The sequence below is a fragment of the Neobacillus cucumis genome (assembly GCF_002860255.1).
Taxonomy (GTDB): domain Bacteria; phylum Bacillota; class Bacilli; order Bacillales; family Cytobacillaceae; genus Neobacillus; species Neobacillus cucumis_A.
On sequence record NZ_PGVE01000071.1, the window covers coordinates 1 to 54689 of the forward strand.

Here is a 54689-nt window from a genome sequence, read left to right on the forward strand (position 1 = left end):
TTTACGGTCGTCAATAACGGCTATTGGCATCCATTTTGAATGATTTTTTTGTTTTTTAAGTCGTCAATCTTTTTTGGTTATTCCTCTATTAGACTACAGTATCGATTCGACTACATGATGAACGTTCAACGAATTGATGTGAAATGATAATGCGTTTGGTGGGCTCTGTACTATTTTCAATTTTTTCAATTAAGCTCCTTGATGCTTCCGTTCCAAGTTTTAGAATATTAATATCCATTGAAGTTAGAGGCGGCTTTGACATTTCAGAGAGCAGGATATTATTGAAGCTAACAACAGAGATATCTTCTGGAACCTTGATTCCTAATTCATCCAACTTATTAAGAACACCTAGCGCCATGAAATCATCAACAACCAATAGCGCAGTAGGCCGCTGTTTAAGTGCCATTAACTCACTAACTGCCTCTTGGCCCCCTTCTCTTAAAAATTCCTCATGTTTGATATATTCCTTTTTAATAGGGAGGTTTGCATCCTCTAAAGCCTGTTTATAGCCGGATAACCGATCGACAGTAACCATTAGTTCAGGTCTTCCGCCAACAAAAGCAATTTGCCGGTGCCCAAGATGAATCAAATACTCTGTCGCTTCCTTCATAGCACGAACATTATCATTATCAACGTGAGTGATTTCCTCGGGATATTTAGCAGGTTTTCCAATCACAACAAAAGGGAAATTGATTTCTCTTAAGTACTCGATGACCTTATCTTCCACTTTGGAATTTAAAAGAATCATCCCATCTACTCGTTTTCCTTGAACCATTTGAATAACTGCTTCAAAAATTTCGTGGTCCATACTTCCTGTAGTCATTTGCAAGGCATATTTTTTTTCGTGTACTCCTTCACTTATTCCCTGAAGGACTGTTGGAAAGAAAGGATTTTGAAACACCACATCCCCAGAACTTGGCATGACAAGCCCAATCGTTTGTGTTGCTTTACTAGACAGACTTCTAGCATTCAAGTTAGGATGGTACCCAAGTTCCTCCATCACCTTTTTTACTTTTCGTTTCGTTGCCTCACTAATCCTTGGATTATTTGCAATTACTCTTGATACCGTAGAAGGTGCTACATTCGCAAGCTTTGCCACCTCTTTTATCGTAACCGTCATTTTTTCCATCCTTCTTCATAGGAATTTTCATCTCATTTTATCATAACAGAAATAGTACTTTGGAATCATTATTATTGTATAAGCGTTATAGGTTTGTAACGATCTCAATAATTGGAATTATCTTTCAGAAAAATCAAACTCTTAATCTAACTTTCTATTGAATTAATTACAAAAAAATAGTATTATTTGATTGTGAAAACGGTTGCACATTATCTCCTTAAATAGCAATATCCTCCTGTACCCATCATAGGAGGATATTTATATCATTTTTTGCGCAAACGATTTCACAAAAATAAAAAACATAGGGGAAAGGGGCTTTTCTATGAAAAAAAAGCAGCGAACACTGCTGTCGCTTATCACCATTACTGGTTTAATTCTTCAACTGCTAACAGGTTTCTCAAGCGGAACAGTAAAGGCAGCGGAAACGGCATCTAAACAGGTAGTACTTGTTGGTAACCTGCAAACAGCTCTAGGAAATTCAGGTGACTGGGATCCATCATCTACCGTAACCAAAATGGCTGATCAAGGGAATGGATTATATACCTTTACTGGTACATTACCAGAGGGTACATATGAGTACAAAATCGCCCTCGGCGGAAGTTGGGATGAAAATTATGGGGAAGGTGGAGCTCCGGGGGGGAATAACATCAAATTAACTCTAAACGAACAAAAAAATGTTACCTTCTACTACAATGATAACACACACTCCATTGCCGACAGCACTCACTACACTCCATTAACCGGGGACAGGCAGCCTCGCATTGCTGGAAACATCCAGCCCGCCATCCAGGCAGGTTCAGAATGGAGCCCTGCAGAATCAACCGCCTTGCTGACAGATGATCATTTTAATAATGTCTACTCTTTCACTGCAAAAGTGCCTAGAGGAAATTATGAATTCAAGATTGTTCTCGGCAAGGACTGGACAGAATCATACCCTGCTTCAAATGTAAAACTAAATGTCCAAGCTGATACGACGATCACATTTTTTTATAACCACGAAACAAATGAAGTATATACAGATTATAAGCCAAGCGGATCGGATGGTCTAATTGATAAGTCTTCTCTATATCATGATTCATGGGACAAAGTCTATCGAACACCATTCGGAGCCATTCCTGCTGATCAACCAGTCACATTGCGTGTATCCGCTAAGAAAGGTGACCTGACAAGAGCCAGACTATATGTTAAAAACTATAATACTGGAACCTCAAATGTTATTACCATGAAAAATTCTGGCTGGACTAATACAAATGACAAAGGTGCTCTTGAATACTGGGAAGCTACCTTCATCCCAAAAGACAAAGGGATTTATGGATATAAATTCATTGTTGGAGATCAAGATGCAACAGCTGAGTACGGAGAAGACACACAGGAAGGTCACACCGGAAAAGCGGAAGATAAAAATGCTGGACTTTTCCAATTGACGGTTTACGACCCTGCTTACAAAACACCGGATTGGATGAAAGAAGCCGTTGTTTATCAAATCTTTCCAGATCGTTTTTATAACGGAAATAAAGCAAACGACCATGTAAAAGATCAGATTGGAGCACGTGGAAGCCAGCCAATCGAACATCCCGACTCTTGGTCCTCTTTGCCTGATAATCCATATGAACAAGGCACTAGTAACTATAAAGGGGATGGAGAATTCACTAACGACTTTTTTGGCGGTGACATAGCCGGTATTAAAGAAAAGTTAGATTATCTTCAGTCGTTAGGGGTTAATACACTCTATTTAAACCCTATTGCCCTTGCACCATCCAACCATAAATATGATGCAACTGATTATAAACAGGTCGATCCAATGTTTGGATCACAGAAAGAATTCGAGGATTTTGCAAAGGAATTATCCAAACGTAATATGCACCTTATCTTAGACGGAGTCTTTAACCATGTTTCCGACGATTCCATCTATTTCGACCGCTATCACAAGTATAATACCGTAGGAGCATATGAATATTGGTCTCGTATCTATGACTTAATGAATCAAGAAAAATTAACTGAAACAGCCGCCAAAGAAAAGGCTAAGAAGGAATTTATTGCCGAAGGTCAAACTTTTAGTCCGTACGGCTTTGAAAACTGGTTCGATATTAAAAATGAAAAAGTAGACAATGAAAAAGTCAACGGTGTTTCGACAGGTCAGCATTATAAGTATGATGATTGGTGGGGCTATGATAGTCTGCCAGTGTTTAAATCCGTAGACGGTACAAAAGTTAACCACCCAAGCGAGCTTAACAACACTCAGTTCGCCAATTATATTTTTTATAATAAGGATTCTGTAGCAAAAACTTGGATTGATCAAGGTTCATCTGGCTGGAGGCTTGATGTTGCGAATGAAGTGGACAGTTCCTTCTGGCAGGAATTCCGAAAGCAACTGAAATCGAAAACGATGATTGGAGCCGGAAAGACACTTCAAAAAGATGAAGAGCCCCTAATCCTAGGTGAGATATGGGATGACGCATCTAAGTATTTCTTAGGGGATCAATATGACTCAGTCATGAACTATCGTTTCCGCGGAGCCATCTTGGATTACTTAAAGAATGGCAATGCAACTAATGCAGAGAACACCCTCCTCGCCGTACAAGAGGACTATCCAAAGGAAGCCTTTTATGCCCTTATGAACCTAATGGGATCCCACGACACAGCTCGGGCAATTTTCTTATTAGGCAATGGAACGGATACGTATTACAGAGCAGAACAAGACCCGAATTACAATTATAACGAAGGTGTCAAGCGATTGAAGTTAGCTTCTATTCTTCAAATGGGTTATCCAGGAGCACCGACCATCTATTATGGAGATGAAGCAGGTCAAACAGGATCCAAGGACCCAGATGATCGCCGAACCTATCCATGGGGCAATGAAGATAAATCCCTGATTGCCCATTATCAGAAAATCGGTCAAATTCGCAAAGATAATGCAGAGCTTTTTGCTTATGGGGATCTACACCACATTTATGCGAAGGGTGACGTATTGGCTTATGTGAGGACAAAAGGGACAAAATCCGGCCTTGTCATTATCAATAGAGGGAAAAACTCACAAACAGTTGAAATCGATACAAAAGAGCTGTTAGCGAATGGTCTTCGTTTTGTGGACCAATTAGATAAAAAATATGAAGCTACAACAAAGGATGGAAAGATGACATTAACAGTTCCGGCTGAATCGGGGCGAATGTTAGTAACGGTTAATGTAGTTAAAAAACCAGCATCCGTAAAAGGTATAACCGGCACTGCAGGCTCTAAAAAGGTTACGTTAAGCTGGACTGGAACTGGGGCCAAATACAATGTTTATCAAACTACTATTTCTGGCGGCTTATGGACTAAAGTCAAAGAAACAACGGAGACAAATGTAACCATTTCCGATATAGATAATGGCCGTACCTACTATTTTGCCGTTGCAGCTGTAGATGAAAATGGTAATGAATCAGTACTTGCTGCCACAACCGGCTTAGTACCACATTACGATGTGACAAAGGCAAGCATTAATGATCTGACTGGATTAGAGAACGGAGAACTGAATCTGGCGCAAGCCTCGAATGTAAATGCAGCTTTTTATTTGTCTGGTGCAACAGAGACTGGCGCTGCAGAGGGAGTCACAGCTGAGCTTCAAGTAAGACAGAAAGGCCAAACGAATTGGCAATCCTCTCCTGCCCTATATATTGGCCAATCACAAGACGGACAAGCAAATGAGTTTCAAGGAAGCTTTACCGCCTATGAAGCTGGCACTTATGAATACCGAATGGCCTTTACACCTGATATTGGGACGACCTGGGTTTATTCGGCAACTGGAGAAGTCACCTATACTCATAGTACATCTGACACGACCCCGCCTGCTAAAGGAGTTATATTGGATACACCAGTTAAAGAGTCTGGCCAGGTTAACTTATCTTGGAAACTTACGGAACCAGATCAACCATTTAATACAGTTATCTACCGTGACGACCAAGTTCTTACAACATTAAATGGGGATGTTACCTCTTTCAGAGATTATCAGGTTGCAAATGGCACTGCGTATAAGTACCAGATTCGCATCTTTGACCAGGCAGGAAACTATGTGAATTCAAACTCAGTAAGTGTAACACCAGAAATTGTTATGGTCCAAGTCACCTTTAAAGTGCATGCACCGGATTATACCCCATTATCCGCTCAAGTGAATATACCTGGCAGTTTGAATGGCTGGAACACGGGTGCATGGTCCATGAGCCGTAATGGTGCTGTTACGCCTGATTGGGAGTATACAATGGAAATAGAAGAAGGAACGGAACTTACCTATAAATATGTAAAAAATAATTCTTGGGAACAGGAAGGTTTAGCCGACCATACGCCAAACGACCCAACGGATGATGATATTAGCAACTATGGCTATGGTGCACCGGGAACAGACATGAAGGTGGTTGTTACTAACCAAGGGAACAACAAAATGGTTGTTCAGGATACCATCCTGCGCTGGATTGATATGCCATTAGTCGTCAATCAAATCAGTGTTAGTGGTTCAACGATGACCGTGACGGGTAATGCCATTAAAGGTGCAGACTTCACCATTAACGGTGAAAAAGTAGCAGTGGGCAATGATATGAATTTTACACATTCATTTACACTGCAAGCTGGTCAAACTTCTGTACCAGTGCACATTGAACCTTCTACCGAAACTAAATCATCGATTTTTAAAGGTGATGGAGGATCGATTAATAAGAACACGAAGAACTATTCGATTGATGTCGCAACAAAAACAATAACCGAAATTAAAAATTAGGATGCGATGCAAAAGGTCTGCCGATTCCGGCAGACCTTTTGTCTTGTATATAATTAGTAAAAGATGAGGCCTTTTTACTCTAGTCCTTCTGTTGATTAAATAGTAATCTTACAAATAGACTAGAATAAGGATTGGATTATTTACCCAAAATAAATTATCCATACTTAATAGGACAGTTACTTTTCAAATTACATAAAGCGGAAGAAGGAATTTTATGACTGAAAATTTGGTGATGGTTAACATAGGGTTGTTAATGATTCGACTGGTTATTGGGCTAACTTTTTTTGGACACGGGGCTCAAAAGTTATTTGGCTGGTTCGGTGGTCCGGGTATAGCGGGCATGGGAAATTGGCTTGAGACACTTGGGCTGGAAAAAGGAGCAAAGGTTTGGGCAACACTGGCAGGACTTTTTGAATTAATAGGCGGACTGCTTTTCGCTGCAGGCTTTCTTACATGGATTGGTGCCATAATGATCGTTATTGTGATGATTGATGCAATTTTTACCGTTCATTGCAAAAATGGATACTGGATGACCAACGGCGGATTTGAATATAATCTCGTTTTAATTGCTGTTGCAATTGGCGTCGCTTTAATTGGCCCAGGTGACTATGTTTTGTTGTTCCACTCAAAAAGCTGACTTTTTGTCAGCTTTTTTGCTTTTCCAACTACTATTTCTCAGGTCAATAATTGGTTAGTAAATCCGCTCGCCCTCTTATTCAAATGACTGTAAAGAACGCCTTCACGCAGCCCTTTTCCACTTGAAATAAACTTAGTAGCACTTGTGAAAAGACAAAGAATCTCAAAAACCTCAATTGCCAGCAGAATCGTATCGGCACGATCCTTTGAGAGCCCCTCAGTATTTTGTAATTCTGTAAAGGATAAAGATTTTAGCTTTTCTTTGATCCCATTTATCTCTGGTATTTTTATCTCATATTTGTGAATGCCTGCTGGCGGCAAATGATGAATTCTTTGATGAAGTTGGGCAAGATTTCGTGCACTCCCCCCCATCGCAATAATCGGAATTTGTTTATCTATAATCCATGGAATTTTTTCAATATGGGAACCTATAAACTGACGAATTTGAACTAATTCTTGGTCAGTTGGAATTTCTCCTTTTATAAACTGAAGCTTTAAAGATAAGGCGCCAAAAGGCAGGCTAGCATGATGGAGTAATTTACGATTATTGAAATAGGTAAGTTCTGTACTTCCTCCACCCAAATCAATTGTAATACCTTCTAGTATATCTATAGAATTGACAACTGCCAAATAACCGTAATAGGCTTCCTCATATTCCCCCAAGACATGGACGACTAAACCGGTTTTTTCTTGAATTAATTGTAAAATATCCTCTTTATTCTTGGCTTGCCTAATGGTCGCGGTTGCCACACATATGGGTTCTGACACTTCATAAAAGCCTATCATTGTTTGGAAATTCAGAAGGGTTTCTATTAGTAAACTTATACCTTCTTGATCCAGCGATTGTTCATCATTCAAATAGGATCGTAACCGAGTTGTCTTTTTTATATTTTCAATTTTCTTAAATTGTTTTCCATTTTTTCTTTTTTTATAAATAACAAGTCTTATTGTATTGGAACCAATGTCAATAATAGCAACTTTTTCTTTCAATACGACTATCAACCTCTCCAAAAAGTTTATTTTATTTAATCGTACAATTAATTATGTAAAGATCTCTAGTGTGATTTTGTAAATTTTTTGTAATTTTTCCAAAAGGTGGTTTTAATTAAACTTCCATATTTAATTAACAGAATTTTTACAATTCTTAACAACAGCTTAAGAAGAATTAGCTTAATTATCCAGTAAGATATAGAGACATTAAATTAAAATTATTTCCCCCCCGGTTTTGATTGAGTTTTTTAAATGGAGATTTCAGGTTAAGGAGTGATAGAGTGGATACTTTTTCGCATGTGGTTATTAGCTTAGGCCTAGGTGCTCTAGCTCAAATGGATCCGACAGTCTCAGCAAATGAGACCTTATCCCAAGTTGTCATTTTTGGTACAGTCATTGGTTCCAACGCACCTGACTTTGATTTTCTATATCGTTTGAAGGGAAAGGGAAGCTATATTCGAAATCACAGGGGCCTGTCACATTCATTACCTGCTCTTCCATTATGGGGTATTCTGATTTCTGGACTTCTCTATCCAATCGTCGCCACAGCGTTTTTTCATCTATTTATATGGACTTTATTAGCCGTGGTTCTACATGTATTTTTTGATTTATTTAATGTACATGGTACGCAAATACTGCGCCCCTTTTCTCGAACCTGGGTTGCCTTTGATGCTATTCCCTTATTAGATCCTTACATTCTATTTCTCCATTTTTTAGGATTCGGTTTAATATTATTCTATCAAGCAGGCATAACCTTTCTTATCATTTATTTCATCCTATTTTTCTACCTTACCATTCGTACAATTTCTGCAATATTAACGAAAAGACACCTGCAGGATCATTTTATTAACGCAGAACGGATAAAATTAATCCCACGTTTAAAGCTGTTTAAATGGGATGTTCTTATAGAGACTGAAGAAGATTTCCTATTTGGTATTTATTCTGTAGGTAGTTTAACTATTGAACATACCCTTTCCAAAAAAATCAATTACCCGGCATTGGTCTCAAATAGTAGATTTGATCAAGAAGTTTCCGATTTTCTTGCTGCAACTAATTATGCTTATCCATTTGTTGAGGTCAGGAAAAAAGGATATTTCGTATATTGGAAGGATCTTCGTTTTCGCACAAAAAGATTTTTCCCTGCACTTGCCATTCAGTTTATTTCCACTGATTTTAAGAAAAAAAACAGCTATATTGGCAGGGTTAATTCTTTAAAACAATATAAGAAAGTGGTAAGGAATCTAACAAACAGCTCATCTTCTTTCAACTAAAAGTTTTCAAATAGTAAGTAACCTTAATTTTTTACACTTTTCCTGCTCTTTCCTTTAAAGTTTTTAAAACAAACTTTATATCAATCACATTATTTTTAGACATTTTCAAATAACAAAAGGCCGATGGAATTAGAAAGATTTGCAGAATAGATAAAGTATAAATATAACTATAAGGTTCATTAAATCTAGTGGATAAAATGCCAAGCAAAATACCAACAGCAGCGTTTCCAATGGTTCTACCCAAACTATTGAAAAGGTTAGCGATACTAAAGGTAATCCCTCTATGTTCAGGAAGATTTACATCAGTTAAGAGTGCCATCCAATTAGGTGAATTGGCTGATTGGGCAGCTGAAGCAAAAAGGGATAAAACAAACAAAAGTGTAATCCAAGGATTAATGAAAATTTGCCTTAAAATGCTGACTAAAATTGTGATTTCATTATTCTGATCATTCGGTAATGATAGGTTTGACATTGGTATAAAAAATAACGCGATATAACAAGGCATGGTAATACAGACAAAGAATGCAGTGAAATATGCTCGACCTCTAAAGGTTTTTCTTTGAAATTTATCTCCCAGATGCCCGAAATAAAATGATGCTATGCCGCCAATCTGGAAAATTGCGTAAAGATAGCCTGAGACAATCACAGCTGTTCCCATACTGTAGCCTTGCTGCATTATTTTAAATGTATATAGGGTAGGGATCCAAATAAGGCTTCCCGTCGCAATGTTCATTAAAAATGTCTGCATAAACAAATATACATTGCTTCCTTTTAAGATAAGAAATTTTATATGCCTGGTTTCCAACCTGTAGTCATAATGAGTATTTTTTAACAATTCTTTCGGCGTTGATTCTATTGGACCTTTGATTGGCTCTTGAATAAAAAGAAAACAAATGATGACAAACAAGCCAAAAAAACCTACTATTTCAAAAGGCCATCTCCAGCTATAGTTTGCAATAGTTAAAGAGGCCAAAATAGATCCAGCTATTCCGCCAAAACCTTGGGCCATACCCCAAAAACTTAAAATTAAACCGCGTTTTTGATTAGGAATAAAATCAGTTAATATCCTTAAACCAATTGATGTTATACAGCCTAAACCAAATCCGGTTATTACTTGAAAGAACATGATTTGAAAATAACTGCTGCTGAATGAGGTCAAGAATATCGATACGGACCAAATTAGTGTTCCTGCAATCATCATCCTTTTTTGTGGATACTTCCCTGATAGGTATCCCCAATAAATGGAGGAAAGGGACGTAACCAAAATATTGGCAGCCGAAACAAAACCCAAACTCGCTATATTTACATTTAAATCCTTTGCTATGTATTGAATAAGCGGCGGAAACAAACCAATGATAATATGTTCAAAGGCAGCAAGTATGATGATTACAGCAATAGTAAAATTGATTCTCCATTTTGAACTTTTCATAGTTAATATTGCCCCTTTGAAATGTTTGATTTCACCTACAATCTTATCTAAGTTTTCTAATTCTTATATTCATTTTTTTAAATCTTAATATGAAATTTACAAATTATATATTCTTAAAAAGGGCTGATTTTATGAAAAAGACTTTATTAATCATTTCTTCCGACCACACAGGGCATGGACACAAAAGTATTACCGAATCTCTTTGTGAGAGTGTCAAAACTCAAAATGAAGTAAAAATACATGTAGTAGATGGATTTCTGCTTGGGAAACATCTTTTGTTAAAAATAGGAAAGTCCTATGGCCCCATAACAAGAAATTCAGAAAATCTATGGAAGTTGATTTGGAAACTCTCAGCTTTGAAACCATCGTTAGTAGACAATTTTATTGAAAAACTTATAAAGGATAATTTTTTAAAAACAATTGCCGAAATTAAACCAGATATCATTTTATCCGTTCACCCTAATTTTAATGGTTCCATCCTGAATATTTTAGAAAAGCAAAATATAACGATCCCTTTCATCACTCTAATTGCCGATCTTGTAAACATTTATCCCCTTTGGGCAGATAGTAGGGCAAATTACATAATTAGCCCAACTTTTGAAGCTCAAAATAAGTGTATTGAATTTGGGATTCCAGATGAGAAAATAAAGGTTTCAGGATTTCCAGTCCGATCTCGATTTTTTCTGAAGAACTATAATCAACGAAAATTCTATAAAGAAGAACGATCTTTAAATTGCTTGATCATGAGCGGTGGTGAAGGTGTAGGAAATATGAAGAAAATAGCTGATAACCTGCTTAATCATTTTGATTGTACAGTAAAAATTGTTGCTGGGAAAAATGAAAAACTTAAAACAAATCTGGAAAGATCCCTTAAAACACAATATGGTGATAGAGTTGAGATTTATGGTTACACTCAAAATATCCAAGATCTAATGCTATCATCTGATATCGCTTTTACTAGAGGCAGCCCAAATGTCATGTTTGAGGCAATAGCTTCCAATACACCGTTAATCATTACGGGTGCATTACCAGGTCAGGAAGAGGATAATCCAGCCTTTGCTGAAAATTTCAATTTGGGAGTGGTATGTAAAAACCCTAAAGAAATTAAGGATACAGTGTCCAAATTACTGGAAAATGATGGAGAAAAGCTAAATGAAATCAAAAACTGTCAGAGGAATTTTATAAATGCAAATGCTGCCGAAGACATACTAAAATTTATACTAAAAGTTGGAGAAACTTCCAATGAAGAAGCAAAAGTAAAACTTTCTTAGCTTCCATTTTTCCACAAATAAAAATAAGCTGACTTAAATTGGAGTTGATTATCAACCTATTTGAATCAGCTTTTCTTATTTCCTTTACACATAAATAGGTTAAAATTGATAGATAGTATGCTTCAATATATTTTTAAAAACAAGCTCCGGTCTTTCCTCCGTAATTAAATGTCCTGTTTTTTCATAGGTAATTAATTGGGCAGCCGGTAGATCTCGAACTAATTTATGGCCAACCTCTACAGGAACTACTCGATCTTCCTCTCCCCATATTAATAATGTTGGTACTAATATATTCTGGAGTTGGTGGGATAATAAATCACCCTCACGATGACGCAGTAATCGAATTAAAGCTTTATAGAATCCTTTTTCGGTTAGCGGTTTACCGAATTCATGAATTAATTCATCATTGATCAACTCTTGATTAAAAAAGACGTTTCTCAGGTGATCTTGAACATCTTTTCTTCCAATATAATAATGAATAAACTTTTCAAAGAATGGTAAATAAGAGATCCAGATAAGAGGTTTTTTTGCAGGCTTTAAGTACCCTGAACTACATAACAAAATTAAACTGTTAATCTTTTCAGGGGCGAGGATTGCCATATTTAGAGCAATTTGTCCCCCCATTGAATGAGCCACTATATAGGTGTTAGCAAGCCCAAACTTGTTGATACATTCAATCATCAACTTCGCATAGTTCTGAAAGCTATAAACAAAAGAAGTTGACTTCTCACTTTTTCCAAAACCCGGAAGGTCCACGGCAAGTATGGAAAACTTCTTTTGTAATAAAGGTATGATACGGCGAAACGTATAGGTAGAAGATGCAAAACCGTGGATCAGAAGAATTGGAGGCTTATCATTCAATATGTATTCACAGTACAAGTTGATATTAGCAACTTGTATGTATGATTGTTTCAAACCATTGTCACTCAATGTGTTCCACTCCTCAAGAAATTATCCTATAGTTTTTATTATTATTTATCAATTAAGACTCGAGGATGCAGAAAAAAGTTTTGAATTACGTGAGATAAGAAATTTTTTGTTTGATGAATGGTTTGAAACCTTTACTATTTCGCCATAATGGATTATGTGTAGAATCAACCTTTCTACGTGGAATAGTTCTCCTAAAAATAATATTTTTTAGAGGTGATTGTATGACCTTACAGCGCACGTTTATCATGGTAAAGCCAGATGGGGTTAAACGAGGATTAATCGGAGAAATTATCAAACGCTTTGACCAAAAGGGTTTTACCTTATTAAATGCAGAGCTTATGACAGTTGACCGCTCTAAAGCCGAATATCATTATATGGAACATCAAAATAAGCCATTTTTCGGTGAATTAGTCGATTTTATTACATCCGCTCCTGTTTTTGCAATGGTTTGGGAAGGGGAAAATATTATAGAAGTTTCTCGCCTCATGATTGGAAAGACAAGTCCATTAGAAGCACTGCCAGGTACCATACGTGGAGACTTTGCCTTTACAAAAGAAGAGAATGTCATTCATGGCTCAGATTCTCTCTTAAGTGCAGAACGGGAAATTGAAAATTTCTTTGGCCTATTGAAAAAACGTATTTCAAAAGATGACTTTCCTTTTGAAGATCGAAAATCTGTCTAAAAACGCAAAGGACACTTCCACTTTCGGAAGTGTCCTTTTTCCATTATTTAGAGGCTACACTGCCTTGAAAAACTTGCTTTAATGCATTAGCGGCCTGCTCAATTGCCTTTTTACCTTGATCTAGCGCTCCCGGCATCCAGAAATAACCATGAATCATGCCGTCATATCGTGTAGCCTCCACTTGAACCCCAGCGTCCTTCAGCCTTTCTGCATAGGCTTCTCCTTCATCACGAAGCGGGTCAAACTCCCCTGTTAAAACCAAGGCGGGAGGAAGTCCACTAAGATCATTCGCCTGCAGCGGAGAAGCATAAGGATTTTTGCCATCCTCTTCATTCCTTAAATAATGATTCCAAAACCAGATCATGCTATCCTTTGTTAGTAAGTAACCATCAGCGTTTTCAGTATAGGACTCCGTTGCATAGGAATGGTTGGTAACCGGATAGATCAGCATTTGGTAAGCCAGTGAAATTTCTTTCTTGTCTCTTGCCATTTGCGCTACAACTGCGGCTAGGTTACCGCCTGCACTGTCGCCGCCGACAGCAATTCGATTAGGATCAATCTGAATGGAGGCAGCATTTTCAACCACCCACTTGGCTGCTGCATACGAATCTTCCGCTGCTGCTGGAAATTTATGCTCCGGTGCCAAACGATAGTCTACTGATATGACAACACAGTTTGCACGATTAGCCAGCATTCGGCAAGGAACCTCCACTGTATCCAGATTGCCGATAACCCAGCCCCCGCCATGATAATAAACCAAGGCAGGAAAAGACCCTTCTCCATCTGGTGTATAAATACGAACAGGGATTTCTCCATCAGGGCCAGGAATCTTTCTGTCCTCTACCTTCCCGACTTCTTCAGGCACTCCCGCCAAGGCACTAAAATCAGTTGTCAGCCTTGCTTCTTCAGGTGTTAGTGTGTGCATTGCCGGAGCTCCCAGTGCCTCCATTTGTTCCAATAGAAATTTTGCTTGCGGATCTAGTGCCATAAGTACGTTTCCTCCTTAAATTTTTTTAAGATAGGCTGTGTTAAAACTTGTATGTTAATCTCCGCTCCAATCAACATAGTTACTAAATTAACAATGACCTTTAACACAGCCTTAAGAAAAATTAGCAATTAGCTTGCCGATATTAGTTCACAACACTTTCTTCAGAAGCCTTTAAGATGAAACCTTCGTAGCCTTTTTCAGCGACTTCATCACAAATTTGACGGTACGGTCCAACTCCACCGAGATAAATTTGGAATCCGCGGGATTTCCCTTCAATATTCGCGCCCATATACCAGGAATCTGTCTTCACATAAAGAGTGGGTTCAGCTACCTCTCGGCAATGCTTGGTCCATGCATTTTCAGCCTCCTCATTTACTTCAATGATCCCTTTATTGTTATCGCGCATATAGATGATGCAATCAGAAACCCATTCAACATGCTGTTCGATCGAAACCATCATATTACTAAGTACGGAAGGACTTTCAGGGCCCGTAAGCATGAACATATTAGGGAAGCCTGCTGTTCCGATACCAAGGTAAGTCCTTGTTTGAGACCCTCCGTCCCATTTTTCCTTAAGAGAAACACCATCTCTTCCTCGAATATCCATTTTAAAGAGTGGACCTGTCATGGCATCAAAACCCGTTGCAAACACAATCATGTCTAGTTCATATTCAGCATCAGCCGTCTTCACTACAGTAGATGTAATCTCCTCGATTGGTGCTTTTTTGACATCTACAAGTGTTACATTCTCACGGTTATACGTCTCGAAATAATCGGTATCTATGATTGGACGTTTGGTTCCGTAGTAAAAGCTTGGCAAGAGTTTCTCTGCTACTTCTTGGTCTTTTACCACTTCGCGTATTTTAGAACGGATAAATTCCGCAACTGTTTCGTTTGCTTCAGGTGTTAAACTTAAATCATTATAAGAATAGGAAATCGTAAGAAGTCCACCTTTTTCCCAAGCCGCTTCAAAAGTCCGGCGCCGTTCTTCAGCTGTATCGTCCAGTGCTGAACGGTCCCGGGGCACCGCTGGTATACCTGTAAGCGAGGAGCGCATTTGATTCCGGATTTCGCTGTAATTTTCTCGAATTTGTCTAGTATATTCCGGGTCATTTAATTGATTTCTAGCTGGGGTACTATATTGAGGAGTGCGTTGAAAAACAGTAAGATGTTCTGCTTCCTTAGCAATTACTGGGATAGACTGAATGCCGCTCGAACCGGTGCCGATGACTCCAACCCGTTTGCCTTTGAATTCAACCTTTTCATGAGGCCAGCGTCCAGTATGATACCACTCACCCTTAAAATTCTCCAACCCTTTAAATTTGGGTACGTTGGAAGCAGATAGACATCCTACTGCCGTAATAAAATAACGAGCCGATACCTTCTGGCCGTTATTCAATTGAATGTCCCATCTATTCTTCTCTTCATCAAATTGAGCAGAATTTACACGCGTCTTAAATTGGATATCCCTGCGCAAATCAAACTTATCAGCAACAAAATTAATGTAGCTTAAGATTTCCGGCTGCTCGGCATATTTAGAGGACCAAGTCCATTCTTTGAGGAGTTCATCAGAGAAAGTGTAATTGTAATAGATGCTTTCAACATCGCAGCGAGCTCCAGGGTAGCGATTCCAATACCATGTCCCTCCGACATTGTCTCCTGCCTCAAATACACAGGTTGAAAAGCCAGCCTCGCGAAGACGATATAGCATATACAATCCGGAAAATCCAGCCCCGACAATCACAGCATCCAGTTCATTGAAAGAATTCGATTTTTGAGTTAATGCCATTTTTCTCTACCTCCTCATTTTATTATCCTTAAATGATTACATCTGAGTATAGGTATTTCAGCACATGTCCACTCATTAGTCGTCAGTTAAAATACTAGTATAAACTTTGATTTTCATTGCAAGCGATTACATTATAAAGCTGAGTATCACTCTCCTCTTACTTAAATTTTAAATTTTAAATTTTAAGTTTTAAGTTTTAAGTTTTAAGTATTTTACTATGAAGGTCTATCTAAAGATTACTATCTTTTTAAAAATTTGAATATTCCTAATTTTCTATGTATTACATCCCTATAAAGAAGGTGATAATGTGACATTAAATCCTACCATTTTTAGTAATATCCAAGATTTAGAGGAAGCTTCCACACATGAAGACAAGCTTTATAAAATACTTGAAATCTATATGAACTTTTATCCTGTTAAAAATTCATTTTTATTTAGATACTCCCATTTGGGCTTTATTGGAGAAGGAATCATCTCGTTAAACCCTTTTGGATTAGTCCACATACGGGACATCCGCGATGATATTCGGTCTTTGCCCATTATATATTCAGCACTTTATGAAAGGAAAGCAAAGTACTGTAGTGGGATTGATTACCTTAGACAAGTAAACAGTAAATACATAACCTCATCAAATGTAAATTCCTTCTTAGTTATCCCCATATGTTTTGGTTCAGTAACCATCGGATATATTTGCACGAACGAGTTTGAATCCGGTGCCATCATCAACGATCAATTACTTACATCATTTACCCAATATGGACGTCAGGTCGGCAGAATTATGGAAAAAACAAACGGCCCGGAATACACACAATTACTCAGCAGACGAGAACTTGAAGTAATGAAAAGGATATCCTGGGGAGAAAGCACGAAGGAAATGGCTGATACGATGGATCTCAGTGAAGTAACGATCAATCAGTATGTTAAATCAGCTATAAAGAAATTGGGGGTACAAAATCGGGTACAGGCGGTAGCTGAGTTATTTCGGAAGGGGATTATTTCCTAAATACTTTAATTCTATACCATTAAATCTATTATTGATTTTAAAATAGTTTCCTCATAGAAAGGAAGAGATATTTTAATTCCTTTCTATGAGTTCACCATTCTAAAGCAGTGTAAAAATTAAATGGTAGTCTCCACATTTTCAAAATTGGAGTTCGATATTTTTTCAGATTTCATTAAGAAAATATAGGAAATAGCGCCAAAACCAATCCCTAAGAACCAAGAATAGGTGTAAAGCTCCTTCAATGCGGGGATGATTAATCCAATAAAGGATGCAATCAGACCAATCACTAAGGCAATCAGTGCCTTAACATTCCAGCCATTTTTATACGCGTATAGTCCGTCTTTTTTATAAAAACTAGCTAAATCATATTTTCCTCGTGCAACCATGTAATAATCAGCAATCATGATTCCAGCTACTGGCCCAAGTGCCCCACCTATTGCCCCTAATACATTAAAAATGGTTGCAGAATTGTTGTACCAAAGCCAAGGTGCAAAAAATAAGGCAACGACAATCGAAATGAGACCAGCTTTTACAAAGTTAAGTTTTTGAGGAAACAAGTTTACTAGGTCATACGCAGGTGAAACTACATTTGCTGCCACGTTAACTGATAAGGTAGCTATTAGCAGGGCAAAAGCTCCCAAGAATAAAACGAATGGATTACCAAATTGTTGGAGTAATTCGACTGGGTCCCATATTGGTCTACCGAAGGCAATGATCGTTCCTGAGGTTGTAATAATACTCATGATCGAAAAAATAATCGCGGTTCCTGGTAAGCCAATGGCCTGACCAATGACTTGATCCTTTTGACTGCGAGCAAATCTTGTGAAATCTGGTATATTAAGTATTAAGGTCGCCCAGGTACCAATCAGTCCGGTTACTGAAATTCCAAATGCACTCCAAAATGCCCCGCCAGTTAATTGTGATGGTTCATCAAAGAGCGGTCCTAATCCATTTGATACGGTAATGGCCCAAATTACTAGGGCTAAACCCAACACAATCACAAGAGGACCTGCCCAAAGCTCAAAGAATTTTACTCTTTCCATGCCATGAGAGATGACCCAAGCATGTAAAATCCAGAATAGCGCTACAGCAAGAGCGTCATTCAGCCCCAATCCGATAAAATGAATAGAGGACAAACCATTCCAGCCCGGTATTAACGCACCAAGAACAGCACCTACCGCTTTACTGCCCAAATAGGCTTGAACCGCAAACCAGAATATCGCCACAAAGGCCCTTATTATAATTGGAAGCTGAGCCCCTTTATATCCAAAAGAAGCGCGGATGAGTACAGGAAATGGGATGCCATACTTAGCACCAGCTGCACTATTTAACCACATGGCTAATATAAGGATAATATTTGCAGTTATTACTGTCGCTAATGCCTGCCAAACACTCATTCCTAACCCAAGTAAGCTTCCTGCAGTTTCATAGGCAACAATATTATGGACCATCCCCATCCACACGGTCGTATAGTTCAGCCAATTCCAATTCCTCTTTTCCTTTTTAAGAGGGGCAAGATCCTCATTGTATAAAGAGGGATCCTTTACTTTCAAGGTATCTTGTTCTTCCATGGATTCTGTACTCATTGCATTCACTCCTTCTCTTTTAATCATAGAAAGATAGATTTAACTCATGATAACCAACATTGACTTAATACTATGAATTCCTTATAAACAATGGAGCCCTTCCTTTCTTGTATGTTGTTTTAAAAGTACAACTTATTTATGTATTCTACTGAATGATTGGTTACTTGTAACAAAATTGGTAAGGAAAGCTAACACAAAATTAAATAAATAAAATATCAAAATATTATTAGCAAAGGTACAATCTATTTTGTTTTATATTATAAAACAGAATTTTATAATAATTGACAAAATTTAGATATGTATTATAATAGTCACGAATCTACATTGTAAGCGTTTTACAGGAAGGAGAAATGGAATTGGTATATTCTGTTGAAGAATTAATGAACACAGCAAATCCCGACATTTTTTCTATTAAAACAAAAGCATTGGGTCCCCAAGGTAAACTCCCCCTAACGGACCAAATGCTTCGAAATGAACCGAGTGGTAACTTATTTGGGTTGACACAAAATGTAGGAATGGGATGGAAACCTGCCAATCTAAAAGGTAAACAAGTTCTTTTATTAAGTACACAAGGTGGAATGAAGGGTCCCAACGGGGATCCGATTGCCTTAGGGTATCATACAGGGCATTGGGAAGTAGATATATTAATGAAGGAAGCTGCTAAGGAAATCAGCAAAGCTGGCGGAATGCCATTTGCGGGATATGTTAGTGATCCTTGTGATGGGCGGTCACAAGGGACGACAGGAATGTTTGATTCCTTGCCATACCGGAACGATGCAGCCATGGTATTCCGGCGGTTAATTCGTTCATTACCAACTCGACAAGCGACCATTGGTATTGCTACCTGTGACAAAGGACTGCCCGCCATGATGATCGCCATTGCTTCCATGCATGACTTACCTACCATTGTCATCCCTGGCGGAGTTACTCTCCCCCCTACTTACGGTGAAGATGCTGCCAAGATTCAAACCATCGGGGCACGCTATTCCAATAATGAGCTTAGTCTTGAGGAAGCGGCTGAATTAGGCTGCCGTGCTTGTGCCACACCAGGTGGTGGATGCCAGTTTTTAGGGACAGCGGCCACCGCACAAGTCGTAAGCGAAGCATTAGGACTATCTATCCCACATTCTGCATTGGCTCCATCTGGACAAGAGGTGTGGAAAGAAATGGCCCGCCAATCAGCACGTGCTGTTATCCATCTTCAGGAGCAAAAAGTCAAAACAAAGGATATTGTTACAAATGCTTCAATTAGAAATGCAATGGTTGTTCATGCTGCATTTGGAGGTTCAACTAATCTCCTTTTGCATATTCCTGCCATCGCTTATGCTGCTGGATGTACCATCCCGACCGTAGAGGATTGGATTGAAGTAAACAAATCAACTCCTAGGTTAGTCAGCGTGCTTCCAAATGGGCCGGTTCATCACCCAACGATTCGTGCATTTTTAGCAGGAGGAGTTCCAGAGGTAATGCTGCACTTACGCTCTTTAGGCTTATTAGATGAGGACGTAATGACCGTTACAGGAAAGACGTTACGGGAAAATCTAGATTGGTGGGAAGGTTCCGAAAGAAGAAAAAAAATGAAGGAGATCCTTTTTCAAGAGGATCACATTGATGCCAATGACGTCATCATGTCTCCTTGTGAAGCGAAAAAAAGAGGACTTCATTCTACCTTAACCTTTCCAACCGGCAATATAGCACCGGATGGCTCCATTATCAAGTCGACATCCATCGATCCTGAAAAAATAAACGAAAAGGGTGTTTATTATCATAAGAATACTGCAAAAGTGTTTACAAGTGAACGCGAAGCCATCCAAGCGATAAAAAATGGTGAAATCTTTGCAGGAGATATCATGGTGGTAATTGGATGCGGACCTCTTGGCACAGGGATGGAGGAAACCTATCAGCTTACTTCAGCCTTAAAGCATCTTTCCTTTGGAAAACACGTTACGCTGTTAACGGACGCCCGCTTTTCAGGAGTGTCAACAGGAGCTTGTATCGGGCATATTGGTCCCGAAGGTCTAGCCGGCGGGCCTATAGGAAAATTAAGAACGGGAGACTTGATTGAGGTCTATATTAATACGAAGACATTGGAAGGCCATCTTCATTTTTTGGGAACGCTTGATTACGAAGTGACACCCGAAGAAGGAAGCTTAATCCTTTCTCAAAGACAACAAAACAAGGAGGTAAAACCTTCTCCGGATCTTCCTGATGATACGCGTCTTTGGGCAGCGCTTCAGTCTGTGAGTGGAGGTACATGGCGCGGAAGCATTTACGATGTGGACCGCATTATTGAAGTATTAAAAGCTGGTGAGGAAGCGTTGAGGAAAAAGAAAGAAGAAAGTTTCATTTAATAAGGCTTTTTTCGTAAACTTTGTTGCTTTTGGACCTTGTAAAGGACCAAAAACTTAAGTTGCAGGGCAATTTCCGCAAATGTTCTTACGAAAAGATGCCAGGATGCATATAGTTATACGGGTCATTAATGAACTTTTACGGAAAACAACCATTTATGCGAAAATAGCCTTTAATAAAAAAGAATGACTCTGGTACCGAGTCATTCTTTTTAAACTTATTTCCTAGGATACTTTTGTTGGATATAGTGTAAAAGGGCAGTAACCACTTGTGGACCGTTTTCTACCATTCTACCTTGTTCAAATGCAGTGAAGTTATCACCGCCCGAAGCTAAATAATTACTAACGGCTACCACATATTCCCTGTCAGGTTGAAGACTTTGGCCCTTACTGTCCTTCAGCATGACAATTCGGCTGCCAATGGGCGCATTAGGGTCCCACCTATAAGTTAAACCAACCGTTTGTAACATATCATTCATCTGATCTATTCTCCACTGCTGCTCTAATACGAGTTTAATTTGGTCCCCGGTTAAGATTAATTTACTAACACTATGACCAAACGGCATTCGTGTATAAAGGTCTTCTAAAGTAATATTTCCTCGCTTTAGGCCTCCTCGCATTTCTCCTTGATGAACAAAGGCAATTTCTGTCCCCATCACTTTCCGCTCAGACTCTGCAATCATTTTCGCGAATGGTGATTCACCATTTACATCTTGCTTCCGGCTGACTTCTTCAGAAAGGAATCCGACGATTTGATTAAATTTAACACCCAATTTTTCCTTATACTTTTTTATTAAAGTAACGGTTACTTTATCTGGCTCTATACCATCATGAGAAGTGACAACAATCTTTGCTTCTTTCTCAATAATATCTTTGGTATCGCGGTCAATTTTTATATTTACTTGAGAAAAAGCTTCTCCGTACGAATAAGCTTGAACAATCAGTTTATTGTTTACAACTGTATTAGCATAGTGATGGCTATGGCCAGCAAAAATGACATCGACCTCATTATCGATTTTTGGGGCCATCTCCACTAAAGCTTCTTGGGGATCGGCTCCTGACTGATTGGATTTCGCAGAAACATGTGCCAGTACCACAATTGCTTTAATCCCTTTTTCCTTTAGTTGCTTAACTGTTCGATTAATTGCTGTAACTTCATCCGTTATTTCTACTTCTTTTCGATTTTTATGGGTTACATACAGGTTGGTTTCAGTAGTGACCACACCAATAAAGCCAATTTTGATTCCCTCAATTTGCTTAATAATATATGGTGGCAGCAAGGGAGAACCGGTTTTTTTATCAATGATATTTGCAGAAATGTAAGAGGTATGGGCGCCTTTAAAGTAACCGGTTTTTTCATGGAATCCTCCATAAATAAGTCGTTTCATCTCTTGAACGCCTTCGTCCAATTCATGATTACCAGGTGTACCGACATCCATGTGCAGAAGGTTTAAAAAATCAATTGTAGGTTCGTCTTGAAATTGGGAAGAAATGGGGGGACTTCCTCCTACCATATCACCAGCATGAACAAGCAGGGTATTCGGGTTCTCTTCTTTATATCTTTTTATATAGGCAGCCACGTATTCAGCACCACCTGCCAGAGACCCTGAAACCTTTCGATATTTGTTTAGTTGACCGTGAAAATCATTCATACCTAACAATTGTACTTGAACGTAGTGAGTAGATGTGGAATGTGTGATTGTGGATGTATTGTTTGAAGATAAGGAGAATATATTGCTTCCTAACAAAATAAAGCCAAAGATGAGCAAAGAAGACATGACCCGAAATTTTAACAGCTTCCGATCCCTCCCTCCTGATGTACTTTAAGGATAACTCTGGAATCTTAAATCCGTTTAAACTGCTCATTAAGTTTTTGTTACAAATTTTGTTTGGCCATATCGGGTCCATGAAAGTACTTTTGGCTATAAAAAACCCCCGATAAATTAGTCGGATTTTTATTTTTTCATCTGTCTACTTTATCGGGAGCATATATAATTGAGTCATTTTCTTTTTTTATTACTATCTGCATTTATTTGTGAATAACTTACCTTAAACACACTATCCTTTGATAAAGACCGTTTTCGTAGTAGTAAAGAACTCCTTAGCCGCTTCCCCTTGTTCACGTGAGTGAGAGCTTGAAGCTTTCATACCGCCAAATGGAGCCTGTAATTCTACTCCCGCCGTTTCAGAATTTACTCTTACAAGACCCGCCTCGATATCATCAATAAACATTAGAATTTTGCCTATATCCTTTGTAAAGATCGAAGCACTTAGTCCAAATTCGGTATCGTTGGCAAGATCAATTGCCTCTTCAATCGTTTCTACCTTCATGAGAGCTAAAACCGGTCCAAAGATCTCTTCTTTAGCAATGGTCATCCTTGATGTGACATTTTCAAATATCGTTGGACTAATATAAAATCCCCTTGCAAGTTCCTCAGACTTCGGAGCATCTCCGCCAAAAATTAATTCAGCCCCTTCTTCCAATCCTTTTTGGATATAACTTTTTACCGTATTATACTGGTCTAAAGTTGCACAAGGTCCCATCCATGTATCTGAATCCAAACCATTCCCTACTTTAATAGTTTCTACTTTTGCTAGTAGTTTTTCCTTAAACTCCTGGTAAATTCCGCTTTGTACGATGACACGGCTGCTACAGGTACATTTTTGTCCGGTAGACTTTAAACCACCGCTTAGAACCGCATCAACTGCTAGTTCCATATCACAATCATTCGCGATAATAATTGGATTTTTTCCGCCCATTTCTAGTTGATACTTGGCACCACGAGCGGCCGCTGTTTTTCCAATTAGATTCCCAACCGAGTTCGATCCTGTAAAAGTTATAGCATCGACATCTTGATGTTCAGCTAGTCCTTGACCGATAACGGAACCTTTACCTGTTACAAGGTTAATCACTCCTTTTGGGAACCCTGCCTGATGGAAACATTCGATTACTTTAGCAGCCGTTACTGCAGCTTCAGAGGCTGGCTTTAAGACGACGGTGTTTCCATAAATAAGTGCAGGAGCTGATTTCCAAATCGGAATTGCGACCGGGAAATTCCAAGGGGTAACCACACCAACAACACCTAGCGGCACGCGTTTACTAAACATGAGTGCCCCACTGTCTGATGATGGAATTAAATCCCCCATTTTTCTCATGCCTTCGCCTGCGTAATATCTTAAGATCGCAACGCCCCGGGCCGTTTCTCCTTTTGCCTCAGCCAATGTTTTACCCATTTCTCTTGTCATGGTCTCAGCAATATCATCTATTTGTTTTTCGATAATTTCTGCGGCCTTGAATAAATAATTCCCTCTTTCAGCGCCAGAGAGCTTTTTCCAACTTTTATGGCCCTGTTTGGCCGCTTGCACCGCTTCGTTTAAGTCTTCTCTGGTTGAGTTTTGTACATATCCAACCACCTCTTCTTTATTTGCGGGATTAATGCTCTTGGTTACTTCTCCAGATGAACCTGTATCCCAGCTCCCGTTAATATAGTTTAAAAATGTTTTAGTTTCAGATAAAATGGCCATAATCAGTCTCCTTATTTTACAAGATTCATCCGACTTTGAATTTGCACAGGATTGCGTAGAACACCAATACAAGGGATTTCGATTTCCACTACATCGCCGTCCGCAAGAGTAAAATCTTCATTAGGTACTATGCATGTACCCGTTAACAATACGGTTCCATCAAACACCACATTATCTCTTAATAAATAAGAAATTAATTCATTATATTTTCTTTTTAGTTGGGAAGTATTGGCATAATCTTCAAAAACTTTTGTACCGTTTCGATAGATCCGGCATGAAATGACTAGATTATAAGGATCTTCTACTGTCTCGGCTAAACGGATGCTAGGTCCAATCGAACAAGAATGTTTCCAAATTTTTGCTTGGGGAAGGTATAAAGGATTTTCACCTTCGATATCGCGGCTGCTCATATCATTTCCTATTGTATAGCCAACAATATCACCGTTCCTGTTTAATACCAATCCAAGCTCAGGCTCAGGAATCTGCCAGTTAGAATCAGTCCTAATATAAACTGGAGTCTCAGGTCCCACTGTTCTGTGGAAGGTTGATTTCATAAATAATTCTGGTCGTTCCGCCTCATAAACCTTGTCATAGCAGGATTCACCAGTAGATTTCGATTCCAAGTTTCTGGCTTCTCGGCTTCTTAAATACGTTACACCAGATGCCCAGACTTCATCTGACCGCAAAGGTAATCTCAATGTTAGATCCTCTAGTTTTACTTCCATTGGAAGGGAATCTTTAATCGTCTGATGAACCAATGACAAACAGGTCACATTTTTGTTTTCTGCTTCCTTCATCAGTTCTAGAAAACTCTTTTGTTGTAAAAGATAGATTTCACCACTGTCAGTCACTGCTGCCATTTGTTCTAAACCTTCGCATGATTGAAAACATATAATTCTCATAAAAAACCCCCAGTTTTATTATTTAGAAAGTGTTTTTTGATAGACCTATAGCCCAGTTTTTCAGAGATGGTTGAGGCAGTTTCTTTTAACATTTGTACCGTTTGGCTTTTCACCTCGGCAGTAACACTACTAATAGGAAATGACATACTAAGGGCGGCCACTACGGAAAAAGAATGATCATATATTGGTACCGCTATACAGTAAACCCCTTCCTCATTTTCTTCGTTGTCAATAGCGTATCCACACCTTTCCACTTGTGCTAACTCCTCTAAATATTTCATTTTGTCCTTTATGGTTTTGCCTGTTTGTGGAAAAAAATCATATTGTTCTAGTAAAGAATCAAGCTCCTGCTGTGACTTGTAAGCTACTAAAACTTTCCCGACTGCACTAGAATGGATTGGTACACTGCGGCCAATGCGGGAAAATACTATCGTCTTATTGGGACCTTCTACCTTGTCAATGTAAACCCCCGTTTTCTCGTCTAATATAACTAAATGAGTGGTATTGCCGGTTTTATGAGATAATTCAACCAACGAATCTTTAGCTATGATTCTTAGATCCATGCTGTTTAAAACAAAATTACCTCTTTCCACAAGCTTCAACCCAAGGCTATACTTACCAGTCTCTAAATCCTGTTTAATATAATCTTGTTCTTTAAGTGTTTTCAAAAGTGAATGAGCGGTACTTTTATTCAAACCTAATCTTGTACTGATTTCAGTAATTTTGAGCTCCTTATTAAAATCATCAAAAAGATCTAAAATATTTAGGGCCCTTTTAACAGATTGAATGATTGGCAAAGTAAATTCACCTCCTATACTATCCACTATTTAACATAATTGTTTTATAATATAAAACTTGGTTTGACTATCCTGTTTATATTCAGAATTTTAGCACATATTTTAACTTTGTAAACCCTTTCTTCTGTAACAATTCGGTTACAAACTAGTAATTTCAAATCCCTTCAAAAGCAAAAGACCCAAGTGAGGTTTTCACTTGGGTCTTTCAAACATCTTTAATATGATTCTGCTTTAGTTAATAATTTCATTTGTTTTTGATTACTTTTTCCTTTTTTCAAACTAATCATAGCAACAAAGGAAATACAGTACAGTATTGCAAGATATCCCATGGCAACTGTAACATTCGTATGCTGCAGGATATAGCCTACTAAAATAGGAGATAACCCACCTAATGCCCTGCCAAAATTAAAAATGGTGTTCGTTGCAGTACTGCGAATTTCTACTGGATAATAATTACTGATTAATGCTCCATAACCAGCGAACATCCCATTTGAAAAGAATCCAACCACCGCACCGCCAAGTAAAACAGCTGTACTACCTGAAGCATAGGCATATAAAAAGACTGCCAGAGCGGATGCGGATAAGAAGATACCATAGGAGCGCTTCGCACCCAAACGGTCCATAAATTGGCCGAAAGTTAACATCCCTGCTATCATTCCCACAGCGGTACTAATCGTCCAAAGAGCCGAGTTTGAAACGGATAACCCTTGGGATTGTTGAAGCATGGATGGCAGCCAAATCATTAAACCATTATATCCTGCAATTTGGACAGTTGCCATAATCGCTAAAGCTATGGTTGTAAAAGACGTTCTTGGAGTGGCAAATAATTGCTTTAATTTCCCTTGTTTTGGTAAAAGTTGTCTTTCTTTTTGAGATGCAAGCCAAACAGGTGATTCACCTAAATTCTTACGTACGATGAAGGCGAATATTACTGGAACCAATCCGATGAAAAACAAACCTCTCCATCCCCATGATGGAAGAATCAAAGCACTAAGCAGAGCTGCAAGAATGACACCATATTGAGCACCGATACTAACATAGGAAGAAGCGCGTCCTTGTTTTTCCTTTGGCCATGCTTCAGCTACCAGCGCCATACCAATTCCGTATTCTCCCCCTGCACCTAAACCAGCAATAAACCGAAAAATATATACTTGTTCAATATTTACCGCTAATCCCGTTAATGCTGTTCCAATCGCGAATAAAAGAATCGTATAAGTGAATATTCTAACTCTCCCATATTTATCTGCTAAAATACCGAAAATCATGCCCCCAGCTAGCATTCCTATGTTTGTTATCGAAGAAATTAGACCTCCAGATACCATGTCAATATGAAACTGCGCAATAATCATGGACATGGCGAAGGATATAAACATAATATCCATACCCTCTAGTGTTAAACCTGCTACTGATGCAATGACTGTTTTTTTACGATATTCCATTTTTTCCGTTCTCCTTTCAAGCCTCACTGGACTTAGATTAAAAGATGTCGGCAAAATAAAAAGCCCTCTTATCCAAAGGACAAAAGGGCATTTATATACATAAAAAATATATAAAGTTTACTTTTGCCTTTTTGGCCTCTCTGGACCAAATTAAAGGAATTTAAATTCATCTAATAATAACATGATTCTACATGTGTGACAATAACATTAATAAGCTAAACTAAACAATGCTTTAATGTGTGATAGGTATCGAACATTACTTGCTTCTTTCATTAATGATGCTGGCATCCCTTTTAACGGAATAGAGTTAGCGCCAATTGTAGCAACAGCATCTTTACGTCCCAAGCTTGCTAGTGTTCCAGAGTTTACTTGAGAAAATTCTTTGAACGATTTGTTTTCTAAGAAAGCAAAAACATTGTAACCTGTTTGTTCTCCCATTTGCCATGCAATTTGTGCTGTCGGTGGGAATGGTCGTCCATCCGGACCAAAGACAACCGCACTGTCACCTACAACAAAAACGTCTTTATGAGAAGTAGATTGAAGATATTCATTAACAGTTGCTCGTCCACGATCCACATCCAAGCCTGATTGACCAACTAGAGGATTCCCTTGAACTCCACCAGTCCAAACAAATGTATTTGCCGTGATTTTTTGCCCATCTTTTAAATCAATCACGTTACCTTCCACATTGGTTACAGGAAGACCTGTTAAGAATTGAACACCACGTGCTTCTAAACTAGCTGTTGCACGTTCGATTAGTGGATCTGGTAAAACTGGCAAGATTTTAGGGCCTGCTTCTACTAGGAGCAGCTTGACTTCTTTAGGATCCACACCATAGCTTCTAGCAAGTTTAGGCATGATATCAGCGATTTCTCCAACTAACTCAACGCCAGTTAAACCACCACCGCCGATAAGAATCGTTGCGTCAGCCGCATTTTTCGTTTTTGCATATTCAGCGATACGTTCTTCAATATGCTGATAGATATTATTCGCATCTTCTGCTGATTTTAAGACCATGCTGTTTTCTTCTAATCCTGGAATACCGAAATAAGCTGTTTTACTTCCCAACGCTACCACTAAAGCATCATAGGATAAAGTAGATCCATCTGATAGCTTCACTTCTTTTTGATCAACAGAGAAGGACTCCACCTTGGCAATTTTAAGATCAATATCCTTTCCTTTGAACAGCTTTGCTAATGGCATCGCAACCGCCTGCTCTGAAACACTTCCTGCAGCTAAGCGATGAAGTTCTGTAATAATTTGGTGTGTATGAAACTGATTAACCACCGTTACTTGTGCTTGTTCTTTATTTAAATATTTACGAATATTAATTGCAGCTAATAGTCCGCCGTAACCGGCACCTAAAATAACAACTTTTTTTGTCATAGTATCTCCCCGTCCTTATGAATGTTCTGTAAAATTTATTTAGCTGAACGTTCTGCTGAAACTTCAAGGTAAGCATTGATGAAGCGGAAAAGCTTCTGTGCTTGAGGGTCTTTAAGCATTTTTAAAATTCCAAAAAGACCAATCACTTCATTGCTCTCCTCAGCCCGGTCTTTTGCTTCGATTGCTGTAGCAGCAATGCCTTTCACCGAATCTTTAATTGGTTCGACAATTTCTGTAATGGCTCCAATCGTATCATTTTTCAACACTTCATCTGTTGCCACTGATTGAGCAAAGGCATATGACTTTGTTAATAGATTCACAAGTTCAGTCAATTTAGGAAGCTGCTCCACTAAATTGGTTAATGATTCCTGAACCTCTGGATTTAACAATTGATCAAGCACATCTGCTTTCGTTTGTTCTGACTTTGGTTTGTCCATAACTTCTACCATATCTAATTCCCCTTTCGAATTGGGCTGAGTAAAATTTTTTTAATAGAATGGCCTATATGTATCACTATTTTTCAAGTCCATTTTTATAAAAATAAATCATCCTCTGAGCCTTTTTTCTCCTAAACAATATAAACACTATTATAATATTATTTAACAAAATAAAATGATAGAACAAATGAGGATTAATTTCAAATTTTACAGCTTTTTTGATATTATTACTGAATTTTCACAATTATTTTATTTTAAAATTAAATGCAATAACTATTATCCTAATAAAAAAACGAGTCTCTGTTTTCCATTAAGGAGACAGAGACTCTGTTTATTTTGGGTTTACCTTACCAGAATGGTTAGGGAATCTACATACCTATTGATAACTATGCTTGTTTTCCCATTTGAATCCATGACTCCTCAAAGCTAGCCCTTGGAAAAGCAGAGGAAATCGGGTATTTTTATTTTATTCTTTTAATGCTATTTAACTAGCTTGCATGATACTCAAATTTTCATGGAGTGGTTTTCTATTTTTCCAAGATTACTATTTGTTTTAGGAACAATCGGTTCAACTTTTCCAAGCCAAAAAAGGTAGGTTAGTGCACCAATTAAGGTAGCTGCTCCTGACACCATGAGTGCCGGAGTAAATGAGTGTGTAGTAGCAATAATAAAACCGGTTACAATCGGACCCAATATACCACCTATATTGGAGACACAGTTTTGAAGTCCACCAACGACTGAAGTCATATTAACAGGCGCAACGTCCCCAGGAAGTGACCAAATTGCACAAGCAGCAGTCGTTAAACCTCCATAAGAAATGGAAAGTAAAGCAATTGAAAGAACAGGTGAATTAACTAGTCCTGCAAAAGCAATCGAAGTTGCCAACAGCATACCTCCACCTAAATTCAATTTACGAACGAAAGTTAATGAATATCCTTTTGCATAAAGACGGTCGGAAAACCACCCTGCCAAGAGTTCAGCTACTAGACCAAATAAAGGAGGAATCATAGATACCCAGCCCATTTTCATCAATTGGAAGCCTCGTTCTTGTACAAGATAGGTCGGGAACCAAGTAATAAAGAAATAAATGGCATAGTTTAACATGAAAAACCCAACACACATTGCTAAAATATTACGATATTTTAGAAGTTGATACCATTTCATTGGCTGTACATTTTCAAGACCTTCCTTTTTGACCTGCCCATCACGAATATAGGTTAGTTCTTCTTTGTTTACATACAAATGCTTTTCCGGATCACGATAATATGCCCACCAAATGGCAACCCACAACAATCCTAACAATCCAGATACAATAAACGGAACTCTCCATCCAAAGGAAGTCATTAACCAAACTACAAACGGCATTGCTATAGCCGTTCCCACCTTAGAACCGCTGTCGAAAATAGCAGAAACTCTTGTCCGTTCTCTGTCAGGAAACCATTTTGCAGTCACACCAGCATTGCTTGGATATGCTCCGGCCTCACCCATACCCAATAAGGAACGAAAGATGACGAGTGACTTCATTCCTTGGCTAACAGCTGTTAATGCGGTAGCAATGGACCACCAGGCAACGCTTAAAGCAAGAGAGAATCTCTGTCCAACTTTATCTGCCAACCAGCCAGCAGGAATCTGAAATAACGCATAAGTCCAAAAGAATGCTGACATGACAATCCCCATTTGTGCTGCGTTTAATCCAAATTCCTTCATTATAGTCGGGGTGGTAGCGGAGAGGACTGTACGATCCAAATAATTAATGGCTATGGCTGCCCACATAAATATGGCAATCTTCCAACGAACGTTGGTCCTTTTTTGATTTATCTCTCTCATTTTAAAACCTCCTATATTGAAATCGCTTCCAAAAAAATAATAAAAGTATTTACTAATTCAAAATTCCATTCATTCGTTTATTAAAGGTCAGGATTATCATTGTGTACCCATAGAGGAGGCATGCATTTTTGGCTTATGCCCAAGCCTGTAAATAAGATCATTGGTTTACTAACTACCAGCCCCTAAAATCTTAAAAAGATTTTAGGGAGCTACTTATGAATCTATCAATCTATGCTTTTACATATACAGTTTTAATTGCCGTAAAGAATTCAATCGCTGCCTGCCCCTGCTCGCGAGAATGCGAGCTAGATTGTTTCATGCCACCGAATGGTGCCTGTAATTCAACACCAGCAGTTTCAGCGTTAATACGCACAAGTCCTGCATCTACGTCATTGATGAAAGACATCATGGTACCGATGTCTCTTGTATAAATGGAGGCACTTAGCCCAAACTCAACATCATTAGCCTGCTCCAAAGCTTCTTCGATTGTATCCACTTTGATTAGGGCCAGTACAGGGCCGAAGATTTCCTCCTGGGCAATGACCATTCTATTTGTAACATCTTCAAATATGGTTGGTTGGACAAAAAAGCCATTTTCGCTTCCGTTCTCCGTGTACCTTTCACCTCCGAAAATCAGGCTTGCTCCCTCAGCTTTCCCTTTATCAATATAAGAAAGTACGGTATTCAACTGATTTTCACTAGCACATGGGCCCATCCATGTCTTACCATCCATTCCGTTTCCTATAATAATCTCTTTTACCTGTTCAATCAGTTTCTCTTTAAATGTATCATATATTTCAGACTGAACGAATACCCGGCTTGTAGCTGTGCATTTTTGACCTGTTGAACGAAGGCCGCCGCTGATCGTTCCTTCTACTGCAAGATCTAAATCTGCATCTGCCGCAATAATGACTGGATTTTTTCCGCCCATTTCCAACTGATATTTTGCTCCTCGAGCAAGAGCTGCCTGGCCAATTTTTTTCCCCGTGCCATTGGAGCCCGTAAACGTAATGCCGTTTACGTCTGAATGGTTGACGATTGCTGTACCGACTTCCGAACCAGCCCCAGTAACCATATTGACTACACCAGCAGGGATACCAGCCTCATCCATACACTCTATAATCTTTGCAGCTGTAACAGAGGCTTCCTGTGCCGGTTTAATCACCACGGTATTCCCATAAATCAAGGCAGGTGCCATCTTCCAGATCGGTATGGCAACCGGAAAGTTCCAAGGGGAAATAACACCGACGACTCCAAGTGGAACACGTGTCGTAAACATTAGCGCTTTGCTGTCAGTAGATGGTATCACATCACCTGTTTTGCGCATTCCCTCTCCAGCATAGTAACGAAGAATGGCGATCCCGCGCGTTGTCTCTCCCTTGGCTTCAGAGAACGTTTTACCCATCTCTCTTGTCATCGTTTCAGCAACTTCATCAAGACGCCTTTCTAGACAATTAGCTATTTTATATAGGTAATTACCGCGTTCTGTTCCTGAAAGACGGCTCCACTCTTTTTGCGCTCTTTTAGCGGCTGCTGCTGCCCTGTCAACATCTTCCCTTGTCGAGCTCTGAAAGTAACCGACGATTTCATATTTATTGGCAGGATTAAAGGATGCCTCGACTTTATTTCTATGGCATGATACCCATTCTCCGTTAATATAGTTAAGATGTTTTTTCACCTGCACTACAGTCGTCATCATTAAAACTCCTTTCTATTTTTTAAAATGTCGGGCCAATGCGCCAAATACCGAAATCATGCTGCTTTAGAATTTCCGCTTTTGTCAGTTTACCAGAAGCAACAAGCTCGATTTCATCAAAAATATGCTGACCGACCGACTCAATCGATTCTTTGCCTTCGATGATCGTTCCCGCGTTCAAATCGATATTATCTTCCATTCTTTCAAAAATTCCAGTATTAGTCGCAATCTTGATTACAGGGGCAATTGGTGATCCGGTAGGTGTGCCTCTTCCTGTAGTAAATAAAACAATTTGGGCTCCACCAGCTACCATCCCTGTCAGCTGCTCGATATCATGCCCCGGTGTATCCATCCAAACCAGACCTTTTTTAGATGGAATCTGAGCATAATCGATTACTTCTTGCAAAGGTCTGCTGCCGGACTTATTAGAAGCACCTAATGATTTTTCCTCGAGAGAACTCAACCCTCCCTTGATATTTCCAGGGCTTGGATTCCCTGTACGGATATCTACCCCCATCTTGATTGCCCGGTTTTCCATAGCACCGATTACTTCATATACACGCTTGGCCGTCCGGTCATCTACCGCCCGTTCTGCCAATAGATGTTCCGCTCCAATCAGCTCTGTTGTTTCAGCTAATATCGCAGTACCTCCATGATCGACAAGCATGTCGCTAACGATCCCAACGGCTGGATTGGCTGATAAACCAGAACATGCATCCGAACCGCCGCATTCTGTTCCGATAATTAGCTCACTGAAATCACAGAGTTCCTTCATTTGGGCGGAAGCCGCCTGTACCATTTTCGCTGCTATTCTTGAGCCTTCAGCAATAGCCCCAAGTGTCCCGCTGTGGTCTTGAATGGAAACCACTTCAACGGGCTTTCCTGTCTTAGCCAGCTCACCCGCAACACTGCGTGCTTGGTGAGTTTCGCAGCCTAGTCCTAGAACAACCACTCCATAAACATTCGGATTGGCTCCCATTCCTACATAAGTACGGAATGTTTGATCATAATCCACACCTACCTGTGCACAACCATGCTGATGAATGAAAGAAACGGTCCCTTGCACCAATTCCGTAATTTGTTTAGCTGCCTGCGTAGCACAAGTAATTGTTGGCAAAATTAATACGTGATTTCTCACTCCAACTTGACCATTTGGGCGCCGATATCCCCAAAACTTTTTTCTATTAATCAACTTTATCCCCCCTCCCTCTTTTTCCTTCTAGATTATGAATATGAACGTGTTCACCCGAACGGATATCCGTTGTGGCTGAACCAATTACTGCCCCATATTTAAGAATGTCCTCCCCTTTAGAAATCGGCTTGATAGCGAATTTATGCCCAAATTCAATTATTTCTTTTATTTCAACATCATAGCTCATTCCCTGGCATGTGACCGTAACGTGACTTCCTTCTGGAATACTCTCTAATGCCACAGCCACTTTATCATTCGGTTTCATCATTACCGTTTTAAAGGCTGTACTCACTAAAATCTCCCCCATTATTGGTTTTAATATAAAAATGGTTTGATAACTTCTTACAAGTTAGGGACCACTGTTTTTGCCATCTGTACAGGATTTTTTAAAACCCCGATATTTGATATTTCAATTTCTATCTGGTCTCCATCCGCCAATGTAAAGTCATTCGGGGGAACAATGCATGTACCTGTCAATAAAACAGTGCCATTAAAAATCTGATTGTCTCTCAGAAGATAAGAAACAAGCTCTTCAAATTTCCGCTTTAATTGGCGGGTATTAGCACTTCCTTCCACCACTAATTCCTCATTTCGGTAGATTCTGCATGTAATTTCAAACTGATAAGGATCTTTAACTGCTTCCGCTAGTAAAATGGCAGGGCCAATTGAGCAGGAGTTTCTCCAGATTTTTGCTTGAGGTAAATAGAGTGGATTTTCCCCTTCAATATCACGGCAGCTCATATCATTTCCAATCGTATATCCTAAAATTTCTCCCCCGCTAGATATGACAAGTCCTAATTCTGGTTCAGGGATTTGCCATTTAGAATCGCTTCGAAGAAAAACCTTATCATTTGGACCTACAGTTCTGGCAGCAGTGGATTTAAGAAAGATTTCGGGCCGTTTGGCATCATAGACTTTATCATAGAAAGTAGCTGAACCATTTATTCGGTCCGTAGACTCGAAATTTCTTGCATCTTTGCTCTTTTCATATGTAACACCCGCCGCCCACACTTCTGCCGCTTCAATCGGAACGAGCAATGATAGCTCTTCTATAGATTGTGAAATTGGCTGCAAAACAGAGATAACGCTTTCAACTAAATGAAGAATAGAAGTATTTCGATCTTTTGCTTGCTTTGCTAACTCCAGAAAGTCCTTTTGCGGCAAAGAATAGATAAGCCCTTCATCGGTTAAAGAAGCTAGTACGGGATCTAAATTTTCATTTAAATAACGAATAATACGCATAGTAACCTCCTAATTTAATTTACAATCAGTTAATTTAATTAGTTGCTATCCTCCCATTTATTTTTCTGTCGTGCTCATAAAATTTATATGCAAATTCCGTGCCAAAAAAGAAAAATTTCATAATTTTTTAAAAATATAATCAATTAGCGTCTGTAATAATTAGATTTGGTAAGCCTCAAAAAAAATAACTCCTTTTCACTAAAGAGCAAGAAACCAATTATATTAGTTACTTATTTTTAATTCATTTTTCAAATTTGAAATTACTATTTCAAATTTGAAATCACATAAATTCATTTATGGAAGGTTAGCTATGTCATAAGGTTTTTTAGTTAAAAAACAAGGGCGTGAGTTCACCGCCCTTGTAATAAAACCACCCATTATATTTTCGAACATGAAATTATGAAATAATGTAGAGTTCACTTATGTAAATTCAGCTTACGCCAAAGGGTAGTTTTACTTATTCCAAAATCCCTGCAAAGTCTCTCCTTGTTTCCATGGTAACGTTCAAGAAGCTGCTTCCAAAGTTGAGTTTCCATTTCCTCGAATTGATTTGAAAAGGTAACCTGTAACTGGTCTGGATTTTGTCTATCTTTAGTGTAAAGTTTCCCTTTTTTCTCATCTAACAACTCACAGATTTTAAATGGTGTTAACTCTTCACCCTCCTCTGTACTAATTACTAACTTCTCGATAAAGTTTTGTAATTCCCGTGCATTGCCGAACCAATCGTAACTCTTTAGACAATCAAAAAGTTGATCCTGTGTCCAAAACAAAACCTTTTGCTCTTTTATACATTCATTCTTGAAAAAGGATATAGCCATTGGGACTATGTCTTCTTTGCGTTGGCGGAGTGGAACTAATTGTAACTCCAATACACTCAGGCGATAATATAAATCTTCTCGAAATCTTCCCAAACGAACCTCTTCACGTAAATCACGGTTTGTAGCGCAGATGATCCGAACATCTATTGGTGTCACCCGATCGCCACCGACACGACGGACCTCCTTTTCTTGCAAGACCCTTAAGAGTTTTGCTTGAAAATTAAGGGAGATCTCCCCCAATTCATCAAGAAATAACGTCCCACCATGGGCTAGTTCAAAAAGTCCAATCTTTCCACCTTTAAGAGCGCCTGTAAAAGTACCCTCAACATAGCCAAAAAGCTCACTTTCTAATAGATTTTCATTCAGAGCAGCACAATTAACCGATACAAATGGTCCCTTAGCCCGCTTGCTCTCATTATGTATACTCTGAGCAAAGATTTCCTTTCCAGTCCCCGTCTCACCATAAATCAAAACAGTACCGTTGGATCTAGCATACTGCTTCGCTCGATGTATACATTGGAGCATTTCTGTACTACTACCTTGAATCTGGTTGAAGGTTTGCTTAGCCACTAAACCTTTTTCATTAAGACGAGTTCTGATGTTCATTTCTAAATTTTGAATATCACCGATTTCTTGAAAAATAGCCACAGCCCCATGAAATCTGCCATGAATAATAATAGGAACCCGGTTACAAACAATCTTCTTACCACTAATCTTAAGAAGGATATTTTTTTCTTCGTTATGTTTCGATAAGACTCTATTCAATTGACTTTCTGGTAAACACTCAGTTAACTTTTGCCCAAGCACCTGATTTTTTTGTACGCCAAATATTCTCTCAGCTGATTCATTATATACGATAACTCTCTCGTTATTATCAATTGTAAGAACTGCCTCTGTCGTAAAATTAAGAATAGCTTCAAGTTGTTTTAATCGTGCCTTCTCTTTTTCAATAGATTTTAAAATCGTTAATGCTTCATTTAGTGCAATTTGAAGAGACCTAGCACCTGATTCTAAAAGACAACCATAGATTCCATGGTCCACCGCCTGTTGTGTGGCTATTACATCGCCCACCACTGCTTCTATGCCTTCGTCTTGGATTAAATGTTTGACCTTTGCAGGTATTTCGTTAACATCTTCACACGGCAAAAATTGTAAATCTATATCAAAAATTTTCTTGAAATGCTGTGCTTGAAATAAAATATTTAAAGTAGTGATAAAGGCGATCTTTTTAAAACCTTTCTCACTTGCCTTACTTAATGCCATTAATATGTCGACAGACGTTACAGGAATTTCAATCACTGGTAAATCGAAGGCATGACGTAATGTTTGGGCGGTTCCCCCACGAGAAATAAGAATCTTTGCACCCTGGTTAATACATGTTCTAATTTCGTCGATGTTCTCCTTGAGATTCCCTGGAATAACGGTAAAAGGTATATTACTACTTTCAATCAATTTTTTGGCCTGCTTTACCATCGTTTCATAGGGGGCAATGATAAGAATATCGTTCATTGAGTGGACACCTCTATTAATAAAATGCTTTTATATAAAATAAACATAAAAAAATAAAGTTTTAAATAAAAACTTTATTTTTTTGGTCTTATAAATTACATCGCATGAAGTTATAACAAACCTACCATTTGAAGACCATGCAAAATTCCATCGTCTTCAACAGATTTTGTTACATATTTTGCAACGGACTTGACGATTTCTTCCGCATTCCCCATTGCTACACTATTTCTTATTGCCGTGAGCATTTCCATATCATTCAGCCCATCACCAAAGGCATATTGGCGTTCTTCTGATATCCCTAAACTTTCTACTACCTTTTTAATCCCTTGGGCTTTTGATCCACCTTTTGGAACTACATCAACTGAAACGGGATGCCATCTTACAAAATCAAAATCATAGAATTCTTGTTCATACTGCTTCTCTTCCCCTTCTGGACAAAAAAGGAGCGTTTGGAACAGTTCTCTTCCTTTGTAATAATGCGGATCATGGGCAGGAAAACGGCCAATTTTTAATGTGGCAATACTTTCTTTAATATAAGTATGCTCTGGCACATTTGCTTTCATATCCTCATGGTCCATAAAGACAACCGGATGATTGTTATGAAGAGCAACTTCTGTTAACTTTTCAAGAGATGATATCTTTAATGGATTTCTATATAATTCTTTACCTTTCAGCACAACATATTGCCCGTTATAACTAACATATGTATCAATGTCTAACTCTTTTCGCAAATCCTCGAACATAAAAGGGGCTCGCCCTGTGGCAATGGCTACTTCATGTCCAAGTTCTTTTAATTTAAAAATAGATTCTTTAGTTGAGAGAGGCAATTCTTTATCATGATTGAGCAGCGTTCCATCAATATCAAAAAAAATAATGCTTTGATGAGTCATTTTAGGTTCCAACTTTCCTTGTAAAATCTAGTTATTTTATGTTTTAGTGTACTTGTTTACTAATATAAACATAAACAATCGTAAAAATCCATCATGGCACTCTACATACTCACTGCTTTTTACCAGTATTTGTACTTGTGCAAATAAATAGAATTATGTATTTATAAACTATCCGATTAGGTGTATGATATTATTTTAATAACAAAGAAAGAGGCTATCGTATGAATTCAACATTCTCAACACAAGAAACAACTAAAACAAAAGCCATTGTTATTAATGCGCTCTTCATCGCATTAACACTTTTAGCTACAGCGTTTATCAATTTAAGGCTCCCAATAATGGGTAACGGCGGATTAATCCATCTGGGAAACGTGCCTCTTTTTTTAGCAGCCCTGATTTACGGCAAAAAAACTGGAGCCATAGCAGGCGCTTTCGGTATGGGCTTATTCGATCTGATCTCTGGCTGGGGAGTATGGGCACCATTCACCTTCATTATCGTAGGTACAATGGGCTTTTTAGTGGGTCTCATATCTGAAAAGGTACCCGGCAAAAGAGTCTTTGTAAACACCTTGGCAATCGTAGTTGCACTAGTGGTAAAAATCGTGGGCTACTATTTTGCCGAAGTGATGCTCTACGGTAACTGGATACAGCCAATCGGCTCCATCCCAGGAAACATTATGCAGGTCGTAATCGCCGGCATCATTGTAGTACCACTTGTAGGACGCTTAAAGAAAAGGGCTGGGCAAATATAGGCGGGAAAATGCTAAAAAAAGAGGAATAAACCACCCTACAGGCGGCTTATTCCTCTTTTTCTTTTCCGGAAATAAGATACTGTTACTTAAGAATAGAAACTTTACGCCTCTTCTATAATGAAAACTCCCCAAGGCTCTAATTCCAAAGTTTGCTTCATCGTAACCTAACTTCCGCTTAATAATTCGACCCCGTCATTATAGGGATACTTTATTGAATTCTGGTTATCAGAATAATTAAAGTAATAATGAACTTTCTTTCCTTTTGGATTAATACCAGACTTTACGATTATAGGAAAGGCCAGTTCTTGGTCCACACCCCATAAATTCGCCTTTTTTACAGCTTGTTCCAATACCTTTTTTATAATTGCTGAACTTGGTATACATCCAATATATGTAGCAAGACCTTTACCATAGTGGTTTTCGGTTATAGCCGCATATTTTCCCCAATGTGGATGATCATAATAAGCGAGTACCTCGGCCGTGGTAGGGGTTATTAGCTCCATCCATGTTTCCACGGTATTTTGTTTCTGGCCTACTTGAAAAGGATCATCCCTTAATGAAACATTTTTAGGTTCTACGAACATATTGTAATAAATGCCGCATGCTTCATTAATAATCCCAGGCTGATGAGTCGTTCTTACTTTTACATGCTCGTCCGTAAACCCGCTCTTGAAGGTATGAACAATATGCCCGCCATTTCTTACAAATTCATTTAACCGTTCTAACAGCAGATCAGGAGCAGAATACAAGGCAGGAACGATGATCATTTGATAATCTTCTAAATTATCACTAGATGGATTCACAAAATCGCAGCCAATATTCATTTTGTAAAGCTCGTCATACATCATTCGAACGATATCATTGTAATTTTTTGAGCTAGAAAAATTAAACTTAAACCATTCAATTGCTGTAAGTGATTCATTGCTTACTAGAATAGCTACTTTATTATTTTTCTTAAGATTTACTAGATGTGGAGAGAGTCTTTCAAAATCTCTTCCGATTGTTTTTGCTTCAATGTATACAGGGTTGGGTTCAAAATCATGGCTCAGCAGCCCTTTCCAATAGGTCTCAAACGAATTATGAATGGAATGCCAATGCCAATAGGCGACCATGTTAGCTCCTGAAGCTAAATGGGAAAATGCCTGCAGTCTTAACTGTCCAGGGTACGGAACCCAATTTGTAAAAGCCTGTGCTTCGGTTTCAACGACCAAATAATTGGTCCCCTTTGTAGAACGAGCAACGTCTCCTCCAAAGGAAATTTCAATTCCGGTTAAATCGTCTTGAGAGGGATGATAGATATCCACTCCAGTAATGTCAAATGCTTTTGCTGCTTCAAAATGATTCACCCTTGGCTGAATCCCGTAGGAATAGCCACGCCATTCAAAATCGAAGTTTTGCATAACAAACTGATCCGAACGTTTATATTCATTGACAATAGAAACCTGCCAAGCAAGAAAGTCAGTTACAAGCTGCCGTTGAAATGTTGCAAACTCCGATCCTAAACTACCGTTGATAGTTCCAACAACAGAAGGGAAATCCTCCCAGCTATTAATGCGATTACTCCAATAATCAAGTCCAAATTGGCTGTTGATATTATCTAGTGTTTTAAACTTTTCTTTCATATATTTAACGAATAATACCTGAACATTCGGACCAGTAGTGTCATAATGCTTTGTTTCGTTATCTGTTTGATAACCGATAACAGCTGGATGATCCTTTACATGTCCAATCAACTTTCGTATGATTCTTTCTGCATAAAAGAGATAAGTAGGATTGGTGATATCCATAATTTGCCGAGCACCATATTTCCCCGGTCCCTTCGGGGTAATGGCCAATACCTCTGGATGTTCTTTCACCATCCAAGTGGGGATGGCATACGTCGGTGTTCCTACGATCACTTTGATACCTGCACGATGCATGGCATTCAGTACCCTGTCCACCGAACCAAAGTCGAATACACCGTTTTGCGGTTCATGAGTGCTCCAAGTTGATTCTGCAATTCGAACGACATTTATCCCTGCATCTTTCATCATCTCGATATCTTTTTCTAATCGTTCGCAAGGCATGTACTCATCATAGTATGCAACGCCATATAATAATTGTTTCATAGCATATTCACCTTTCTAAACTGAGTAAACCAATGGCTTTATTTTATTGCACCATCTGCGATTCCCTTAAGAATGTGTTTTTGGAAAATTGCATAAAACACGACTACAGGCAGTGCGGTAATAATCAGCCCTGATAGGATTTTTGGCCAATCACTGTTGTATTCCCCAAATAACATGTTAACGGATAACATGAGGGTATAATTATTCACATCTGTCAACATAATCAATGGCAATAAGAAGTCATTCCATAGCCATAAAATATCTAAAATAAGGATGGTCGCTGTGATTGGCTTTAAAAGAGGGAAAATAATTTTCGTAAAAATTTGAAAGTCATTACAGCCATCAATTCTTGCGGCTTCCTCAAGCTCTTTTGGAATGGTTTTTACGAAACCGTGGTATAAAAAGATGGCCATATTTACTCCAAGACCAATGTAAATAAGTCCCAAGCCATAGACGGATCCTTGTACATGGAGCCCTTTTGCAATTTTAGTTAAGGTAATCATAATAGAATGAAAAGGTACTAGCATAGATGCCAGGAATAATGTAAAGATAATATTACTTAATTTACCTGGGGTTCTGGCTAATTTATACCCCGCCAATGAACCGCAAATAACAATTCCTGCTAACCCAATCACCGTAACAATGACCGTATTCCAGGCACTGTGGAATAAATCTAATTGCTCAAATATCCCTGTATAATTTTCAAAGTGCAATTTGGATGGCAATTTTAATACTGATTTAAAAATTTCGCCTTGTGTTTTAAAGGAATTGATCAAAGCCATGTAGATAGGAAAAAACGAAATGGCTGCAAAGATGGCTAAAATAAAAGTAGTAATAACCCCATAGATTTTTTTCATTATGCTTCCACCTCTTTCTTTTTCAACACTTTGACTTGGATTAAGGTAATTACTAAAACAATGAGAAAGAGAATCATCGCTTTGGCATTGGCATAGCCATATCTAAAATTATTTGAAAATGCCTCTTCAAAAATATTTAGGGCCATAACCTGAGTCGATCTCCCCGGACCTCCTGCTGTGAGCGCATACACTACATCAAACACTTTAAAGGCACCATTCAATGTCAAAAAGGCACAAATCGTAACCGCATGCATAATCATAGGAATCGTTACGTGGATAAGTCTTTGAAATGGATTTGCTCCATCAATCATGGCTGCTTCTTTGAGGTGTGCCGGAACACCCTGGAGTGCTGCCATATAAATAACCATCATATAGCCAATCCCATGCCACAAAGAAACAATTAGGATTGAATAGAAAGAAACCTTTGCGTCTCCTATCCATGGCTGGTCAAGGAAATGAAGAATCGCTTTTTTGGATAGTTCAGGCAATACATTCGAAAAAATAAACGAAAACATTAACGCACTAATGATTAAACTTAACATATTGGGCATAAAGAAAATGGTTCGAAAAAAGCCTTTGGTACGGACTCTGGTTTCGATAAAAAGAGCTAGAAGTAGAGCAATCACATTCTGGAAAACAAACATGAAAGCCGTATATTTTAAAGTAAAGAAGAAGGAATGACGAAAATCAGGGTCATCTTTAAATGCTTCAATATAATTACTAAAACCAACAAAATGAAAGGTTTGTGATAGCGCATTCCAATCAGTAAAACTATAAAACCCTGCCCCAACCGTCGGGATTAATAGAAAAACAAAATAAAAGATAAAGGCCGGAAGAACAAATAATAATAAACTAAGAGTTCCTTTTTGTTTTTTCAAACGAAAAGCGCTTTTCGTGCTAATTTTCGCTTGAACCTGGTTAATCGCTATTTCATTGCTTTGTTTGCCTAACTGTGGCATTGCACCCACCCCAAGTCATTTAATTTTGATAAGGCTATTTTCGTAAACATTGTTGTTTTTGGACCTTTAAAAGGGCCATTAACTAAGTTTCAGGCAATTTTCGCAAATATTCTTACGAAAAGATGCCACGAAGCATCTAGTTATACGGGTTGATAAACTTGTCCGACAAACAACAATTTATGCGAAAATAGCCTTTGATAATGATAAAGACAGCTAGAAAGCTGCCTTTATCGTTGGCTGAAGGTTCTATTTATTTATTGTTTTTATTGAATGTATCCCATGCACGATCCAACCCTTTAATAACATCTGCTTTAGATGCATCGCCAGCAAGGTAACTTTGGAATAATTTTTGTGATTCATCTTTAACAGCCGATGGAATCGCAGGATCCTGATAAGCTTTACCTTGTGAAACATATTCAGAAGATTCTTTTAGCCATGGGTATGGTTCAAAGGTATGAACCTTAGAAACTGCATTAAATCCTAAGCTTTTATAGAAATTACTAGAATCCTTATCATCTAGGATATAATTGATTAAATCCTTAGCGATAGCTTTGTTTTTGCTCATTTTTGAAACTGCAAGTGATGTAGAAGTACTTAAGTTTAACAATGTTGCCTTTGGATCGTCATTGATCGGCAGTGGTGCTACGCCAAATTCAAAGTCTTTATTTGCACTTACAATAGAATCTGCCATCCATGGCCCTTGTACCCACATAGCCGCTTTACCATTTGCAAAATCAGATGCCCCTTGATCTTGTCCGTTCTCGAAAGCACGTGTCGTTCCATTGGCGTTGACTAAATCCATGATATTAAACAGGTCTTTAACCTCTTTGAAAGAGCCTTTACCAGCATTCATTTCCTTAATGAAGTCTGGAGTAGTCGTACTAGAATCTCCGCCTACAGTAAGTGGTAAAAATAATTGCGGGATGTAAGCATCTTTATAAGTTAACAAAAATGGTGTGACATTGTGCTGCTTTAATACTTTTATCGTTTCTTTCATTTCAGTCATCGTCTGTGGTAATTTTAAACCTAAGTCATTAAAAATTTTCTTATTGTATAAGTATCCCCACTGTAGAGTCTCCAATGGAACGGCTACCACTTTTCCATCGGTTGTTGTTACAGCTGGTTTAACCGTGTCGTATATCTTGTCAACAAATGGTTCCTTTGATAAATCTTCTAGATAACCAGCTTTATTAAAGAGAGGGATATCGTTAATCGCATGCAGACTAAAGATATCAGGACTATCACCTGAAGCTAGTCTTGTTTTTAATAACTGTGAAGCTTGGTTTACGTTTGGTAATTCCAATTTGATTTTGACATCAATGTTTTTATCCTGTTTTTCCTTTTTAACAAACTGATCGAAATAGGTTTCATATTGTTTTTTAAATCGTGGTTGTCCAATAAAAATCTTAAGTTCAACTTGTTTTGACGCCTTTGTGTCATTTTGGCTTGAAGCCGTATCATTTGAACTACAACCTGCTAACAAACCAATACCAAGAATTAAGCTAAGTACAGATGAAATCGCTTTCTTCATATTTTGTGGCCCCCTGTTTAAGTTTTAACTTACACCTTTATCATAATCTCTCCTCTTGTTTACGAATATTGAAAATATTAGCGCTTACATTTGGACTTTTTTAACTTTGTCTCATTTCTCCAGGTGAAATTTTAAAGTATTTTTTAAAAACTCGATAAAAATAGGATAGATCTTCATACCCAGACATTTGGGCAATACTTTTGATTTGCAGCTCATTTGCTTCTATTAATTTTTTCGCATATTCCATTCTTCGGCTAACAATATACTCTGTAATATTGCATCCATACATGGCTTTAAACGCTTTGCTTAGGTATTCTTTACTAACAAAAAATTTGTTGGCCAACACATCCAAAGAAAGATGGGATTCTGAAAAATTCCGCTCGATATAATCTTTTATTTCCCCCAGGTCCACTCTTCCTTTTCGTTTCTTAAGCTGGAGCATATATTCAATATACCGATTACCCAGAAGCAGTTGTTTCTTCATGATTAAATCGAGGGAAAGTCCGCCTTCATAGATTAATTCCTCATTCTTAAATACATCTATTACATTGCAATCATTTTTTATCATTTGCTCTTCTAAAATAGGTATGAATTCTTGTTCAATCTTAGCAAGCAAGTTTTCGTCCAAATCATCAAGTTTCTTAAATTCATAAAAAAATCGCTGCATGGCACTTTCAAATCCATCTGCATTTAATTCATCCAAAAAAGAAACAACGGTTCTTTTATAATCCATCACTAACGTAGAGAGATCTTTACTTAAAAAAGAAAAAGATTTCAAATGCGGCCTAGAATCTCTTTGGATCTCTTTTGTACATTTATCTAGAATTAAATTTAAATCGTCTGCATGGATAGGTTTCAATAAATATTCTTTGGCTCTCGAGCGAATCGCTTGGCGCATATATTGAAAATCATCATAGCCACTTGCCACAATGAGTTTAACCTGTGGAAAACGTTCGGCTACTACCCTTAGCAATTCCATACCGTCTACACCAGGCATTTTCATATCGGTAATGACAATGTCAGGTGACCATTGTTCGATGATCTTCAACCCCTCTTGTCCATCAGCAGCCTCCATTATAGCTTTGATTCCATATTGCTCCCATTTCCCAAACGATTTAATGGTTTCTCTTGTCCATTTTTCATCATCAACAATTAATGTTTTCATCATTTTATACCTCCGTACGTGTCTTAGCTGGCATTCTGATAACAATTTGCGTTCCATGACTAACTTCACTGAAAATATCAAGACCGTATTCTTTACCAAAATATAAGCCAATTCTGGCAGCAACATTTTTAATTCCTATACTTCCATTGGTATTAAAAGGCTGCGATAGATTATTGATTTGTCCAATAAGACCTCTCAATTTCCCTTCTGGGATTCCTATTCCGTTATCTGTAATCGTTATTTCTATTTCATCAAATACTTTTTGTACTTCAATCGAAAGTTTCCAAACTCCAACTTTTTGTTCAAATCCATGGATGAATGCATTTTCTACTAATGGCTGTAAGGTTAACATTGGGATTTGGTATCCTTCTGCTCCTTCTTCAACAAAAATATCCGTCTCTATTTTTCCATCAAATCGTTGATTTTGTATATATAGATAATTCTTTATGTGCTCGATTTCATGTTCAATTAAAACGAGATCTCCTTGCTTTCCTGTTATATAGCGAAACATATCACTTAGTGCACTTATGACTCGATAAATCTTTTCCGCATTATGGGCCACAGCCATTCCACCGACTAATTGCAGGGTATTGTATAAAAAATGAGGATTGATTTGTGCCTGAAGTGCTTTAAACTGGGCCTCTTTTGTGGCAATTTCACTCTTGTACTCTTTATCAATTAATTCTTTAATCCGATAAATCATAGAGGTAAATCTTTTTTCAAGCAGGCCAATCTCGTCTATGCGATCGGTTTCAATTCTTACATCAAAGTTATTTTCTTCCACCTCATGCATCGCATCCACTAGATTAGTAATAGGTCTAGTCGTTCTTAAAGAGATATAGATTGATAGAATGACTGTCAATATTATGGAAAAAATACTAATGATAATAGCATAAACTAGTGTCTTAGTTACTCCCTCCATAATGATGGTTTTAGGGATAACCTTTACAATGACTACCTTATTGTTAAATGCCTTTTGATAAAAAATAAAACCTTTTTTATATTTAAGATAGAAAATATTCTTCTTACTATGGTTGATTTGATTAAATATTTTTTTAAATTCAACGGTTGGAGTTTTATTCAAATTAGGATTATAAATGATTTGACCTTTGTTATTTAATAAATAAACAGAACTTTCTTTTTCCGATTTCAACATCTCAATGACACTGTCTACCACATTCCACTTCACATCTATTGAAACTCCGCCCACCATTTTTCGATCATCGAAGCGAATAATACTTCTTGTTAGTGAAAAATTTTGCTTCGAATCACCATTTTCAAAAATATAATGTGGATTGACTCCTAATTTAGCCCACTTGGTTCCTTTAGGATTTGTTATCTTCGAAACTTTAAAATCTTCTTCTGTTAAAGAGTAGACTGTATTTTTCTCTTTTGAATAGATTGAAAAACTATCAAGATACTCATTCCTATAATAAATCGAATATAATTTGTCTTTTATATAGTTAAGTGTACTAAAATTTAAAGGCATACTTTCATCACTAGTTTGACTGATACTTGGAATTAATTTCTCATCAATTAAACTGGCAAATAATATCTTGTCACTTTCTTTTAATTTTTCATCCACATATTTTCCAGCTAAAACAATTCTCGATTCATTTGAACTAATGATTTCTTTTTCATAATTTCTCTGTGATACATTGATTGAAAAAATAATGAGGATCAGTAACGGGACAATCATTACGGCTAATAGGACAAACATTAATTTATATCGTAAATTTGCTCTAATTTTATGTATAAGATTTTGCTGTATGTAATGCCAGAAACTAGGTGAGGTCGTATTTTTAAACATCATGTTTTTTCCTTTTCATAAATGTCTTTTTATTCAAACTTATCTTTCAATGAAAGAATTGTCAAAAGAAATTAAAGGAAAATCAAATGGTTCAAATAGATTTAATCTCTCTCTTAATTGAAATGTAGTGCCCTGGAAACAAAAAAAGAGGCAGGTCTGAATCCTGCCTTCCATCCTATTTCCTTGTATTTATCAGCCTAATTCTTTTACTTCAATCGGCAGCAAAACTTGTTCAATTTTTGCTCTATGGGGTTCATACTGTGATGGCAACATCAATTTTTTCCCCATTGTTTTTTGTGATTCATCATGAGCAAATCCTGGTGGGTCCGTCGCAATTTCAAAAAGAATTTCACCATGCTCTCTAAAGTAAATCGCATTAAAGTAGTTTCTATCCCGAACAGGAGTCACTCCATATCCATTCGCAGCAACAAACTTTTGCCACTCTAATTGATCTTGGTCATCAATAGCCCGCCATGCAATATGGTGTACGGTGCCTACACCCATTTGCCCGCTTCCAATTGGAGTTAATTTAAGGTCAATTATATTTCCAATATCAGAAGTGGAACGATATCTTGAGAAATCTCCTTCTTTAGCAATGAATTCAAGACCCATTACTTTTTCTAACAGCTCGGCTGTTTTGTGAGGCTGCGTTGATAATAGAGTTGCTCCACCAAACCCTTTGATAGCAAATTCAAGAGTTATACCTCCAAAGTTCCAAGTATTTACTTCCCCTTCTTCCCTTTCAACTATTTCCAGGTGAAGTCCGTGCGGATCATCAAATTCTAAATATTGCTCACCAAACCTTTCCATTGTAGTAAAAGGGACGTTGAATTTTTCGAGTCTTTTTTTCCAAAATTCCATAGCACCTTTTGGAACAACATAAGAAGTGACACCTACTTGACCGTCTCCAATGATTCCTTGTCGAGCTCCTGCCCATGGAAAGAATGTTATGATCGTTCCCGGTTTACCACCTTCATTCCCGAAATAAAGATGATAAGTACCCGGATCATCAAAATTAACTGTCTGTTTGACTAGACGCAAACCTAAAACCCCTGCATAGAAATCAACATTCTCTTGAGGATGACCGACGATGGCAGTAATATGATGAATGCCCATTATTTTTTTACTCATTTTTCCCACTCCTTTTTATTGTAGAATTCCTTCCTATTAATCCACTAGATACCTTATTTTGTTCCTAGTTCAGAAATAAAAATCCGAAACTTTACTTAAAAATCAAGATTCTCTAATTTGAGATATATTAGAATAAAAATGCATCTAATGCATATTTACCGGGACCTATTAGAGCTATACCAATAGCAACTGCAAGTAAAGTAAGGTTGTATTCATATCCATTTGATGTTGACCATATTCCATTGGCTGCATGCACCTTAACAATTGCCATGATCATGGTTCCTGCAATCATAATTCCTGCAAGTGGAGTTAAAAGGCCTAAAGTAAATAATATTCCGCCAATAAGTTCTGCTAATCCTGCGAATAGAGCCATGGTTACTCCTGGTTTCATACCAATGGATTCAAACCATCCACCTGTACCTTTTAAACCATAACCACCGAACCAGCCAAACAATTTTTGAGCACCATGACCCACAAATAGTAAACCTACAACCAAACGAATAATTAATAAACCTATATTTATCATTTTAAAATCCTCCCATTTTATCTCGAATTCGAGATATATATTTTAAAAAAAAGCACTTTGTTCCTTACTTATATTAAAACTGCCTCATTAGAATTTCCAACAAATATCCGTTCCACCTCCTAAATAAATCTCGAATTAATTTATCTTGAATATGAGATAATTTTATTACTTTTAATTTTTTTTGTCAATACCTTTTTATTTACTTTTTAAAGTCTTTGGATTTACTTAATTTATATAAGAAAATGTAAATAAAAATTGTTTGGGGATCAATGTTTATTGTACCTCTACAAATGTGATTTACTTTAAAAGTTGTAAAAAGACGGAGAATTACTCTCCGTCTGCTGCTACGATTTTATAACCCAATGAGATCAAATCGTCATTAAAAACTTCTTTACTCACGATATAAAACGATTCTTCATCATTCGTTACAACTACTTCGTCCGGACTTTTATCAACTTGTGCTTCCATTAGGTTATCGTAGCGGGCACCTAGAATTTCAGAAATATTAATGTCCATGTTATCACCCCCGTTGTCAGAGTATCAGAATTTTGCCAAAAGTAAAGTAGAATTACGCCCTAAGGTAAAAATGTTTTTCTTAAGGAACAAAAAAACGCCAAAAGGCGCTAAAATCTTATTATTATAAAATTGTCATCCATGTTTTCACTGCCGTTGCTAAGATTAATACTCCCATAATGATTTGTAAAACTTTCGTATTTACTTTTTTCCCAGCATTTGCTCCTATCGGGGAAGCAATTAAACTGGCAACAACCATAATGAGCGAGGGTAAAATGGCAACTTGCCCTGTTGAGATTTTTCCGGAAACCGCTCCAATCGATGAAATGAATGTAATGGCTAATGAAGAGGCAATCGTCATTCTGGTTGGAATCTTTAAGATCACCAGCATGATTGGTACTAACAAAAACGCTCCTCCTGCCCCTACAATCCCCGCTCCAATTCCTACGATGAATGCCAATAATGCCGCAAGCCATTTGTTAAATTTGACTTGTTCTAGAGCAATATCATCAATACCCTTTTTGGGAACAAACATCATGATAACCGCAATTAGTGCTAATATCCCATAAACGATATTTATACCACTCTCCGGCATATGTGTGGAACCAAAACCGCCAATAAAACTTCCTAACAGGATACTGATTCCCATGTAGGTAATTAGTGTTTTATTTAAAAATCCACCTTTTCGGTAAGCCCAAACTCCACCAATTGTGGCAAAGAAAACTTGGATTGCTGTTATTCCTGAAACTTCGTGTGCTGTAAAATGTCCTACTCCAAATAACACTGGAATGTACAACAACATTGGAAAATTAATGATAGCACCACCTATACCCAACATCCCTGATATAAAAGATCCTATAAATCCAATTAGGAAGATCGTAATAATAAAGCTAATATCCATGTTGTCCTCCTCTTAAAAGGGAACCATTAATGGTTCCCTTTATTTTCACCCTTTTTTAATCCAAAACTTTAGTATGCCATTATCTTCTTCATGTTTTAGTAACTCATGACCGCCTGATTTAGCCCAAGCTGTTAGGTCATTCTTTGCCCCTTTATCAGTTGTATGAACTTCCAATACTTGCCCTGATTCAAGTTCACCAATTGCTTTTTTTGTTTTCACAATCGGCATTGGACAAGCTAAACCTTTTGCATCTAATACTTTTGAAACTTCCATTCTTATTCCTCCCATGTTTTGTATTATCGAACTGCACAACGGTTTGGTCCGATTTCCATCTCACGTTGTTTATCTAAGTCAGGGTTAATTTTCCCCATATTCGTTTCACGAATTTCTTGATAAGCATTAGGCTGTGGTGGTAAGTTTTCGGTTACCATTTTTCTAAATTCATTTTCATCGTCAATATTTAGACCGTGATTTTCTGTGAATAATGTACGTAATTTTTCTGACACACTGCCATCATCGTTTAGTTCTTCAATAATCATAAAATGTGCAGGGAGAACAATAAGATCTTCTGATAATTCTCTATAACGTTTATAGAGCGTTTCTCTTAAATCTCCCACCCAATCCTCCGCCTTACCAGCTAGGTCTGGTCTTCCGATTGAATCGATGAATAAAATGTCTCCTGTTAGTAAGAACTTCTTATCCACAACAAAAGAAGTAGATCCAATCGTATGACCTGGAGAATATAATGCGTGAATATTAATGAATGTATCACCAATTTTAACATCATTTCCGTCTTCTAATGGCTGGTACTCAAATGTTACTTCTGAAGCATCCTTAGGCGGTAACCAGTAGATTGCACCAGTTTTTTCAGCAATGGTACGTCCTCCTGAAATATGGTCTGCATGAAGATGAGTATCCAATACATTCGTGATTTTTGCACCAATGCTTTCAGCAAAATCAAGATAGGTGTCAGTCATTCTTGTTGCATCAATAAGTGCTGCCTCTCCGTTTGAAACAACCATGTAGGATAAGCAGCCTTTACCAATTCGTACAAACTGATAAATTTCGCCTCCATCATTTAAGTCCCCAACTTTAACCGGTTCTAAATGTTCACTCCATGCTTTCATTCCACCCTTAAGGTATGACACGTTTAACCCAGCTTCTGAAAGCATATCTGCTACCATCACTGAAGAACCTTCTTTTGCACAAACAACTAATACTTCTTTATCTGATGGAATTTTTCCGATGATTTCTTCTACACCATCAAGCAATTCAAAATAAGGGACATTTAAATAGTCAAAGTTTTCTCCTTCAATCTTCCAATCTTGAAAATCAGCTTCGTTTCTAACATCTAAAATAAATAGTTCTTCTTTATTAAAAACATTTTTGGTTACTTCTTTTGAAGTCATTACATTAACAGTCATTCTCTCGTTACCCCCTATGGTATTATTTTGATTAAAAAAATATGCTAATTAATTTATTTGTTAATTCCTGTTGTTTGACCCTTCCACTGACTCATACCCGGTACTACATTAATTACATTTGTAAATCCTTTTTGAGCTAGTTTTTGAGCAGCAAAATCGCTTCGGTTACCTGTACGACAAACAACATAAATTTCATTGTCTTTATTTAGCTCGTCCATTCGGTCTTCCAATTCACCTAGAGGTATGGAGATAGCATTTGGGATATGGTTAAATGCATATTCTGCGGCTTCTCTTACGTCAAGAACTACGATGTTCTCATTGTCTTCCACTTTCTTCTCAAGAATTTCATTTTTTGTAACATTAGGATACTTTTTTTCATTCGTTTCTTCGTTAGAAGACTTACGGAGATAATGTTTCAGTACTACTCCTTCTTCGATTGTACCCAGATATTGGTGACCTGTACTTTCCGCCCAAGCTTTTAAATCTGCTTTAGACCCTTTATCTGTGGCTTGAACCTCTAAAACATGACCTGACTCCAGCGAATTCATTGCCTTTTTTGTTTTAACAATTGGCATCGGGCATGCTAATCCTTTTGCATCTAATGTAACGTTTGCTTTCATGTTTTCCATTATAAAACCTCCTGTTTAATACCTATATGGGTATAATTTGACTTAAAAAAATTTATTCTATTTTACCTTCCCAAGCAAGCAATCCACCTGACATGTTTATCACGTCAAATCCATAGCTTTCAAGGAATTGCGTGGCACGGCCACTTCTTGCACCAGATCGGCATACCATAATATATTCTTTTGATTTATCTAATTCATGCATGCGAAACTCCACTAACCCTAAAGGGATATTTACTGCTCCAGGAATTTTACCAGCTGCTACTTCATCCACTTCACGAACATCAATGATATTTAATTTCTTTCCTTCATTTAATAATGTTTCTAATTCAGTTGCAGTCAATTGTTTCATTTTTTTCTTCCTCCCTTATTTTATTAAGACCAAGCACTCATACCGCCTTTAACATTCGTCACTTTTTTAAAACCTAATTTTTTCAAAATTTTACTTGCTTGTTGACTTCTCATTCCACTTTGACAAATGACAATTACTTCTATTTCCTTTGATAGTTCTTTTACTGCTTTTTGAGAAAGATTTTGTAAAGGTATATTTTTAAAACCTTTAATATGGTTTCCGTTAAATTCTACTGGTGTGCGAACATCGACAAATTGCTTATCCTTGTCATTTAATTGTGTTTTCAAATCGGATGTGGATATATGATTGACATCTTTTGCTGGTACAAAACGCTTGAATATAATGTATAAAAATAGTGCGATAACAAGATAATTTACATATTCCATTCCTTATCCTCCCTGTAGTGAACAACCTTATTTTAGATAAACAGATTGACATTACCTTCCTCAGCATCCGCTAAATAAGCTGCCACCCCTGCATATTCAATATTATCTAAAAGCTCTTCTTGTTTGAGACCTAGTAAATCCATTGTCATGGTACATGCAACGAGTTTTACATCTTGCTCTTGAGCCATTTCAATCAGTTGTGGTAAAGGCAATGCGTTATGCTTTTTCATAATATCTTTAATCATTTTGGGGCCAAATCCAGCAAAATTCATTTTTGAAAGTCCCATTTTATCAGCGCCTCTAGGCATCATTTTTCCAAACATTTTCTCCATAAATCCTTTTTTCAATGGAATATTTTCTTCTTTACGTAAGGCATTCAATCCCCAAAACGTGTGGAAAATGGTTACCTCATGGTCATAGGCAGCTGCACCATTTGCAATGATATAAGCAGCCATTGCTTTATCATAATCTCCACTAAATAATACAATCGTCGTCTTTTTTTTCTCTGTCATCTTGTAACCTCCTAAATGTATAAAATTAACCTATACCTGTATTGGTATTATAAAGATTAAAAAAAATTATCCTTTTTTGATCCAAAACTTTAAAATATCATTTTCTTCATTATACTTTAATAATTCATGGCCGCCTGATTTTGCCCAAGCAGTAAGATCATTTTTTGCACCCTTATCAGTTGTATGGATTTCTAAAACTTCACCTGATTGAAGTTCATTCATCGCCTTTTTTGTTTTTACAATTGGCATCGGACAAGCTAAACCCTTTGCATCTAATACTTTCGCTATATTCATTGATCTATTTTCCTCCTTTTTTACCATTACCTTTACCCCTATGGGTATAATGTTAATCAAAATACAATAATGTGTCAACCCTTTTTTATCGACTTTTTACTAACAGGTTCACAGCTTCTTTTACTAATTCTTCCATACTCTTTTCCCCTTGGTGTTCTGCTTTCTGAACACATTCGACTAAGTTGGAGCTTACAACAACAAGATGATACGGTCTATGGCAGTTCTAGCAGCAGATCACTTAAGAAATTTTTCTCAATGACAGTTACTACAGAAAATATCATCTAACCCCTCCTTCAATGAACCAATGTCATTGACAAGTTCTATACTATACCCCTGTAGGTATATTGTCAACATAAAAACTTAAATTTTTTTGCAATCGAGTAGAGGGAAA

General features: G+C 37.7%; 46 protein-coding genes and 1 pseudogene. 8 read left to right on the top strand and 39 right to left on the bottom strand.

The window, feature by feature from the left end; translation table 11 throughout:
- Positions 1–88: 88 nt before the first annotated feature.
- Positions 89–1120, bottom strand: coding sequence for a LacI family DNA-binding transcriptional regulator (locus CVD27_RS19280; RefSeq protein WP_101649535.1), 1032 nt, complete (start codon positions 1118–1120; stop codon positions 89–91).
- A 322-nt stretch (positions 1121–1442) separates the two neighbouring features.
- Between CVD27_RS19280 and CVD27_RS19285 the strand changes: the two genes are divergently transcribed.
- Together CVD27_RS19285 and CVD27_RS19290 are read left to right on the top strand one after the other, a co-directional pair.
- Positions 1443–5867: a pullulanase X25 domain-containing protein gene (locus CVD27_RS19285; protein ID WP_101649536.1), complete on the top strand. Its 4425-nt coding sequence runs from the start codon at positions 1443–1445 to the stop codon at positions 5865–5867.
- Between the two features lie 232 nt (positions 5868–6099).
- On the top strand, positions 6100–6504 hold the full coding sequence (locus CVD27_RS19290) for a DoxX family protein (protein WP_101649597.1): 405 nt from the start codon (positions 6100–6102) through the stop codon (positions 6502–6504).
- Positions 6505–6542: 38 nt separating this feature from the next.
- On the opposite strand, the gene CVD27_RS19295 is transcribed toward CVD27_RS19290, so the two are convergent.
- Positions 6543–7493: a Ppx/GppA family phosphatase gene (locus tag CVD27_RS19295; protein WP_180960357.1), complete on the bottom strand. Its 951-nt coding sequence runs from the start codon at positions 7491–7493 to the stop codon at positions 6543–6545.
- A 281-nt stretch (positions 7494–7774) separates the two neighbouring features.
- Here CVD27_RS19295 and CVD27_RS19300 point away from each other — a divergent pair, with 281 nt between their 5' ends.
- On the top strand, positions 7775–8764 hold the full coding sequence (locus CVD27_RS19300) for a metal-dependent hydrolase (protein ID WP_180960358.1): 990 nt from the start codon (positions 7775–7777) through the stop codon (positions 8762–8764).
- Between the two features lie 31 nt (positions 8765–8795).
- On the opposite strand, the gene CVD27_RS19305 is transcribed toward CVD27_RS19300, so the two are convergent.
- Entirely contained in the window at positions 8796–10193 is a 1398-nt protein-coding gene (locus CVD27_RS19305; protein WP_180960359.1) for an MFS transporter, read from the bottom strand.
- 131 nt (positions 10194–10324) lie between these two features.
- On the opposite strand from CVD27_RS19305, the gene CVD27_RS19310 reads away from it, so the two are divergent.
- A complete protein-coding gene (locus CVD27_RS19310) occupies positions 10325–11464 on the top strand; it encodes an MGDG synthase family glycosyltransferase (RefSeq protein ID WP_101649539.1) in 1140 nt (379 codons plus the stop codon).
- Between the two features lie 99 nt (positions 11465–11563).
- Here the strand turns inward: CVD27_RS19310 and CVD27_RS19315 are convergent, their stop codons facing one another.
- A complete protein-coding gene (locus tag CVD27_RS19315; protein WP_101649540.1) occupies positions 11564–12394 on the bottom strand; it encodes an alpha/beta fold hydrolase in 831 nt (276 codons plus the stop codon).
- A 221-nt stretch (positions 12395–12615) separates the two neighbouring features.
- Here CVD27_RS19315 and ndk point away from each other — a divergent pair, with 221 nt between their 5' ends.
- The gene (gene ndk, locus CVD27_RS19320) at positions 12616–13077 is read left to right on the top strand and encodes a nucleoside-diphosphate kinase (protein WP_101649541.1); all 462 of its coding nucleotides are present in this window, start codon (positions 12616–12618) and stop codon (positions 13075–13077) included.
- A gap of 43 nt (positions 13078–13120) precedes the next feature.
- Here ndk and CVD27_RS19325 read toward each other — a convergent pair whose 3' ends face one another.
- Positions 13121–14065, bottom strand: a complete 945-nt coding sequence (locus tag CVD27_RS19325) for an alpha/beta hydrolase (RefSeq protein WP_180960360.1) — start codon at positions 14063–14065, stop codon at positions 13121–13123.
- A gap of 142 nt (positions 14066–14207) precedes the next feature.
- Positions 14208–15854: a flavin-containing monooxygenase gene (locus CVD27_RS19330; RefSeq protein WP_101649542.1), complete on the bottom strand. Its 1647-nt coding sequence runs from the start codon at positions 15852–15854 to the stop codon at positions 14208–14210.
- Between the two features lie 307 nt (positions 15855–16161).
- Between CVD27_RS19330 and CVD27_RS19335 the strand changes: the two genes are divergently transcribed.
- Positions 16162–16857: a response regulator transcription factor gene (locus CVD27_RS19335; RefSeq protein WP_101649543.1), complete on the top strand. Its 696-nt coding sequence runs from the start codon at positions 16162–16164 to the stop codon at positions 16855–16857.
- A gap of 116 nt (positions 16858–16973) precedes the next feature.
- Here the strand turns inward: CVD27_RS19335 and CVD27_RS19340 are convergent, their stop codons facing one another.
- A complete protein-coding gene (locus CVD27_RS19340; protein WP_257984432.1) occupies positions 16974–18443 on the bottom strand; it encodes an NCS1 family nucleobase:cation symporter-1 in 1470 nt (489 codons plus the stop codon).
- Between the two features lie 350 nt (positions 18444–18793).
- Here CVD27_RS19340 and CVD27_RS19345 point away from each other — a divergent pair, with 350 nt between their 5' ends.
- A complete protein-coding gene (locus CVD27_RS19345; RefSeq protein WP_374703088.1) occupies positions 18794–20794 on the top strand; it encodes a YjhG/YagF family D-xylonate dehydratase in 2001 nt (666 codons plus the stop codon).
- A gap of 215 nt (positions 20795–21009) precedes the next feature.
- Here the strand turns inward: CVD27_RS19345 and CVD27_RS19350 are convergent, their stop codons facing one another.
- The 14 genes from CVD27_RS19350 to CVD27_RS19415 form a co-directional block, all read right to left on the bottom strand.
- The gene (locus CVD27_RS19350; RefSeq protein ID WP_101649544.1) at positions 21010–22569 is read right to left on the bottom strand and encodes a bifunctional metallophosphatase/5'-nucleotidase; all 1560 of its coding nucleotides are present in this window, start codon (positions 22567–22569) and stop codon (positions 21010–21012) included.
- Between the two features lie 280 nt (positions 22570–22849).
- Positions 22850–24316 carry an alpha-ketoglutaric semialdehyde dehydrogenase GucD gene (gucD, locus tag CVD27_RS19355; protein WP_101649545.1) on the bottom strand — a complete coding sequence of 489 codons (1467 nt, stop codon included), beginning with the start codon at positions 24314–24316 and terminating at the stop codon, positions 22850–22852.
- Between the two features lie 11 nt (positions 24317–24327).
- A complete protein-coding gene (locus CVD27_RS19360; protein ID WP_101649546.1) occupies positions 24328–25218 on the bottom strand; it encodes a fumarylacetoacetate hydrolase family protein in 891 nt (296 codons plus the stop codon).
- Complete coding sequence (locus CVD27_RS19365) at positions 25215–26015, bottom strand: IclR family transcriptional regulator (RefSeq protein ID WP_101649547.1); 801 nt, start codon at positions 26013–26015, stop codon at positions 25215–25217. The genes CVD27_RS19360 and CVD27_RS19365 overlap by 4 nt, the downstream gene beginning before the upstream one ends.
- A gap of 215 nt (positions 26016–26230) precedes the next feature.
- The gene (locus CVD27_RS19370) at positions 26231–27454 is read right to left on the bottom strand and encodes an MFS transporter (RefSeq protein WP_101649548.1); all 1224 of its coding nucleotides are present in this window, start codon (positions 27452–27454) and stop codon (positions 26231–26233) included.
- Positions 27455–27661: 207 nt separating this feature from the next.
- Positions 27662–28840 carry an NAD(P)/FAD-dependent oxidoreductase gene (locus CVD27_RS19375; protein WP_101649549.1) on the bottom strand — a complete coding sequence of 393 codons (1179 nt, stop codon included), beginning with the start codon at positions 28838–28840 and terminating at the stop codon, positions 27662–27664.
- 35 nt (positions 28841–28875) lie between these two features.
- On the bottom strand, positions 28876–29289 hold the full coding sequence (locus tag CVD27_RS19380; protein ID WP_101649550.1) for a DUF1641 domain-containing protein: 414 nt from the start codon (positions 29287–29289) through the stop codon (positions 28876–28878).
- Positions 29290–29781: 492 nt separating this feature from the next.
- A complete protein-coding gene (locus tag CVD27_RS19385; protein WP_101649552.1) occupies positions 29782–31104 on the bottom strand; it encodes an MFS transporter in 1323 nt (440 codons plus the stop codon).
- A gap of 229 nt (positions 31105–31333) precedes the next feature.
- Positions 31334–32800 (bottom strand): alpha-ketoglutaric semialdehyde dehydrogenase GucD, encoded by a 1467-nt coding sequence (gucD, locus tag CVD27_RS19390; protein ID WP_101649553.1) that lies wholly within the window; start codon positions 32798–32800, stop codon positions 31334–31336.
- A 22-nt stretch (positions 32801–32822) separates the two neighbouring features.
- Entirely contained in the window at positions 32823–33989 is a 1167-nt protein-coding gene (locus CVD27_RS19395) for a UxaA family hydrolase (RefSeq protein WP_101649607.1), read from the bottom strand.
- Positions 33985–34260: a UxaA family hydrolase gene (locus CVD27_RS19400; protein ID WP_374703089.1), complete on the bottom strand. Its 276-nt coding sequence runs from the start codon at positions 34258–34260 to the stop codon at positions 33985–33987. Before CVD27_RS19400 ends, CVD27_RS19395 begins: the two co-directional genes overlap by 5 nt.
- Positions 34261–34334: 74 nt before the next feature.
- Positions 34335–35234 carry a fumarylacetoacetate hydrolase family protein gene (locus CVD27_RS19405; protein WP_101649557.1) on the bottom strand — a complete coding sequence of 300 codons (900 nt, stop codon included), beginning with the start codon at positions 35232–35234 and terminating at the stop codon, positions 34335–34337.
- Positions 35235–35650: 416 nt separating this feature from the next.
- Complete coding sequence (locus tag CVD27_RS19410; RefSeq protein ID WP_101649559.1) at positions 35651–37561, bottom strand: sigma 54-interacting transcriptional regulator; 1911 nt, start codon at positions 37559–37561, stop codon at positions 35651–35653.
- Between the two features lie 110 nt (positions 37562–37671).
- Positions 37672–38451, bottom strand: coding sequence for a Cof-type HAD-IIB family hydrolase (locus tag CVD27_RS19415; protein WP_101649561.1), 780 nt, complete (start codon positions 38449–38451; stop codon positions 37672–37674).
- 221 nt (positions 38452–38672) lie between these two features.
- Between CVD27_RS19415 and CVD27_RS19420 the strand changes: the two genes are divergently transcribed.
- Positions 38673–39203 (top strand): ECF transporter S component, encoded by a 531-nt coding sequence (locus CVD27_RS19420; protein WP_101649563.1) that lies wholly within the window; start codon positions 38673–38675, stop codon positions 39201–39203.
- Between the two features lie 164 nt (positions 39204–39367).
- Here the strand turns inward: CVD27_RS19420 and CVD27_RS19425 are convergent, their stop codons facing one another.
- From CVD27_RS19425 to CVD27_RS28845, 18 genes and pseudogenes are all read right to left on the bottom strand, one after another.
- Positions 39368–41311, bottom strand: coding sequence for a beta-galactosidase (locus tag CVD27_RS19425; RefSeq protein ID WP_101649565.1), 1944 nt, complete (start codon positions 41309–41311; stop codon positions 39368–39370).
- Between the two features lie 38 nt (positions 41312–41349).
- Positions 41350–42168 (bottom strand): carbohydrate ABC transporter permease, encoded by an 819-nt coding sequence (locus CVD27_RS19430; RefSeq protein WP_101649567.1) that lies wholly within the window; start codon positions 42166–42168, stop codon positions 41350–41352.
- Positions 42168–43127: a carbohydrate ABC transporter permease gene (locus CVD27_RS19435; protein ID WP_101649569.1), complete on the bottom strand. Its 960-nt coding sequence runs from the start codon at positions 43125–43127 to the stop codon at positions 42168–42170. The genes CVD27_RS19430 and CVD27_RS19435 overlap by 1 nt, the downstream gene beginning before the upstream one ends.
- 250 nt (positions 43128–43377) lie before the next feature.
- A complete protein-coding gene (locus tag CVD27_RS19440; protein ID WP_101649571.1) occupies positions 43378–44658 on the bottom strand; it encodes an ABC transporter substrate-binding protein in 1281 nt (426 codons plus the stop codon).
- Positions 44659–44758: 100 nt separating this feature from the next.
- Positions 44759–45826 carry a response regulator gene (locus CVD27_RS19445; RefSeq protein ID WP_180960361.1) on the bottom strand — a complete coding sequence of 356 codons (1068 nt, stop codon included), beginning with the start codon at positions 45824–45826 and terminating at the stop codon, positions 44759–44761.
- A 1-nt stretch (position 45827) separates the two neighbouring features.
- On the bottom strand, positions 45828–47633 hold the full coding sequence (locus CVD27_RS19450; RefSeq protein WP_180960362.1) for a cache domain-containing sensor histidine kinase: 1806 nt from the start codon (positions 47631–47633) through the stop codon (positions 45828–45830).
- A 192-nt stretch (positions 47634–47825) separates the two neighbouring features.
- Positions 47826–48764, bottom strand: coding sequence for a ring-cleaving dioxygenase (locus CVD27_RS19455; RefSeq protein WP_101649577.1), 939 nt, complete (start codon positions 48762–48764; stop codon positions 47826–47828).
- 127 nt (positions 48765–48891) lie between these two features.
- Complete coding sequence (locus tag CVD27_RS19460; protein ID WP_101649579.1) at positions 48892–49290, bottom strand: DoxX family protein; 399 nt, start codon at positions 49288–49290, stop codon at positions 48892–48894.
- Positions 49291–49617: 327 nt separating this feature from the next.
- Positions 49618–49806, bottom strand: coding sequence for a hypothetical protein (locus CVD27_RS19465; protein WP_101649581.1), 189 nt, complete (start codon positions 49804–49806; stop codon positions 49618–49620).
- A gap of 121 nt (positions 49807–49927) precedes the next feature.
- A complete protein-coding gene (locus tag CVD27_RS19470; protein WP_101649583.1) occupies positions 49928–50704 on the bottom strand; it encodes a sulfite exporter TauE/SafE family protein in 777 nt (258 codons plus the stop codon).
- A gap of 45 nt (positions 50705–50749) precedes the next feature.
- Positions 50750–50977: a sulfurtransferase TusA family protein gene (locus tag CVD27_RS19475; RefSeq protein WP_101649585.1), complete on the bottom strand. Its 228-nt coding sequence runs from the start codon at positions 50975–50977 to the stop codon at positions 50750–50752.
- A 23-nt stretch (positions 50978–51000) separates the two neighbouring features.
- On the bottom strand, positions 51001–52128 hold the full coding sequence (locus CVD27_RS19480) for an MBL fold metallo-hydrolase (protein ID WP_101649587.1): 1128 nt from the start codon (positions 52126–52128) through the stop codon (positions 51001–51003).
- Between the two features lie 53 nt (positions 52129–52181).
- A complete protein-coding gene (locus CVD27_RS19485; protein ID WP_101649588.1) occupies positions 52182–52757 on the bottom strand; it encodes a sulfurtransferase TusA family protein in 576 nt (191 codons plus the stop codon).
- Between the two features lie 52 nt (positions 52758–52809).
- On the bottom strand, positions 52810–53106 hold the full coding sequence (locus CVD27_RS19490; RefSeq protein ID WP_101649590.1) for a rhodanese-like domain-containing protein: 297 nt from the start codon (positions 53104–53106) through the stop codon (positions 52810–52812).
- A gap of 23 nt (positions 53107–53129) precedes the next feature.
- Positions 53130–53492, bottom strand: a complete 363-nt coding sequence (locus tag CVD27_RS19495) for a rhodanese-like domain-containing protein (protein WP_101649593.1) — start codon at positions 53490–53492, stop codon at positions 53130–53132.
- Between the two features lie 32 nt (positions 53493–53524).
- Positions 53525–54004 (bottom strand): DsrE/DsrF/DrsH-like family protein, encoded by a 480-nt coding sequence (locus CVD27_RS19500; RefSeq protein WP_101649595.1) that lies wholly within the window; start codon positions 54002–54004, stop codon positions 53525–53527.
- A gap of 66 nt (positions 54005–54070) precedes the next feature.
- Positions 54071–54298, bottom strand: coding sequence for a sulfurtransferase TusA family protein (locus CVD27_RS19505; protein WP_101649610.1), 228 nt, complete (start codon positions 54296–54298; stop codon positions 54071–54073).
- 85 nt (positions 54299–54383) lie between these two features.
- Positions 54384–54532, bottom strand: a pseudogene (locus CVD27_RS28845) (metal-sensing transcriptional repressor); the annotation flags it as partial.
- Positions 54533–54689: the final 157 nt, after the last annotated feature.

Excerpts from the sequence above, each read along its gene's own strand:
- CVD27_RS19280 (WP_101649535.1), bottom strand. The coding sequence starts at position 1,120 with ATGACGGTTACGATAAAAGAGGTGGCAAAGCTTGCGAATGTAGCACCT.
- CVD27_RS19285 (WP_101649536.1), top strand. The coding sequence starts at position 1,443 with ATGAAAAAAAAGCAGCGAACACTGCTGTCGCTTATCACCATTACTGGT.
- CVD27_RS19290 (WP_101649597.1), top strand. The coding sequence starts at position 6,100 with ATGGTTAACATAGGGTTGTTAATGATTCGACTGGTTATTGGGCTAACT.
- CVD27_RS19305 (WP_180960359.1), bottom strand. The coding sequence starts at position 10,193 with ATGAAAAGTTCAAAATGGAGAATCAATTTTACTATTGCTGTAATCATC.
- CVD27_RS19310 (WP_101649539.1), top strand. The coding sequence starts at position 10,325 with ATGAAAAAGACTTTATTAATCATTTCTTCCGACCACACAGGGCATGGA.
- ndk (WP_101649541.1), top strand. The coding sequence starts at position 12,616 with ATGACCTTACAGCGCACGTTTATCATGGTAAAGCCAGATGGGGTTAAA.
- CVD27_RS19325 (WP_180960360.1), bottom strand. The coding sequence starts at position 14,065 with ATGGCACTAGATCCGCAAGCAAAATTTCTATTGGAACAAATGGAGGCA.
- CVD27_RS19330 (WP_101649542.1), bottom strand. The coding sequence starts at position 15,854 with ATGGCATTAACTCAAAAATCGAATTCTTTCAATGAACTGGATGCTGTG.
- CVD27_RS19340 (WP_257984432.1), bottom strand. The coding sequence starts at position 18,443 with ATGAGTACAGAATCCATGGAAGAACAAGATACCTTGAAAGTAAAGGAT.
- CVD27_RS19345 (WP_374703088.1), top strand. The coding sequence starts at position 18,794 with ATGGAATTGGTATATTCTGTTGAAGAATTAATGAACACAGCAAATCCC.
- CVD27_RS19350 (WP_101649544.1), bottom strand. The coding sequence starts at position 22,569 with ATGTCTTCTTTGCTCATCTTTGGCTTTATTTTGTTAGGAAGCAATATA.
- gucD (WP_101649545.1), bottom strand. The coding sequence starts at position 24,316 with ATGGCCATTTTATCTGAAACTAAAACATTTTTAAACTATATTAACGGG.
- CVD27_RS19360 (WP_101649546.1), bottom strand. The coding sequence starts at position 25,218 with ATGAGAATTATATGTTTTCAATCATGCGAAGGTTTAGAACAAATGGCA.
- CVD27_RS19370 (WP_101649548.1), bottom strand. The coding sequence starts at position 27,454 with ATGGAATATCGTAAAAAAACAGTCATTGCATCAGTAGCAGGTTTAACA.
- CVD27_RS19375 (WP_101649549.1), bottom strand. The coding sequence starts at position 28,840 with ATGACAAAAAAAGTTGTTATTTTAGGTGCCGGTTACGGCGGACTATTA.
- CVD27_RS19380 (WP_101649550.1), bottom strand. The coding sequence starts at position 29,289 with ATGGTAGAAGTTATGGACAAACCAAAGTCAGAACAAACGAAAGCAGAT.
- CVD27_RS19385 (WP_101649552.1), bottom strand. The coding sequence starts at position 31,104 with ATGAGAGAGATAAATCAAAAAAGGACCAACGTTCGTTGGAAGATTGCC.
- gucD (WP_101649553.1), bottom strand. The coding sequence starts at position 32,800 with ATGACGACTGTAGTGCAGGTGAAAAAACATCTTAACTATATTAACGGA.
- CVD27_RS19400 (WP_374703089.1), bottom strand. The coding sequence starts at position 34,260 with ATGATGAAACCGAATGATAAAGTGGCTGTGGCATTAGAGAGTATTCCA.
- CVD27_RS19405 (WP_101649557.1), bottom strand. The coding sequence starts at position 35,234 with ATGCGTATTATTCGTTATTTAAATGAAAATTTAGATCCCGTACTAGCT.
- CVD27_RS19410 (WP_101649559.1), bottom strand. The coding sequence starts at position 37,561 with ATGAACGATATTCTTATCATTGCCCCCTATGAAACGATGGTAAAGCAG.
- CVD27_RS19415 (WP_101649561.1), bottom strand. The coding sequence starts at position 38,451 with ATGACTCATCAAAGCATTATTTTTTTTGATATTGATGGAACGCTGCTC.
- CVD27_RS19420 (WP_101649563.1), top strand. The coding sequence starts at position 38,673 with ATGAATTCAACATTCTCAACACAAGAAACAACTAAAACAAAAGCCATT.
- CVD27_RS19425 (WP_101649565.1), bottom strand. The coding sequence starts at position 41,311 with ATGAAACAATTATTATATGGCGTTGCATACTATGATGAGTACATGCCT.
- CVD27_RS19430 (WP_101649567.1), bottom strand. The coding sequence starts at position 42,168 with ATGAAAAAAATCTATGGGGTTATTACTACTTTTATTTTAGCCATCTTT.
- CVD27_RS19435 (WP_101649569.1), bottom strand. The coding sequence starts at position 43,127 with ATGCCACAGTTAGGCAAACAAAGCAATGAAATAGCGATTAACCAGGTT.
- CVD27_RS19440 (WP_101649571.1), bottom strand. The coding sequence starts at position 44,658 with ATGAAGAAAGCGATTTCATCTGTACTTAGCTTAATTCTTGGTATTGGT.
- CVD27_RS19445 (WP_180960361.1), bottom strand. The coding sequence starts at position 45,826 with ATGATGAAAACATTAATTGTTGATGATGAAAAATGGACAAGAGAAACC.
- CVD27_RS19450 (WP_180960362.1), bottom strand. The coding sequence starts at position 47,633 with ATGTTTAAAAATACGACCTCACCTAGTTTCTGGCATTACATACAGCAA.
- CVD27_RS19455 (WP_101649577.1), bottom strand. The coding sequence starts at position 48,764 with ATGAGTAAAAAAATAATGGGCATTCATCATATTACTGCCATCGTCGGT.
- CVD27_RS19460 (WP_101649579.1), bottom strand. The coding sequence starts at position 49,290 with ATGATAAATATAGGTTTATTAATTATTCGTTTGGTTGTAGGTTTACTA.
- CVD27_RS19465 (WP_101649581.1), bottom strand. The coding sequence starts at position 49,806 with ATGGACATTAATATTTCTGAAATTCTAGGTGCCCGCTACGATAACCTA.
- CVD27_RS19470 (WP_101649583.1), bottom strand. The coding sequence starts at position 50,704 with ATGGATATTAGCTTTATTATTACGATCTTCCTAATTGGATTTATAGGA.
- CVD27_RS19475 (WP_101649585.1), bottom strand. The coding sequence starts at position 50,977 with ATGGAAGTTTCAAAAGTATTAGATGCAAAAGGTTTAGCTTGTCCAATG.
- CVD27_RS19480 (WP_101649587.1), bottom strand. The coding sequence starts at position 52,128 with ATGACTGTTAATGTAATGACTTCAAAAGAAGTAACCAAAAATGTTTTT.
- CVD27_RS19485 (WP_101649588.1), bottom strand. The coding sequence starts at position 52,757 with ATGGAAAACATGAAAGCAAACGTTACATTAGATGCAAAAGGATTAGCA.
- CVD27_RS19490 (WP_101649590.1), bottom strand. The coding sequence starts at position 53,106 with ATGAAACAATTGACTGCAACTGAATTAGAAACATTATTAAATGAAGGA.
- CVD27_RS19495 (WP_101649593.1), bottom strand. The coding sequence starts at position 53,492 with ATGGAATATGTAAATTATCTTGTTATCGCACTATTTTTATACATTATA.
- CVD27_RS19500 (WP_101649595.1), bottom strand. The coding sequence starts at position 54,004 with ATGACAGAGAAAAAAAAGACGACGATTGTATTATTTAGTGGAGATTAT.
- CVD27_RS19505 (WP_101649610.1), bottom strand. The coding sequence starts at position 54,298 with ATGAATATAGCGAAAGTATTAGATGCAAAGGGTTTAGCTTGTCCGATG.